The sequence below is a fragment of the Sporolactobacillus inulinus genome (assembly GCF_006539285.1).
GTDB lineage: Bacteria > Bacillota > Bacilli > Bacillales > Sporolactobacillaceae > Sporolactobacillus > Sporolactobacillus inulinus.
The window spans coordinates 1-50,235 of sequence record NZ_BJMS01000024.1; the positions used below are offsets into that span (position 1 = coordinate 1).

The 50,235-nt window shown below is 47.7% G+C and carries 46 protein-coding genes, 12 tRNA genes, 1 riboswitch and 1 other annotated feature; of the genes, 51 read left to right on the forward strand and 7 right to left on the reverse strand.

The window, feature by feature from the left end:
• Positions 1-92 precede the first annotated feature (92 nt).
• Positions 93-333, forward strand: a binding site (T-box leader).
• A 138-nt stretch (positions 334-471) separates the two neighbouring features.
• From argC to SIN01_RS04890, 11 genes are all read left to right on the forward strand, one after another.
• Complete coding sequence (gene argC, locus SIN01_RS04840; protein ID WP_010026460.1) at positions 472-1,509, forward strand: N-acetyl-gamma-glutamyl-phosphate reductase; 1,038 nt, start codon at positions 472-474, stop codon at positions 1,507-1,509.
• Positions 1,510-1,522: 13 nt separating this feature from the next.
• Complete coding sequence (gene argJ / locus SIN01_RS04845) at positions 1,523-2,746, forward strand: bifunctional ornithine acetyltransferase/N-acetylglutamate synthase (protein ID WP_010026461.1); 1,224 nt, start codon at positions 1,523-1,525, stop codon at positions 2,744-2,746.
• A gap of 21 nt (positions 2,747-2,767) precedes the next feature.
• Positions 2,768-3,571 (forward strand): acetylglutamate kinase, encoded by an 804-nt coding sequence (gene argB / locus SIN01_RS04850; RefSeq protein WP_010026463.1) that lies wholly within the window; start codon positions 2,768-2,770, stop codon positions 3,569-3,571.
• On the forward strand, positions 3,564-4,760 hold the full coding sequence (locus SIN01_RS04855; protein ID WP_010026465.1) for an aspartate aminotransferase family protein: 1,197 nt from the start codon (positions 3,564-3,566) through the stop codon (positions 4,758-4,760). The genes argB and SIN01_RS04855 overlap by 8 nt, the downstream gene beginning before the upstream one ends.
• Before the next feature lie 19 nt (positions 4,761-4,779).
• Positions 4,780-5,868, forward strand: coding sequence for a carbamoyl phosphate synthase small subunit (locus tag SIN01_RS04860; protein WP_010026466.1), 1,089 nt, complete (start codon positions 4,780-4,782; stop codon positions 5,866-5,868).
• The gene (gene carB, locus SIN01_RS04865; RefSeq protein ID WP_010026467.1) at positions 5,852-9,079 is read left to right on the forward strand and encodes a carbamoyl-phosphate synthase (glutamine-hydrolyzing) large subunit; all 3,228 of its coding nucleotides are present in this window, start codon (positions 5,852-5,854) and stop codon (positions 9,077-9,079) included. Before SIN01_RS04860 ends, carB begins: the two co-directional genes overlap by 17 nt.
• A gap of 15 nt (positions 9,080-9,094) precedes the next feature.
• Positions 9,095-10,054, forward strand: coding sequence for an ornithine carbamoyltransferase (gene argF, locus SIN01_RS04870; RefSeq protein ID WP_010026468.1), 960 nt, complete (start codon positions 9,095-9,097; stop codon positions 10,052-10,054).
• A gap of 28 nt (positions 10,055-10,082) precedes the next feature.
• A complete protein-coding gene (locus SIN01_RS04875; protein ID WP_010026469.1) occupies positions 10,083-11,336 on the forward strand; it encodes an argininosuccinate synthase in 1,254 nt (417 codons plus the stop codon).
• Positions 11,296-12,684 (forward strand): argininosuccinate lyase, encoded by a 1,389-nt coding sequence (gene argH / locus SIN01_RS04880; RefSeq protein ID WP_010026470.1) that lies wholly within the window; start codon positions 11,296-11,298, stop codon positions 12,682-12,684. The genes SIN01_RS04875 and argH overlap by 41 nt, the downstream gene beginning before the upstream one ends.
• A 212-nt stretch (positions 12,685-12,896) precedes the next feature.
• Positions 12,897-14,135: a multidrug effflux MFS transporter gene (locus SIN01_RS04885; protein ID WP_010026471.1), complete on the forward strand. Its 1,239-nt coding sequence runs from the start codon at positions 12,897-12,899 to the stop codon at positions 14,133-14,135.
• 19 nt (positions 14,136-14,154) lie between these two features.
• Positions 14,155-14,544: a hypothetical protein gene (locus SIN01_RS04890; protein WP_010026472.1), complete on the forward strand. Its 390-nt coding sequence runs from the start codon at positions 14,155-14,157 to the stop codon at positions 14,542-14,544.
• Positions 14,545-14,645: 101 nt separating this feature from the next.
• Here the strand turns inward: SIN01_RS04890 and SIN01_RS04895 are convergent, their stop codons facing one another.
• The 4 genes from SIN01_RS04895 to SIN01_RS04910 form a co-directional block, all read right to left on the reverse strand.
• Entirely contained in the window at positions 14,646-15,284 is a 639-nt protein-coding gene (locus SIN01_RS04895; RefSeq protein WP_010026473.1) for an NAD(P)-dependent oxidoreductase, read from the reverse strand.
• A 52-nt stretch (positions 15,285-15,336) separates the two neighbouring features.
• A complete protein-coding gene (locus SIN01_RS04900) occupies positions 15,337-15,753 on the reverse strand; it encodes an Rrf2 family transcriptional regulator (RefSeq protein ID WP_010026474.1) in 417 nt (138 codons plus the stop codon).
• Between the two features lie 153 nt (positions 15,754-15,906).
• Complete coding sequence (gene rpiA / locus SIN01_RS04905) at positions 15,907-16,578, reverse strand: ribose-5-phosphate isomerase RpiA (RefSeq protein ID WP_010026475.1); 672 nt, start codon at positions 16,576-16,578, stop codon at positions 15,907-15,909.
• A 137-nt stretch (positions 16,579-16,715) separates the two neighbouring features.
• Positions 16,716-17,450: a glycerophosphodiester phosphodiesterase gene (locus SIN01_RS04910; protein ID WP_010026477.1), complete on the reverse strand. Its 735-nt coding sequence runs from the start codon at positions 17,448-17,450 to the stop codon at positions 16,716-16,718.
• 196 nt (positions 17,451-17,646) lie between these two features.
• Between SIN01_RS04910 and SIN01_RS04915 the strand changes: the two genes are divergently transcribed.
• From SIN01_RS04915 to SIN01_RS04975, 13 genes are all read left to right on the forward strand, one after another.
• Complete coding sequence (locus SIN01_RS04915; protein ID WP_280530766.1) at positions 17,647-18,594, forward strand: DMT family transporter; 948 nt, start codon at positions 17,647-17,649, stop codon at positions 18,592-18,594.
• Positions 18,595-18,812: 218 nt separating this feature from the next.
• Positions 18,813-20,645, forward strand: a complete 1,833-nt coding sequence (gene kimA / locus SIN01_RS04920) for a potassium transporter KimA (protein WP_010026480.1) — start codon at positions 18,813-18,815, stop codon at positions 20,643-20,645.
• A gap of 208 nt (positions 20,646-20,853) precedes the next feature.
• Positions 20,854-21,882: an efflux RND transporter periplasmic adaptor subunit gene (locus SIN01_RS04925; protein WP_047034842.1), complete on the forward strand. Its 1,029-nt coding sequence runs from the start codon at positions 20,854-20,856 to the stop codon at positions 21,880-21,882.
• A complete protein-coding gene (locus SIN01_RS04930; protein WP_047034843.1) occupies positions 21,879-22,565 on the forward strand; it encodes an ABC transporter ATP-binding protein in 687 nt (228 codons plus the stop codon). The genes SIN01_RS04925 and SIN01_RS04930 overlap by 4 nt, the downstream gene beginning before the upstream one ends.
• Positions 22,565-23,728: an ABC transporter permease gene (locus tag SIN01_RS04935; protein WP_010027145.1), complete on the forward strand. Its 1,164-nt coding sequence runs from the start codon at positions 22,565-22,567 to the stop codon at positions 23,726-23,728. The genes SIN01_RS04930 and SIN01_RS04935 overlap by 1 nt, the downstream gene beginning before the upstream one ends.
• Positions 23,729-23,794: 66 nt before the next feature.
• Positions 23,795-24,466 (forward strand): response regulator transcription factor, encoded by a 672-nt coding sequence (locus SIN01_RS04940; RefSeq protein ID WP_047034844.1) that lies wholly within the window; start codon positions 23,795-23,797, stop codon positions 24,464-24,466.
• 8 nt (positions 24,467-24,474) lie between these two features.
• The gene (locus SIN01_RS04945; RefSeq protein ID WP_010026381.1) at positions 24,475-25,797 is read left to right on the forward strand and encodes a sensor histidine kinase; all 1,323 of its coding nucleotides are present in this window, start codon (positions 24,475-24,477) and stop codon (positions 25,795-25,797) included.
• Positions 25,781-26,314: a peptide-methionine (S)-S-oxide reductase MsrA gene (gene msrA, locus SIN01_RS04950; protein ID WP_010026380.1), complete on the forward strand. Its 534-nt coding sequence runs from the start codon at positions 25,781-25,783 to the stop codon at positions 26,312-26,314. The genes SIN01_RS04945 and msrA overlap by 17 nt, the downstream gene beginning before the upstream one ends.
• A gap of 467 nt (positions 26,315-26,781) precedes the next feature.
• Positions 26,782-26,896: riboswitch (SAM riboswitch) on the forward strand.
• Between the two features lie 102 nt (positions 26,897-26,998).
• Positions 26,999-28,120 carry an aminotransferase class I/II-fold pyridoxal phosphate-dependent enzyme gene (locus SIN01_RS04955; RefSeq protein ID WP_010026378.1) on the forward strand — a complete coding sequence of 374 codons (1,122 nt, stop codon included), beginning with the start codon at positions 26,999-27,001 and terminating at the stop codon, positions 28,118-28,120.
• Positions 28,113-29,300, forward strand: coding sequence for a cystathionine beta-lyase (metC, locus tag SIN01_RS04960; RefSeq protein ID WP_010026377.1), 1,188 nt, complete (start codon positions 28,113-28,115; stop codon positions 29,298-29,300). The genes SIN01_RS04955 and metC overlap by 8 nt, the downstream gene beginning before the upstream one ends.
• Complete coding sequence (locus SIN01_RS04965) at positions 29,300-31,162, forward strand: bifunctional homocysteine S-methyltransferase/methylenetetrahydrofolate reductase (RefSeq protein ID WP_010026375.1); 1,863 nt, start codon at positions 29,300-29,302, stop codon at positions 31,160-31,162. Before metC ends, SIN01_RS04965 begins: the two co-directional genes overlap by 1 nt.
• Before the next feature lie 335 nt (positions 31,163-31,497).
• Entirely contained in the window at positions 31,498-31,797 is a 300-nt protein-coding gene (locus SIN01_RS04970) for a Dabb family protein (protein WP_010027701.1), read from the forward strand.
• Positions 31,798-31,900: 103 nt separating this feature from the next.
• On the forward strand, positions 31,901-32,794 hold the full coding sequence (locus tag SIN01_RS04975) for a DUF1002 domain-containing protein (RefSeq protein WP_010027703.1): 894 nt from the start codon (positions 31,901-31,903) through the stop codon (positions 32,792-32,794).
• A 158-nt stretch (positions 32,795-32,952) separates the two neighbouring features.
• Here SIN01_RS04975 and SIN01_RS04980 read toward each other — a convergent pair whose 3' ends face one another.
• Complete coding sequence (locus tag SIN01_RS04980) at positions 32,953-33,552, reverse strand: DedA family protein (RefSeq protein WP_010025505.1); 600 nt, start codon at positions 33,550-33,552, stop codon at positions 32,953-32,955.
• A 278-nt stretch (positions 33,553-33,830) separates the two neighbouring features.
• Between SIN01_RS04980 and SIN01_RS04985 the strand changes: the two genes are divergently transcribed.
• From SIN01_RS04985 to SIN01_RS04995, 3 genes are all read left to right on the forward strand, one after another.
• The gene (locus tag SIN01_RS04985) at positions 33,831-34,568 is read left to right on the forward strand and encodes a DsbA family protein (RefSeq protein ID WP_373864396.1); all 738 of its coding nucleotides are present in this window, start codon (positions 33,831-33,833) and stop codon (positions 34,566-34,568) included.
• Between the two features lie 257 nt (positions 34,569-34,825).
• On the forward strand, positions 34,826-35,803 hold the full coding sequence (locus SIN01_RS15535; RefSeq protein ID WP_010025907.1) for a peptidoglycan-binding protein: 978 nt from the start codon (positions 34,826-34,828) through the stop codon (positions 35,801-35,803).
• Positions 35,804-35,990: 187 nt separating this feature from the next.
• Positions 35,991-36,335 (forward strand): late competence development ComFB family protein, encoded by a 345-nt coding sequence (locus SIN01_RS04995; RefSeq protein ID WP_010025906.1) that lies wholly within the window; start codon positions 35,991-35,993, stop codon positions 36,333-36,335.
• A gap of 78 nt (positions 36,336-36,413) precedes the next feature.
• Here SIN01_RS04995 and SIN01_RS05000 read toward each other — a convergent pair whose 3' ends face one another.
• Both SIN01_RS05000 and SIN01_RS05005 read right to left on the reverse strand, forming a co-directional pair.
• On the reverse strand, positions 36,414-36,656 hold the full coding sequence (locus SIN01_RS05000) for a ferredoxin family protein (protein ID WP_010025905.1): 243 nt from the start codon (positions 36,654-36,656) through the stop codon (positions 36,414-36,416).
• A gap of 118 nt (positions 36,657-36,774) precedes the next feature.
• A complete protein-coding gene (locus SIN01_RS05005; RefSeq protein ID WP_010025904.1) occupies positions 36,775-37,389 on the reverse strand; it encodes a rhomboid family intramembrane serine protease in 615 nt (204 codons plus the stop codon).
• A 213-nt stretch (positions 37,390-37,602) separates the two neighbouring features.
• Here SIN01_RS05005 and acpS point away from each other — a divergent pair, with 213 nt between their 5' ends.
• From acpS to SIN01_RS05125, 24 genes are all read left to right on the forward strand, one after another.
• Positions 37,603-37,965 carry a holo-ACP synthase gene (acpS, locus tag SIN01_RS05010; RefSeq protein ID WP_010025903.1) on the forward strand — a complete coding sequence of 121 codons (363 nt, stop codon included), beginning with the start codon at positions 37,603-37,605 and terminating at the stop codon, positions 37,963-37,965.
• A 55-nt stretch (positions 37,966-38,020) separates the two neighbouring features.
• Positions 38,021-39,535, forward strand: coding sequence for an NAD(P)H-hydrate dehydratase (locus tag SIN01_RS05015; RefSeq protein ID WP_010025902.1), 1,515 nt, complete (start codon positions 38,021-38,023; stop codon positions 39,533-39,535).
• 47 nt (positions 39,536-39,582) lie between these two features.
• Complete coding sequence (locus tag SIN01_RS05020; RefSeq protein ID WP_010025901.1) at positions 39,583-40,593, forward strand: LolA family protein; 1,011 nt, start codon at positions 39,583-39,585, stop codon at positions 40,591-40,593.
• 238 nt (positions 40,594-40,831) lie between these two features.
• Positions 40,832-42,022 (forward strand): alanine racemase, encoded by a 1,191-nt coding sequence (gene alr, locus SIN01_RS05025; RefSeq protein WP_010025900.1) that lies wholly within the window; start codon positions 40,832-40,834, stop codon positions 42,020-42,022.
• 159 nt (positions 42,023-42,181) lie between these two features.
• A complete protein-coding gene (locus SIN01_RS05030; RefSeq protein WP_010025899.1) occupies positions 42,182-42,460 on the forward strand; it encodes a CopG family ribbon-helix-helix protein in 279 nt (92 codons plus the stop codon).
• A 3-nt stretch (positions 42,461-42,463) separates the two neighbouring features.
• Positions 42,464-42,814 carry a type II toxin-antitoxin system PemK/MazF family toxin gene (locus SIN01_RS05035; protein ID WP_010025898.1) on the forward strand — a complete coding sequence of 117 codons (351 nt, stop codon included), beginning with the start codon at positions 42,464-42,466 and terminating at the stop codon, positions 42,812-42,814.
• 573 nt (positions 42,815-43,387) lie between these two features.
• Entirely contained in the window at positions 43,388-44,386 is a 999-nt protein-coding gene (locus SIN01_RS05040; RefSeq protein WP_029548237.1) for a PP2C family protein-serine/threonine phosphatase, read from the forward strand.
• Between the two features lie 63 nt (positions 44,387-44,449).
• Positions 44,450-44,788 (forward strand): STAS domain-containing protein, encoded by a 339-nt coding sequence (locus SIN01_RS05045; RefSeq protein ID WP_010025895.1) that lies wholly within the window; start codon positions 44,450-44,452, stop codon positions 44,786-44,788.
• On the forward strand, positions 44,781-45,260 hold the full coding sequence (rsbW, locus tag SIN01_RS05050; RefSeq protein WP_010025894.1) for an anti-sigma B factor RsbW: 480 nt from the start codon (positions 44,781-44,783) through the stop codon (positions 45,258-45,260). Before SIN01_RS05045 ends, rsbW begins: the two co-directional genes overlap by 8 nt.
• Positions 45,232-46,020: an RNA polymerase sigma factor SigB gene (gene sigB / locus SIN01_RS05055; RefSeq protein WP_010025893.1), complete on the forward strand. Its 789-nt coding sequence runs from the start codon at positions 45,232-45,234 to the stop codon at positions 46,018-46,020. The genes rsbW and sigB overlap by 29 nt, the downstream gene beginning before the upstream one ends.
• 271 nt (positions 46,021-46,291) lie before the next feature.
• Positions 46,292-48,460, forward strand: a complete 2,169-nt coding sequence (locus SIN01_RS05060) for a Tex family protein (RefSeq protein ID WP_010024772.1) — start codon at positions 46,292-46,294, stop codon at positions 48,458-48,460.
• A gap of 21 nt (positions 48,461-48,481) precedes the next feature.
• The gene (locus SIN01_RS05065; RefSeq protein ID WP_010024773.1) at positions 48,482-48,952 is read left to right on the forward strand and encodes a SprT family protein; all 471 of its coding nucleotides are present in this window, start codon (positions 48,482-48,484) and stop codon (positions 48,950-48,952) included.
• A gap of 171 nt (positions 48,953-49,123) precedes the next feature.
• Positions 49,124-49,198: transfer RNA gene (locus SIN01_RS05070), tRNA-Asn, on the forward strand.
• A gap of 3 nt (positions 49,199-49,201) precedes the next feature.
• Positions 49,202-49,293, forward strand: a tRNA-Ser gene (locus SIN01_RS05075).
• Positions 49,294-49,300: 7 nt separating this feature from the next.
• Positions 49,301-49,375 (forward strand) — tRNA-Glu (locus SIN01_RS05080).
• Between the two features lie 19 nt (positions 49,376-49,394).
• A tRNA-Asp gene (locus tag SIN01_RS05085) sits at positions 49,395-49,470 on the forward strand.
• Positions 49,471-49,536: 66 nt separating this feature from the next.
• Positions 49,537-49,611: transfer RNA gene (locus SIN01_RS05090), tRNA-Gln, on the forward strand.
• Between the two features lie 3 nt (positions 49,612-49,614).
• Positions 49,615-49,686: transfer RNA gene (locus SIN01_RS05095), tRNA-Lys, on the forward strand.
• 5 nt (positions 49,687-49,691) lie between these two features.
• Positions 49,692-49,776: transfer RNA gene (locus SIN01_RS05100), tRNA-Leu, on the forward strand.
• 8 nt (positions 49,777-49,784) lie between these two features.
• Positions 49,785-49,870: transfer RNA gene (locus tag SIN01_RS05105), tRNA-Leu, on the forward strand.
• 13 nt (positions 49,871-49,883) lie between these two features.
• Positions 49,884-49,957, forward strand: a tRNA-Arg gene (locus SIN01_RS05110).
• Positions 49,958-49,966: 9 nt separating this feature from the next.
• A tRNA-Pro gene (locus SIN01_RS05115) sits at positions 49,967-50,043 on the forward strand.
• A gap of 6 nt (positions 50,044-50,049) precedes the next feature.
• Positions 50,050-50,123 (forward strand) — tRNA-Gly (locus tag SIN01_RS05120).
• Positions 50,124-50,133: 10 nt separating this feature from the next.
• Positions 50,134-50,210, forward strand: a tRNA-Ile gene (locus SIN01_RS05125).
• The last annotated feature ends 25 nt before the right edge of the window (positions 50,211-50,235 follow it).

Below are 50,235 nucleotides of genomic sequence, written 5' to 3' on the forward strand. Positions count from 1 at the left end.
TATAAAACATATTTTTAAATATGGGTTGACTAATTCGGTGAGCAATGTATAATGAGTATCACACGAGTTAGAAATGTCTAACAATTGATTGAAGAAAACCAATGAAGAAGAGAGTAACAATGGAGCGCTGCACCAGCAAGCCGGGATGATGGAAGCCGGCACAGGCGAAATTGCGAACCGCACTTCGAAGGTGAAGATCTGAAATGAGTAGGATTTTCCGGGAACTCCCGTTACAGAGTCTTAAGCAGATTCCTTGTTTTACACTTTTAAGTAAAACGTATGGGAATAACTAGAGTGGTACCGCGGGTATTGTGATCAACGCTCGTCTCTTTTCTAAAGAAAAGAGGCGGGCGTTTTATTTTTGTTGCGGGATGCTCATGCACCGGGATTGTGCGTTGCTTTTGCAGTTTACTACTCTGAAGTTTTAACGAATTAGTGAATGAAAATATTGGATTATTGGAGGCTTTACAGGTGAAGGCAGGTATTGTTGGCGCAAATGGATACAGCGGAGTGGAATTGATCCGCCTGTTGTTGAATCATCCGCAAATCAAAATAGAGATGCTGGTCGCTCATTCCACAACCGGCATGGAGATCTCAAGCATTTATCCTCATCTTGGCGGGATTGTGGAGCGAAGGCTCGAGGCATTTGATGCGGATGAACTGGCGGCGCGAACGGATGTTGTTTTTTTCGCAACGCCAGCCGGTGTCAGCAAGGATTTGCTACCTGAATGCCTGAAGCGCGGGCTGATTTGCATTGATCTTTCCGGGGACTTCCGCTTGAAGAATCCACAGGACTATGCCGAATGGTACAAAAAGAATCCTGCTGACGCCGCCCTGCTCGGCGATGCGGTGTACGGCTTATCGGAGCTTAATCGCGAGCAGATCGAAGGCGCGTCTTTACTTTCAAATCCGGGTTGCTATCCGACCGCAACGCTGCTTGGGCTTGCACCGGTATTGCAACATGACATGATCGATTTGAACTCGATTATTGTCGACGGTAAATCCGGGGTTTCCGGTTCCGGAAAGAAAGCAGTGATCGGTAATTTATTCGGTGAAGTGAATGAAAGTGTCAAGGCTTATAAGTTAGATCACCATCAGCACACGCCGGAGATCGAACAAATGATTGAAGAAATCAGTGGTCAAAAAACGGCGATCACGTTTCACCCGCACCTGATTCCGATGACACGCGGTTTGCTCTGCACCACATACGCAAATCTGAAACAAGGCTTTTCAACGCGTGAACTCTTGGAACACTATGAAAAGTTTTATAAGAAATCGCCCTTTGTGCGGATCAGGCCACTTGGGAATTGGCCGGCAACAAAGGAAGTACTTGGCTCAAATTTCTGTGATATTGGTTTAAATGTTGATGGACGAACGAGGCGGCTAACTATTGTCTCGGTAATCGACAATGTCGTTAAGGGCGCGGCCGGTCAGGCGGTACAAAATTTAAACATTATCAAGGGCTGGGATGAACAAACAGGTCTTACGTTCACCCCGATCTATCCGTGAAAGGGCGAGTTCAATGGAAAAATTAGATCAAAAACCAACGATTACTTCTATAGAAAACGGAAGCGTCGGCAGCGCAAAAGGCTTTAAAACCGGTGGCATGCATATCGGAATGCGTACGAAAAAACCGGATCTTGGCTGGATTTATTCCGAGGTTCCGGCAACGGCAGCAGGCGTTTATACAACAAACGTGTTTCAAGCCGCACCGCTTCAGGTGACACAAGAGAGCATTGCTGAAGAGAAGAAACTGCAAGCAGTGCTTGTGAACACGGTCAGCGCAAACTCATGTACCGGGCAGCAAGGCTTGGAAAATGCGCGTGTCACCCGACAGTGGTTGGCGCAGCATTTAGGCATCACCGATCATCTTGTTGGAGTTGCCTCAACCGGCGTGATCGGCATGCAGCTGCCGATGGAAAAGATAAAAAAAGGCATTGCCGCCATTGACTTGTCGGGAAGCGAAGCACCGTTTGAAGAAGCAATTCTTACGACCGATACCAAAACGAAACATCTGGCGGTTACCTTTGAAATTGACGGCAAACCGGTGACGATCGGCGGGGCGTGCAAGGGATCGGGAATGATTCATCCGAATATGGCAACGATGCTTGGCTTTGTCACGACCGATGCGGCAGTTGCACCGGACGCACTCAAGCAAGCGTTAAAGACGATCGTTGATAAAACGTTTAATCGCATTACGGTTGACGGGGATACCAGTACCAACGACATGGTACTGCTCCTGGCAAATGGGCAGGCTGAAAATCAGCCGCTCAGCGCGCAGCATCCGGAATGGCCCGTCTTTCTTAAAGGGCTTGAAGCCGTTTGTCAGGGACTCGCAAAATTTATTGCCGGGGACGGCGAGGGGGCAACCAAACTGATTGAGGTTCAAGTAACCGGTGCTAAAGATAACCAGTCGGCTGAAGTGATCGCTAAGACAATTGTCGGCTCAAGTCTTGTTAAAACAGCGGTGTTCGGTAGCGATGCGAATTGGGGCAGAATCGTCTGTGCCATGGGCTACAGCGGCGAAGCGTTTGATCCCAATCATGTCACATTGAAACTGGGCGACCTTATCCTTTTCGAAAACGGCGTGCCTACGCCTTTTGATGAACAACAAGCGAAGAACTATTTGGATGAAGATAGTATCGTGATTAAAGCCTCTCTTGGTGAAGGAAACGGCAGTGCGGTTGCTTGGGGCTGCGATTTGACTTATGACTACGTGAAAATAAATGCGTCTTACCGTTCGTGAAAAACGTAAGGAGGGAAAACCATGACTCACTATCTGGTGATTAAATGCGGAGGAAGCGTTTTTGATAAACTCACTCCTGAATTTTTTAAAAGTCTGCAAATCATTCAAGAGAGTGGCAAATGGCAACCGGTCATCGTGCATGGCGGCGGGCCGGCCATCTCACAAATGCTGGATAAGATGGAAATACCGACCGTTTTTCATCACGGACTTCGGGTTACGACGCAGGAAGTACTCGATGTTGCTGAAATGGTACTCAGCGGAACCATGAACAAACAGATTGTTTCCAAAATTGCCGCTTCGGGCGGGAAGGCCGTTGGTCTGAGCGGGGTTGACGGCGGCTTGTTTCTGGCAAAGCCAACGTCACTTGCCAAGCTTGGCTATGTTGGTGAGATTACATCGGTGGATGCCGGGGTGATCCGCAGCCTTGCCGGTCAAGGGTTTATTCCCGTGGTTTCACCAATTTCAATGGATGAACACGGACAGCATCTTAACATTAATGCCGATCAGGCAGCCGCTAGTCTAGCCGTCGCGTTGAATGGAAAGTTGTGTTTTATCAGTGATGTTCCCGGGATTCTTGTTGAAAAGGACGGCGCATTAACCCCCCTGAAACAAGTCTCAAATCTGGAAATTGAACAAATGATCGAATTAAAGAAGATCAGCGGCGGCATGATTCCAAAAGCAAAAGCAGCCGTTGACAGCTTAAAGAAGAACGTTAAAGAAGTCGTCATCGTGAACGGGATGATGCCGGATTGTTTGATTGATTATACGAATGGCGTTGAAGTCGGTACAAAAATATTTCTTGAGGAGGAAATCCTTCATGCTTAATACAAAGTCAGAAGAAACGCTCGCACCGGTCATGTCAGCATACGGACGTTTTCCCATTACTCTTGAAAAAGGCAAGGGCAGCTACGTTTGGAATACTGAAGGAACAAAATATCTTGACTTTACGGCCGGGATTGCCGTTCTTGCACTTGGTCATGTCCCGGATGCCGTTGAGGCAGCATTGAAGAAACAGCTCGGACTGCTGTGGCATTGTTCGAATCTCTATCACATCGGACCACAGGAGAAACTGGCCCAAATGCTAACAGAACGGACCTGCTGCGATCAAGTATTCTTTTGCAACAGCGGCGCGGAAGCCAATGAAGGCGCGATAAAACTAGCCCGCCGTTATGCGGCTTCCGTACTGAATAAACCGGAAGGGCATATTGTCACGTTCAACCATTCATTCCACGGGCGGACGCTGGCTACCATGGCGGCCACCGCACAGGAGAAGATCCAAAGCGGTTATGGCCCGGTCGTTCCTGGATTTAAGTATCTTCCTTATAATAGTGAAAATTCTGTAGCAGACATTGCCTCGGATGATCAATGCATCGCGGTCATGCTGGAAATGGTTCAAGGTGAGGGCGGAGTCATTCCGGCGGATAAAACGTGGGTACAGCAACTTTCCGCCATCTGCACGGAAAAAGGCATTCCGATGATCATTGATGAAGTACAAACAGGCATGGGGCGTACCGGCACCCTGTTCGCCTATGAACAATACGGTATTGAACCGGATATTCTAACCGCAGCTAAAGCACTTGGATCAGGCATCCCGATCGGCGCATTCATGGCGAAAAAAGGGATTTCCAAACTGATGACGCCGGGAAGCCACGGATCGACCTTCGGTGGGAATCCGATCGCCACAGCCGCTGGAGTAGCAACGATTCATGCTTTTGAGCAACAGGATGTCCTGGCACAATGTACGAGCAATGCCGCATATCTCCGGGACAAATTGACGGCACTGAAAGAAAGCTATCCGAAACAGCTGACGGCAATTCGCGGTCTGGGTCTGCTCATCGGTGTTGAGACAAAAGCTCCGGCGATCGATCTGGTTAATGAATTGAGAGAGAAACATCGTGTGCTGATTCTAACGGCGGGAAAGCATGTTTTGCGGATTCTGCCGCCGCTTGTGACCGATGAAACGGAGATCGATGCATTTATTGCTGCCTTTGACGCGGTTTTAAAAGAACTATAAAGATGGGGGGCTGCTGATCATGAAAAAGGGATATTTGCTTCTGGAGTCAGGCCGAGTTTTTCAAGGTGTGCGCGTCGGCGCTTCTTCCAGCGTGATGGGCGAATTGGTCTTTAACACGAGCATGACCGGATATCAAGAGATTATGACCGATCCCTCGTACGCCGGACAGATCATGACATTCTGCTATCCACTGATCGGCAACTATGGAATTAATCTTCATGATAATGAGCATGCACGCATTGAAATGCAAGCTGTGCTGTTCAGCAATCTTTGCCGTGTGCCCAGCCATTATCAATCGGTGATGAATGTGGATCAGTGGCTGAAACGCTCAGGGGTTCCGGGTCTCGCTAATCTTGATACACGAGCCGTCGTGAAAGCCGTTCGCCGAAGCGGCACGATGAAGGCAGTCATTAGTGATCTTCCTGATGCTGCGTCAATTGATTGGGAGCAGTCGCTGCCAACAGCTATGGTTGCAAAAGTATCCTCAACAAAAACGACGGTTTATGAGGGAAACGGACCTCATGTCGTTCTAATTGATTACGGTTATAAGAAATCGATGCTACAGGCACTGCTTGCTGAAGGATGCAAGGTCACGGTTGTTCCGTACAATACGGATGCAGAAACGGTGAAATCCCTCCAACCGGATGGCGTGATGCTCAGCAACGGACCTGGAGACCCGATTCAATTGCAGCCGCTGTTTGAGGAAATCAAGAAGATCACATCGACTTACCCAACATTGGGGATTTGCCTTGGCCATCAATTAATCGCGCTGGCCTATGGAGCAAGCACCGGCAAGCTGCTTTTTGGTCACCGCGGTGCCAATCATCCGGTCAAGGCGCTTGCGACCGGAAAGGTATGGATGACCTCACAGAATCACAGCTATGTTGTTGAGAAAGACAGTGTCGATCAAACACAATTTTCGATTAGTTATCTGAATGTTAATGATGGATCGGTTGAGGGATTGACGCATCGTCAGCTTCCGATTGAAACGGTTCAGTTTCATCCGGAAGCCCACCCCGGTCCGGATGATACCCATCCAACGTTTACAAAATTTATTCATATGATGAAACAAAGCAAGGGTGAAGCAAATCATGCCATTACGTACTGACATTAAAAAAGTGCTGGTTATTGGGTCCGGACCGATTGTAATCGGCCAAGCAGCGGAATTTGACTATGCCGGTACACAGGCCTGTCTTGCGCTGAAAGAAGAAGGCATCGAGGTTGTCTTGATTAATAACAACCCGGCAACGATTATGACGGATGATCAGATCGCTGATCGAACCTATATTGAGCCATTAACGCTTGCTGCGATTGAAAAAATTATTGCCAAGGAACGCCCGGATGGACTAATTGGCACGCTTGGCGGACAAACAGGGTTGAACCTAGCTGTTTCACTTTATAATCAAGGGATTCTTGCCAACTATCATGTGGCATTGCTGGGAACCTCCGTGGATTCCATTCAGCATGGAGAAGACCGTGAGTTGTTCAAGGATTTAATGCTGAAAATCAAGGAACCAATTCCCGAATCCAAGATTATCCGCTCGTATGAAGACGGCTTAGCGTTTGTCAATGAAATAGGCTACCCGGTCATCATTCGCCCTGCTTATACTTTAGGCGGCTCTGGCGGCGGTTTTGCTTATAACGAACACGAACTTGATCTTGTGCTCCATCGCGGGCTCAAGCTCAGTCCGATTCATGAGGTTCTGATTGAAAAGAGTATTAAAGGCTGGAAAGAAATCGAGTATGAAGTAATGCGTGATGCCAACGATACATGCATGATTGTCTGTAACATGGAGAATATGGATCCTGTGGGCGTACATACAGGAGACAGTATCGTTGTTGCCCCGTCACAGACGCTCTCGGATGTGCAATATCAGATGCTGCGCAACGCATCACTGAAAATCATCCGTGCTTTAAAAATTGTCGGCGGATGCAACATTCAGTTCGCATTAAATCCGATCTCTAACGAGTATGCGATTATTGAAGTTAACCCGCGTGTGAGCCGATCATCGGCGCTAGCGTCGAAAGCGACCGGTTATCCAATCGCACGCGTTGCAGCGAAATGCGCGGTCGGCTTCCATCTTGATGAAATTTTGAACCCAATTACCGGTACCACTTATGCATCGTTTGAACCGGCGATTGATTATATTGTTGTCAAACTGCCGCGCTTCCCATTTGATAAGTTTACCGAGGCGGATCGAGGCTTGGGGACCCAGATGAAAGCAACGGGTGAGGTTATGGCGATTGATCGCACGTTTGAAGGCGCATTGAATAAAGGCATACGTTCCTTGGAAATGGGCTTTTCCGGTCTTGAAAATAAGGCGTTCACGGTTCTTTCAGACGCTGCATTGGAAAATAAGATCAAGCAGGCAACCGATTTACGGCTGTTTGCGATCAGCGAATTATTTCGAAGAGGGCGCACGGTCGATGATTTGTGGAATATGACGGCGATTGATCCTTGGTTCCTCAACGCAATTCATGGAATCGTCGCTTTTGAAGAAGCAATGAAAGGGAAAGCTCTAGCGGAGCTGAGCGATGAGGTATGGCAGCAGGCGAAGTGGCTGAATATCGGCAACCAGCGTTTGGCTGATCTGCTGAATGTCCCGCCGGAGGAGATATCCAAGCGCGTTCGCGCGGCCGGACTTTCGCCATCGTACCATTTGGTGGATACATGTGCCGGCGAATTCGAAGCGCAAACCCCATATTATTACTCGACATGGTTTGGCGCTGATGAAGCGCAGGTCAGCGATAAGCCGAAGATACTGATCATTGGATCGGGGCCAATTCGGATCGGACAGGGAATCGAGTTTGACTATTGCTCAGTTCAAGCAACACTGGCCGTGAAGAAGAACGGTTATGAAGCGATTGTGATTAACAATAATCCGGAAACCGTCAGCACCGATTATTCAATTGCCGATCGTTTGTATTTTGACCCGCTTGCCGTTGAGGACATTCTTCATGTTGCTGAAAAGGAAAAAGTGCAGGGCGCGCTCGTTCAATTTGGCGGGCAAACGGCTGTGAATGTGGCAAAAGCGCTTGAACAAGCAGGGATTAAGGTGCTTGGTACCTCAACGCAAAGCATCGACCGCGTCGAAGACCGGGAGCAATTTTATGAACTGCTGCAGTCACTGAACATTCCGCATATCAAGGGACTGACGGTGCACAAAATGGAGGATCTTCCGAAAGCGGGTGAAGCGCTCGGCTATCCGATTCTTGTCCGGCCTTCCTATGTGATCGGCGGTCAATCCATGTTCCTGTTCCATCATCCGCATGAGCTTGAAGCATATATGACGAGCGATCGAAATATGACGCAGCAGTCGTTTCCTTTATTGGTTGATCGTTATATGCCGGGCATTGAGTGCGAAGTTGACGCGATCAGTGATGGCGTGCACACGACCATTCCGGGCATCTTTCAACATATTGAGCGTGCCGGTGTCCATTCTGGAGACAGCGTCGCAGTTTTTCCATCGTTCAGTCTCAGCCAAGCGGTGAAGAATGAAATTGAAGCAGATACACGGAAACTATGCAGTAGCTTGAATGTTAAGGGGTTAATCAACATTCAATTCGTGATTGCCTCCGGAAAGGTCTATGTTCTTGAAGTAAATCCGCGTGCGTCACGTACGGTTCCAATCATCAGCAAAGTAACCGGTATTCCAATGGTTAAGCATGCAGTAGGCGTTCAATTAGGTAACTTATTGCGTGATCAAAATTTGGATGACGGTTATGGTACATCTCCTGATTTTTACGCGGTGAAGGCACCGGTGTTCTCGTTTACGAAATTGCAGGGGGTTGATCCTGTTCTCGGTCCGGAAATGAAATCGACCGGCGAACAACTGGGCATGGGCGCTACGGTTGACGAGGCATTTCTAAAAGGTGTCTTATGCAACGAGGACAATCCATTTGCAAAGGACAACGCGAATAAAGCCATCTTATGCTCCATCACTGAAAATCAGCGCGAGGAGAGTTTCGATGTTGTCCGCCAGCTTGCTAAAGACGGCTTCAAGATTTTTGCAACACCAGGGACCGCTGCTGCATACAGACAGGCAGGAATGACGGTCGCTGAGGTGAATGATGATGCAGAGGCTGCAGCTCAATTGATTGCAAATGGCCAAGTGTCCGCCGTCTACAATATTCCGACGGCCGGGCGCAACCGGCAATCGTTTGGCTTTCAAATCAGAGCGCTCGCATTGCGCTACCAAGTGCCTGTGTATACATGCACCGATACATTAGCTGCGACGCTTCATGCAGCAAAGCACGCCATTTCATCGGATGTATACACGCTTGATGAATACCGGAATTTCAGCTATACGAATCAATAAGAGGAAGTGAATGTCTTGGAAAACGAAACAGCAGCAACATTGACAGGCAGAGATTTTCTTACGATCGCTGAATTTACAGAAGATGAACTGATGACCTTCTTGAATACGGCTGTTGCCTTGAAGACGATGCAGAAGCAAGGGGTTCCGCATCATTTCTTAAACGGACAGACGCTGGCGATGATCTTTGAGAAAGCGTCAACACGGACGCGCGTCGCATTTGAAGTTGGTATGTACCATTTAGGCGGTTCTGCATTATACTTAAGCAGTAAAGACATACAGATCGGCCGCGGCGAGACGATTGCCGATACGGCTAAAGTGCTTTCCCGCTTTGTCGACGGTATTATGATTCGTACGTTCGGTCATGATGTGGTTGAGGAGCTGGCGGCGAATGCCGATGTTCCGGTGATTAATGGATTGACCGATACGCATCACCCGACACAGATCATTGCCGATCTGTTGACGATCTACGAACACAAGGGAAAAATCGGCGGACTCAAGGCGTGCTTCATCGGTGATGGCTACAATAATATGGCCCATTCACTGATGGAGGGTGCTGCGGCATTCGGTATGGATATGACGGTTGCAAGTCCAAAGGGCTATGAACCGGATACAGCAATTTTTGAGGCGGCAAAAGCAAGAGGCGCAAAGAACGGCTGCATGATTGCCATAACAGACTCACCGCAGGAGGCTGCCGAAGATTGTGATGTGGTCATCACCGACACATGGCTGAGTATGGGCGATGAAGCTGAGAAGGATAAACGGTTGCACGATTTCCAAGGTTTCCAAGTAGATGATGCCCTTGTCTCACTTGCTAAGCCGGATCATATTTTCATGCACTGCCTGCCGGCTCACCGCGGCGAGGAAGTCACGGAAAGCGTCATTGACGGCGATCATTCCGTTGTTTTTGATGAAGCGGAAAATCGGCTTCATGCACATAAGGCAATTCTGAAATGCTTGATGGAAAAAGATGCATAAAAAAGACAACTTTTAGGAGGGTATTCTCATGGCAAAAGAAAAAATCGTTTTAGCATATTCCGGAGGGCTTGATACATCGGTTTGCATTAAGTATCTCCAAGACAAATACAATTATGACGTAATCGCACTCAGCATCGATGTTGGCGAAGAGGGGAAAGATCTGGCAAAGATTAAGCAAAAAGCACTTGATGTCGGCGCGATCAAATCCTATGTTGTCGATGCGAAAGAACTGCTCGCTGAAGGCTACCTTGCACCGGCACTTCAAGCAAATGCGCTGTACGAAGGCGTCTACCCGCTTTCCTCCGGACTATCGCGTCCGCTGATCGGCAAACTGCTCGTCGATGTTGCCCACAAGGAAGGGGCGACAGCCGTTGCTCACGGATGCACCGGTAAAGGAAATGACCAAGTACGTTTTGAAATCGCCATTCAGGCACTTGACCCATCATTGACGGTTGTTGCTCCGGTTCGGGAATGGGGCATGACGCGCGACGAAGAAATCAAATACGCGGCAAAGAAAGGGATTCCGATTCCGGTTGACCTTGACAACCCGTTCTCAATCGATGCGAACATTTGGGGACGCGCATGTGAAGCCGGTGTTCTGGAAAATCCGTGGAATGAAGCACCGGAAGCAGCATTTGCTTGGACGAATCCCATTGAAAAAACACCGGATACGCCGCAATATGTTGAAATTGACTTTGAAAAAGGAATTCCTTGTGCCTTAAACGGCGAGAAAAAGCCATTCATTGAAATTATTAAAGAACTGAATGCACTTGGCGGATTACATGGCGTTGGGCGGATTGATCATATTGAAAACCGTCTTGTCGGCATCAAATCACGTGAAGTATACGAAAGCCCTGCAGGCGTCATCTTAATTAACGCGCACAAAGCGCTCGAAACGATTACGCTGACAAAAGAAGTCTCGAAATTTAAACCGTTGATTGATAAAGAAATCTCACAGGTAATCTATGACGGACTCTGGTACTCGCCAATCCGCGAAGCACTGATGGCTTTTGTGGAACAAACGCAGCAAGTGGTTTCCGGCAAAGTTCGCGTGAAACTTTTCAAAGGAAATCACGACGTTGTTGGACGCGCATCGGACAACAGCCTTTATAATGAAGAACTTGCAACCTATACGACTGGTGATGCGTTCGATCACAATGCTGCGGTCGGCTTCATCAAACTATGGGGGCTGCCGACGAAAGTGAACGCAGAAGTGCACAAGAAAGGAACGGAGGCAGATCATGGCGAAGCTTTGGGGCGGCCGGTTTACGAAATCAACTAACAAGCTTGTTGATGACTATACGGCATCGATCTCATATGATCAGGAACTAGCAAAAGAAGATATTGAGGGCAGCTTGGCTCATGTTCAAATGCTTGGCGAATGCGGCATTGTCTCTGAGGAAGAGGCAAAGACGATTCAGCAAGGTCTGACATCAATTCTGAAAAAAATAGAAAATGGCGACGCGCATTTTTCAACCGATATGGAAGATATTCATATGAACATCGAAAAGATGCTCATTGACGAGATTGGTCCGGTTGGCGGAAAGCTTCACACCGGGAGAAGCCGCAATGATCAGGTGGCAACGGACATGCACCTGTACATGCGGAAGAAGACCAAAGTGCTGATTGATCTTCTTGAAGACGTGCAGCATGCACTGCTTGAACAGGCAAAAGCCAATGTGGATACGATACTTCCTGGATACACGCATCTGCAGCGGGCACAGCCGATCTCATTCGCGCACCATTTGCTTGCGTACTTTTGGATGTTTGAACGCGACAAATCGCGCCTTCGGGACAGCGAGAAACGGATCAATAGTCTGCCGCTCGGAGCCGGTGCGCTGGCCGGGACAACGTTCCCAATCAATCGCCGCCGCGTGGCTGAATTGCTCGACTTTGCCGACGTTTATCCAAACAGCTTAGACGCAGTGAGTGATCGCGACTTTGTCGTCGAAGCACTCGCAGATTGCTCGTTGATCATGGTGCATCTCTCTCGATTATCCGAAGAAATGGTACTGTGGAGCAGTCAAGAATTCCAGTTTATTGAACTGGATGATGCCTTCTGCACCGGATCCAGTATCATGCCGCAAAAGAAAAATCCGGACGTTTCCGAATTACTGCGCGGCAAAACGGGACGCGTGTTCGGTCATTTGGTCGGACTGCTGACCGTGCTTAAAGGACTTCCGCTTGCCTACAATAAGGACATGCAGGAGGACAAAGAAGGTATTTTTGACACGGTCAAAACATTGGAAGGCGCACTGAAATTACTGGCGCCGATTCTTGAGACGATGACCGTTAAGAAAGATCGGATGCGTCATGCGGTTGAAAAAGATTTCTCAAATGCAACCGATATTGCCGATTATCTCGCGAAAAAAGGTCTGCCGTTCCGCGAAGCACATGCGGTCACCGGAAAGATGGTTCTTTATGCAATTGAACACAAGAAATATCTGCTGGATCTTGAGCTGAGTGAATACAAGCAATTCAGTCCGCTCTTTGAACAAGATATTTTTGAGGCACTGCTTCCTGAGAGTGTCATGCGCGCGCGCGAAAGCGAAGGCGGAACCGCACCGCACCAGGTTGCAAAACAACTGAAACTTGCGGAGACACGTCTGTATCAGAATGAATCGTTCTAATACGGCTGTTTCATATAAGAAGTACTCCTTTTGTAGGTGATTTATGTTATCCACAAAAGCAGTACCCCCCTAATTCATTATACTTTTTTGAGGATACGTGTCAGACGTATCCTTTTTTTGCTATGATTGCCTCAGATACTTTTATAGAGACGGCAGTTATTCATTGATCGTAAAAATTAAAAAGAGATACTAAATAGAAAGGCTGATTGTTGATGCAAAACGAGCAGGCGGGTTTCGTAAGAATACATAAGCGTAAGGGCGGTTATCTTCGCTTTGTGTTGGTGCTTGGAGCGCTGAGTGCGTTTGGCCCGCTTTCGATGGATATGTATCTGCCGGCGTTACCGTCTTTGACTAAAGATTTTGTGACAACTCCTTCATTTGCTCAATTAAGTATTACGTCATGTCTCGTTGGACTCGCATTAGGACAAATCCTCGTGGGGCCGCTTAGTGACCGGTATGGCCGCAAGATTCCGCTACTTATCGGACTGGCCACTTTCGCCGTAGCGTCCTTTCTGTGCGCCATGACCACATCAATCCTTGTACTGATCGTTCTGCGCTTGATTCAAGGGACGGCAGGGGCAGCCGGGATGGTAATCTCGAGGGCCATTGCCCGCGACCTTTACTCGGGAACGAAGCTGACGAAATTTTTCTCAATGCTGATGGCAGTCAATGGACTATTTCCGATTCTGGCGCCAATTATGGGTGGAGTGATTCTTCGTTTTACATCGTGGCGCGGCGTTTTTCTTGTCCTGTGTGTGATCGGCTTTTTGTTATTGGTCAGTGCATGGGCGTTTATTCCGGAAACCTTGTCTGAAGGCAAACGGATTTCCGGAGGACTTGCCGCAACGCGCGCGTCAATGAGCGGAATGATCCGCGACCGCCGTTTTATCGGTTATGCACTCGTTCTTGGTCTTGTCATGGGGGCAATGTTTTGTTATATTTCGGGTTCATCTTTTGTCCTTCAGGAAATGTTTTCCGTTTCGCCGCAAGGCTTCAGTGTGTTCTTTGCTGCAAATGGTCTTGGCATTGTCCTGATGTCACAGCTCGCCGGCTTGCTGGCTGGACGCGTTGACGCCCATAAAATCCTGTATACTGCGGTGATTCTTGCTGCACTGGGAGGCGTGATGTTGTTTACGAGTACCTTGCTTGACCCGCCACGACTGATCGCAGTCATGATCCCTCTCTTCCTGATTGTTTCGATGGTCGGACTCGTTAACGCAACAGCCTTTTCACTCGCCATGCAGACTCAGGCAAAGGCAGCTGGTTCTGCTTCAGCAATACTCGGACTCGGAATGAATACGATCGGTGCTTTATTCTCGCCACTGGTTGGACTGGGCGGCAGCCATACTTATGTTCCAATGGCAGTGATGATCCTCATCTGTGAATTGAGTGCACTATTGATCTGTTATTTTTTGATTTGCAAACCGCAAACCGCAAGCGGCAAACGATAAAGAAAAGAGGGCGATTTGAATGAATGCGTTTTTGATGGATTTAATGGATATTCGTCCCAGCCAGCTTTATTTGGATCAGAATAAAGTGGAGCGGCTGAACCGGTCGTTTGATCCACTGAATGTTCGATTCAATGCACCGCTTCCCGTAAGAAAAATTGGCGGGGAAGTGTTTCTCACGGATGGACATACGCGGGCTTTCCTCTATAGAAAGGCACGTGTTTCGGTGATTTCTGTTTATTGGGACACAGACGATCTGGATATGCAGCTCTATCAAACCTGTATCGAGTGGTGCCGTAAGGAGAAGATTCTCTTTATAGACGATTTGAAAGACCGCGTCCTGCCTCATGATCAATTTGTGAAGCAATGGATTGATCGCTGTGCGCAGGCGGTGAAAAAGGATTACTCTTAATCTAGGCGCATTGAAAATCCCCCTTAGCCCGGGTGTCATGATCGGGTTCTAGGGGGATTAATGAATGGGATGTTGCGGTGAACGCATTTCATGGGCATTTCTTAGTCTTCTTCGGATACAACGGTAAATCGTTTATTCTGATGTTTGGGGCGTTCAATCTCATCAACTAAAGCGGCAGCATAATCCGCATAGCTGACATAGCTTTTACCTTTCCGGTTAACGAGCAGATGATCATCGCCGGTTGTGTAATGACCGGTTCGCTTCCCAATGGCAAAGACTGCCGATGGGCTGAGAAATGTCCAGTTGAGCTTGCTGGTTTTATAGAGATCCTGCAAATTTTTTGCCTGATTCGTTGCAATAGAACGAAACGCTTCCGGAAATTCAGGTGTGTCGACGAGTGGTACTTTTTTGTCCGGATCAACGAATAGGCTGCCGGCACCCCCTACAACGATCAGCCGGGTATTTGTTAATCCTGAAAGCAGCTGAATGAGTTTCCTTCCTGCTTTAACATGCAGCTCCGCCTGCTGAGCAGACGCCGAGAATGCATTAACAACAACGTCGAAATCAGCCAGGTCCTCGCGTGTTAGATCAAAGAGATCCTTTTTTAAAACAGCAATGTTGCGTTCTTTTAATTTCTCCGGATGCCGTACAATCGCAGTCACTTGATGATTGCGCTGCTTTGCTTCCTGAATGATTGCTGACCCGGCTTTCCCGGCAGCACCAATTACAGCAATTTTCATTAGTTAAAACCTCCTGACTGTAACAGAAATAGTTACAGGAAATGCGTAAAAATCACTCATCATCAAAGAGACGATGAAGAATGTCTTGCAGTGTTTCAGAAGAAAGCTTGTTCTCCAGAGCATGTTGTGCAGCACCAAAAGCTTCATCGAGCACAGTGCGAATACCTTTGCCTACCGGACAACGGACATTTGGATTGTCATGTACAGCAAATAGGTTTTCGTTTGGCTCAACCGCATGGAATACATCAAGCAGCGAAATCTTCTCCGGATCACGAGTGAGCGAAGCACCGGCTTTCCCGGCAGTTGTCTGAATTAATCCGGCTCTTTTTAACATGCCGAGCATTCGTCGGATGACAACGGGATTTGTGTTAACACTGGCGGCGATGTCGTCTGACGGCAAATCATCATTCGGTCTGGATGCAATCAGGGCCATGATGTGGATCGCGACGGCAACACGTGTATTAATCATTGGTTCATTGTCACCACCTGTAACTATTTTAATTACAAGGTTGATCGATGTCAAGAGCGATGAATCGATGGTTTCCCTATAGCAAAACGGTTCGACCTCATGAGAACGATTGGGTCAAACCGTCTTAAACTGTTTTTTATTCAGGTTTCGCTGTTACTTCGCAAGTGTTTCGGTCTGCCCATCCGGATAACCGATGATCACTTTATCGGTCATGTTGAGAAAAAGGCCATGCTCAACAACACCGGTGAGGTGATCCAGTTCATCGGCCAATGCATGCGGATCGGTAATCGACGGTAAGTGGAGATCAAGAATATAGTGTTTTGCATCGGTGATGTACGGTTCATTGTCGTCGCCGCGGCGTAATTGCGGCTGAGCACCTTTTTCTTCAAGATAGGTTTCGATCTGCTTCCATCCGAAAGGCACCACTTCGACAGGAAGCGGGAAGGCGCCGAGTTGCTCAACTTTTTTGCTGTTGTCAACGATCCAGATGCGGCGCTTTGACGCTTTAGCGACTAATTTTTCATAGAGCAGTGCGCCGCCGCCGCCTTTGATTCCGTTCAGTGACGCATCCACTTCATCCGCACCATCAATCGTGATATCGATGGTTTTGACCGCATTCAGCGGTTGCATCGGAATGTTCCATTGGTGAGCAAGATCAATTGTTTTTTGAGAGGTTGCAACACCGGTCATATGAAACCCGTCAGCAACTTTCTCGGCAAGTGCCTCGAGAAAATAGTAGACTGTTGAGCCGGTACCGAGACCAATAGTCATGCCGTCCTTAACTTCTTCAACTGCTTTTCGTCCTGCCGCACGTTTGCCATTCATGAGTATCCCTCTTTTTCAGTTAATGCATCCCATTTCATTATAGCGGAAGCAGCGCCTGCTTCCAATGTCGCATCAATGGTTCAGAAACAAGGAAAAAGGGAAAGGGGACTCAGGGCGAATGCGTCCGCTTACCAAAGTTACTTACAGCGGCTCTTTCGCAAACTTAATGCGGCTTCCGGTTGGTCGGTGATGATTGCGTCAAGGCCCATTTCAAAAGCCTGCTGCATAATTCTAGGTTTATTGACGGTCCATGCCCGTACTTTGATGCCATGGCTCTGCAGCTGCGCGGCTGTTTCTGAAAGTGCGGATGGCTGCCAGAGATGTTGCGCGGAAGCACCAATCTGTTTCGTATAGTGCCAAGGTTCGGCAAGGCGTTCCCATAGGAGCAGAGCCAGGTCGGCATTCGGTTTAACTGCTTTAAGACGCATTAAGGATTCATGATTAAAGGATGAGTACACGACCGGAAGATTCGGTCGGTAGCGATTGACGAGTGCGACCACTCGCGATTCGATGCCTGGGTAGACGTTTCGATCTGTTTTAAGTTCTATATTCAATACGCCTTGATAATCAGCAATAAATTCAAGTACTTGAGTCAGTGTCGGAATGCGTGTTCCTTTAAATTTAGGTGAGAACCAGGAACCTGCATCAAATTTTTTTAATGCATCCAACGTGTAGGTTTTAATTTGTCCTTTTCCATTCGTCGTTCGGTCGATCTTTTCATCATGCATGACGACGACCTGCTGATCTTTGGTCAAGTGCACATCCAGTTCAATGCCGTCACTTCCTACACGTATTGCTTCTTCAAAAGCCGGTAATGTATTCTCAGGACAATTGCACTTGCTGCCGCGGTGGGCATAAACTGCTGTTTTCATCGTGCTCCTCCTTCATCCGTAAAACAAAGCGAGCGTTCTTCAGACATATTCATTATACGCTTTTGCACGGAAAGATAAGCGATCCGTTTTACACCCGCCAGGTTAAAATTTAAAGGGCCTTAAATAAGTGATTGACGGGAATGATCCGTCTCGATATGATGATGGTGTCCGTTCATGAATAAAGTGGGTGAAGAAAGTGGCAGAATACATACAAAAGGTTAATCGTAGCCGTTCCTGGGGACGTCTCATCGGCATGACGCTCGTACTCTGCGGTGCAACATTATGGGGCGTCTCAGGGAATGCCGCCCAATACTTGTTTGAAACGCAAAAAGTGAGTGCCGGATGGCTGACCTCAGTCCGTATGCTCACCGCGGGGGTCTTGCTGCTTGCCATCATGCAATGCGGGAAACATCGGCAACAGGTGTGGGCGATTTGGAAGCAACGCAGATCGGCATCAAGCTTGGTCGTGTTCGGGCTCGTGGGAATGATCGGTTCGCAATATACCTATTTTGAAGCCGTGGCTGCCGGCAATGCAGCAACCGCAACATTGCTGCAGTACCTCAGTCCGGTGCTGATCCTACTGTTCAGTATCCTTTTCATGAGAAAAAAACCGAAAATGATTGAACTAACCGCTATGGTGATTGCGCTTCTTGGCGTTTTTTTCCTTGTCACCAAGGGGCATCCCAATCAATTATCGATTGCTCCGGGCGCCATCATTTGGGGGCTGCTGGCGGCGCTTGGCGGCGCCATTTACGCTACCCAGCCGGCATCCATCCTGAAACAGTTTGGTCCGGGTGTTGTGGTCGGCTGGGGTATGGTGATCGGCGGGGCGGCAATGAGTTTATTCTATCCGCCATGGATTTTTCATGGGCAATGGTCGATGGCGGCGTTCATTGGCATCGTTTTTGTCATCCTATTCGGGACGTTAATCGCCTTTTATTTGTATTTAGCCAGCTTGAGCTATCTGAAGCCGCTGGAGACCAGTATGCTTGGTTGCGCTGAACCGCTGTCGGCAGCTTTGGTTAGTGTGGTTTGGCTGCATGTCCCGTTTACTTTATTTGATTGGCTTGGCGCTTTATGTATTATCGGCACGGTTGTGTCACTCGCCTTTGCACAAAAAAATGTAAAAAATAAAAGAAAATAATGTCGCTTGCTGATTATTGCCTGGGAAATAACGACGAATCTTGCAGAACTTATTCCTATAAACGGTTGTTTTTTGTCTTTGTACTGTTTAAAAAAAGGGCATATAATCGATTCACGCGATCGAAAAACGTTTGAACGTCTAAACGTGATTCGGTCGTGTTCATTTATTTTTAAAGACGCGTGCGGAAATATAAGTGGTTCGATAAAGGAGTATTGATGATGTTCACAAAAATGAAACGGCTGCTGATCGGCCGGCCATTGAAATCAAATGAATCAAGTGGGCAAAAGTTAAGTAAGTTTAAGGCACTTGCAGTTCTGTCTTCTGATGCGCTGTCTTCGGTCGCTTATGGACCGGAACAAATTCTGATTGTTCTCATGGCTGCCGGGAGTACGGCTCTTTGGTTTTCCTTGCCGATTGGTATTGGTGTACTTATTCTGCTGATTGCACTAGTCTTATCGTATCAGCAAATCATTTATGCCTATCCGCAAGGCGGCGGCGCCTATATGGTGGCTAAAGAAAATCTTGGAACTAACTTTGGACTGACTGCCGGCGGGGCGCTGCTGGTTGACTATATATTAACGGTTGCCGTCAGTGTTTCGGCAGGAACCGACGCCATTACCTCGGCGTTTCCTGCACTTCATACGCATAGTGTTACCGTCGCTGTTATCATTGTCATGATTATTACCATTCTGAATTTGCGTGGGCTGACGGATTCGGCAACCTTGTTGTCCTATCCTGTTTATTTCTTTGTGTTGATGATGCTCATTGTCATTGGCGGAGGTCTCTTTGCGTTGATGACCGGACAGTCTGCACCCATACATGAGCCGGCAGCGGTTGGTACGCCGGTTATGGGCATTGGTCTGTTCTTGATTCTGCGTGCTTTTTCATCCGGGTGTTCAGCGCTGACCGGTGTCGAAGCCATCTCCAACGCCATTCCGAGTTTTAAAGAACCAGCACCGAAAAATGCGGCGCGTACGCTGCTGATGATGGGCGGAATTCTTGCAGTCCTGCTGCTCGGTATTGTTGGCTTAGCGTATTTATATGGGGTGCATCCATCCGGCGATCAAACGGTACTCTCGCAACTGGCGTCTCACTTATTTGGCCGCAACATTCTTTATTACATCATTCAGGTCTCTACAGCGTTGATCTTGATTCTTGCAGCGAACACCGGCTATTCTGCCTTTCCGTTACTGGCATTCAACTTGGCGAAGGATAAATATATGCCGCGGCCATTTAAAGTGAAAGGTGACCGTCTCGGCTACTCGAACGGAATCATTACCTTAGGCGCCTTGTCGATCCTCTTGCTGATTATTTTTAAAGGACGTACGGAAAGTTTGATTCCGCTTTATGCAGTCGGTGTGTTCATTCCATTTTCATTATCACAGACCGGGATGATCGTGCACTGGATGAAGCGGCGTCCGTCCGGGTGGATCGGAAAATTGGTGATAAACCTGACCGGGGCTTTAATCTGCTACATGATTCTCGTCATCTTCTTCTTGACCAAATTTCCGCAAATATGGCCGGTGCTGATCTTCGTACCGATCGTTGTCTTTATGTTTCATAAAATTCATGAACACTATGTGCTGGTTGCCGAGCAGCTCCGCGTGGATACTCGCCAGCCGGTACCGGTTATTCATGCTTCCGATAACATTATTGTCGTTCCGGTTGCAGGAATTACCAAAGTTGTCGAGCAATCGCTCACTTATGCACGATCACTGTCGGATAATGTCATCGCTGTATTTGTCGGGGACAGTCCGGAAGCCATTCAAAAGATGGATGATACATGGAATGCGTGGAATCCAGGCGTACGATTAGTGACCATACATTCGCCCTACCGCAGCATTGTCAATCCACTCGACAAATTTATCAGTACGGTAAAATACAAGGCAGAAAAGCGCGGCGCAACAGTGACCGTTGTCTTCCCGCAATTCTACACGAAGAAATGGTGGCAGAGCCTGCTGCACAACCAGTCCGGGGTATTGATCAAAGCAAGTTTGATTCGCCATAAGGACATTGTGATCGCAACCGTTCCCTTTCATTTTAAAAAATAATGCTCACAATAACGTTTTATTTTGCGCTTCAGAGAACATAGGCTGAAGCATTTTTTTTACCCGAAAACAGACAATCTGCGCGTATGACCTGACTGCCTTTGGTTGATACACGGATTTGCTTTGCACCGCTTAAGCAAAAGTTAAGAATCCGTCGGTAAACTGAAATGCATAAACCAATACAAACGATGATGTCGGAGGGGTTATTGTCATGAAGAAGATTTGGATCACGGTGCTTGTGGTCGTGCTTGCCTTAGGTGGAGGCGGTACATACTGGTATCTGTCGAAAAATAAAAATCAGGAAACGCAAACGCTCATTCCAACCACGAAGGTTCAGAAAGGAACACTCGAAACCAGTGTTGACGGATCAGGGGCGTTGGCGCCTGCCGTTGATGAAGATGTCACGATTGATGCAGAGGATGCGTCAAAGACGGTTGATGAAGTAAACGTTTCGAAAAATGACACCGTTGAAAAAGGAGATAAGCTGCTGACCTTTACCGATGGCACAACGCTCACTGCACCGAAATCGGGGAGCGTAACCAGTGTCTCTGTTTACCAAGGAAGCCGGGTAAACACAGCTGAAAAGGTGGCCCATCTCACAAATTACAGCGATTTGAATACCGTTCTGTCCATCGATGAACTGGATATTTCGAAAATTAAAAAGGGTCAAAAGGTTACGGTTACGGTCAATGCTTTTCCAAATAAGACGTTCAGTGGAAAGGTAACATCAATTGCAAAGGAAGGTTCAATAACAAACGGGACCTCTTCTTTTGACGTTACCGTTCATTTAACAAAATCAACGCAATTGAAGCCAGGCATGACAACAACGGCAAAGATCATCCTTGAGAAAAAATCGAATGTTCTCTATTTGCCGTCCGGAGCCGTACATCAAAACGGGAACAACTATTATGTTTATCAGTCAACGGGGTCAAGCGATTCGAATAACGAAGCTTTCCGCAGAAGCGCAAGTATGGAAAGCGAACGCGGCAGTCAGCAAACCGTATCGATCGGGATTCATAACGACCAATCGATTGAAATTAAGTCCGGACTTACAGAAGGACAGACGGTTCAGTTGAATCCGATAACCAAATCATCTCCCTCATCAACTTCAACGAACAGCAACCGAGGCCAAGGCCAATTTCAGATGATGCAAAACGGCGGAGCTATGAACGGCCAAGGGCAAGGACAAGGCAGACGTAACTTCGGCTCTGGTGGAAACGGAGGCGGACAACGGCCATGACCGAAGCGATCATTACAATGAAAGCTGTCGAAAAAACGTACCAGCTGGGCGGACAAGTGGTTCATGCACTCAATCGTATTCATCTAACCATTGAAGAAGGGGCTTTTGTCTCCATTGTGGGGCCCTCCGGTTCGGGAAAATCGACCTTGATGAACATCATCGGCTGTCTGGACAAACCAGATAGCGGCAGTTACGTGTTAGGCGGCAGCGCCGTTGATCGACTCAAGGATCGCGATTTGGCTGAGATCCGAAACCAAAAAATTGGCTTCATTTTTCAAAACTTTAATCTTTTAGGCAAGATGACCGCGTTAGAAAATGTTGAACTGCCGTTGATTTATCGCGGGGTCAAAACAAAGGAACGGAAGGCACGAGCACGCGAATGTTTGGAGGCTGTTGGACTAAAAGAACGGGCTGCACATCGGCCAAATCAGCTTTCAGGCGGACAGCAGCAACGCGTTGCCATTGCCCGGGCGCTGGCCGGGCAGCCGCAAATTTTGCTGGCCGACGAACCAACCGGCGCTTTGGACAGCAAGACAAGCGACGATATTATGGCGCTGCTTACTGCGCTGAATCATCAAGGCCGCACCATTGTTCTGATCACCCATGATTTGGAGGTAGCGCGCAAGGCGACGCGGACCGTTAGCATTCGCGACGGTAAACTGCAGGAAGGTGAGCATATCTGATGAACGTATTCACATCTATTAAAATGGCTGTGCGCAATATTCAGGGCAATAAACTGCGTTCGTTTCTGACCATGCTGGGCATCATTATCGGTGTTGGCTCCGTCATTGCCCTGCTTGCGATTGGTCAAGGGTCGAGCAAATCGGTGGCCGATAGTGTAAACAGCCTAGGCACCAATCTCATCACCGTAAATATTACCAATACGGATACCTATTTTACGATGGATCAGTTAAAGCAAGTGAAACAAGCAACTGGGGTTAAACATGTTGCGCCGGTGCTGAGCGGGAGAAATACCTTTCAGAAGGGCAGTACGTCCACGACTGCCAGTGTCACAGGAACAACATCGAGTTATTTGTCAATTCGGCAAATGACGGTGAAGGAAGGCCGCTTTATTTCTTCACTTGATGAAAAATTTCGGCAGAAGGTGGTTGTGCTTGGCAGCGATCTTGCAACGACGCTCTTTGAAAATCAGTCGCCGATCGACAAGTATGTGCGGATTGACGGCGCAAACTATTTGGTCGTTGGTGTCTTGAACAGCAAGGGCGGTTCGATGGGGACAAGCAGCGATGATGCTGCTTTCCTTCCTTACTCAACCGCGCAGCGTCTGCAGCAAACGACGTATATTACTCAATTTTATGCGCAGGCAGAGAATCAGCAGTCGGTTAATCTTGCAATGGCCGCTATTTCACGTGTGATGAGCGAAACCTACAGCGATTCGGATGATTACAGTGTTGTAAATCAGCAGGATGTTATGGAAGCAATGCGCGCAGTGACCGATTCAATGACGATGCTGCTTACAGGCATTGCCGGAATTTCTTTACTCGTCGGTGGGATCGGGATTATGAACATTATGCTTGTTTCGGTAACCGAGCGAACACGAGAAATCGGGATTAGAAAAGCGATCGGAGCGAAACGTCGCGATATTATGCTGCAATTTTTAATTGAATCCGCGGTGCTTAGTATGCTTGGTGGGTTGTGCGGCGCAGCCATTGGCGTTTTGACTGCAAAAGTCTATGAATTGACCGCCGGAGCCACAATTGTCTTTTCGTTGCCGATCATGACCGCTGCCTTTCTTTTCTCGGCAATTGTCGGCATTATCTTCGGCGTTTTCCCGGCATACAAAGCATCAAAACTTAAACCGATTGACGCGTTGCGTACGGAGTGAACGTGTTTCACCTTTTGACAATTCTGTGTAAAATAAAGGGTATGAAGGATGAATGGTGGGAGAAGCATGAGGCTGTTGGCTGTTGAAGATAACACCTATCTACGTCAAGAAATTGTCCGCCTGCTGCAAGAGGACTATACGGTTGACTCAGCAGAAGACGGCGATGAAGCGCTGTATCAGGCGGAACAGAATATCTATGATGCGATCATACTCGATGTGATGCTGCCGGGACTGGACGGCTTTGAGGTTACGAAACAGATCCGTAAAAAAGGGGTCGAAACACCGATTATTTTTCTGACGGCACGCGATGCGGTGGATGATCGCGTCAAGGGGCTGAACCTCGGCGGCGATGACTATATCGTTAAGCCGTTCCAAAATCAGGAATTGAAAGCCAGAATCGCAGCGATTTTGCGCCGGAGTTCACCGATGTCGCTCGACCACATCCTCCGCTATAAAGGCATTGCAATTGATAACAAACGTAAACAGATCAAGGTGGATGGCGATCTGCTTTCTTTCACGACAAAGCAATATGATCTGCTCGAATATTTGGTACAGAACGAGGATCAAATTCTTACACGAGAGCAGATTTTTGACCGGATCTGGGGTTTTGATTCGGATACAACCGTGGGCATAGTCGAAGTGTACATCCACCAACTGCGCAAAAAACTGAAAAAGTATGCCTATGACGCCGACATCCACACCGTGCGCGGCATCGGCTATATGCTGACGGATAAGTGAGTGAATCCATGGATCTTTTTCGAAAAACACTCATCAAACTGACCATTTTAAATGCTGCGCTTCTGATTTTACTTCTTAGCTTATTAGGCGGAACGATCTACTTTTACGAGAAAAATGTAACCTTTCGAAACAGTGATCAAGCTTTGATGAAATCCGTTGACAGTCCTGACGTCCCAAGAATGAACCAAAGACCCATGCCGGGCGGCGGAATGGTCGAGCAGCGCCTGCGCAATCCAAGACTCTATTGGGTCATTGTTAATGCGAAGAATGAACAAAAAAAATCCAGTCTGGATTTTGCTGAGGGCACCCAAGTTTCCAAGCGGTTTTTCAAACCTTTTTTAACCGCAACATCAGAAAATAGTGTTGAACAGCGAGTGGATGACAATTATTACCATTTACTCGTCAGAAAAGCAGATATCGATGGACAAGCCTTTAAAGTTATTTTTATTAACGATGTGACTGCGGAAAAGAATCTCTTAAAAACCCTTCAGATGATTATTTTGTTAGGGCTTGCCATTGGCGCTTTTGTGTCGATCATTGCCGGCTACTTTCTGGCGTGGCGTGCGCTTCAGCCGATTGAAAAGGCGTGGAATCGACAAAATCGGTTTGTCGCCGATGCGTCTCATGAGTTGCGTACGCCGCTTTCAATCATTCAATTGAAAATCGAAGGACTGTTGCGGCAACCGCGGCAAAAAGTGCAGGAATCCGGCGAGGACATTGCAGTAATGCTTGATGAGACACGCCGCCTCTCCAAGCTTGTCGGCAATTTACTGACCCTTGCCCGTAGTGATGCCAACCGTCTTGAAGTCACACTCGCGCCGTTTGACCTAAAGGCAATGTTTAAAAAGGTAACAGAGCCATTCTCGGAGATGGCTGAATTTGAAGAGAAAGCATTTTCACTTGAAGTATCGGAAGATCCCATTTATATTAATGGGGATGAACAGCGTGTGCATCAGCTGCTCGTTATTCTACTCGATAATGCGATGAAATTCACATCGAAAAACGGAGCGATTCAAGTGGCTTGCTCGCGTGAAAACAAATTTGCCAAGCTGACCGTATCGGATAGCGGCTGCGGACTTTCTGAGAAAGAACTCCCGCATATTTTCGATCGGTTCTATCAGGCCGATCAATCGCGAACGGAACGAAAAGGGACCGGTCTCGGGCTGTCGATCGCCGATTGGATCGTCAGCAAACATCGTGGCAAAATCGAAGTAGAAAGCGAGCTGGGCAAAGGGACAACCTTTACCGTACGGCTGCCATTAATGAAAAACGAGCCGGAGATTGAGCGCAACGCGCAAGGAGAGGATGCGGAACATGACGAAAAAGCTTGAGAAGGCCACGTTCGCCGGAGGCTGTTTCTGGTGCATGGTCAAGCCTTTTGATACATTGCCGGGCATTGAATCGGTGGTTTCCGGTTATACAGGCGGAACCGTTGAAAACCCAACCTATGAACAAGTGAAAACAGGGACAACCGGTCATATGGAGGCGGTTCAGATCGATTTTGATCCGGATCTTTTTCCCTACGAAAGACTGCTCGAACTCTATTGGACACAGGTTGATCCAACCGATGATGAGGGACAATTCTTTGATCGCGGTTCCAATTACCGAACCGCGATCTTTTATCATACCGCAGAGCAAAAGACGCTGGCGGAACAATCGAAAGCAGCCCTGGCTGCAAGCGGCCGCTTCCGCAAACCGATTGTGACGCGGATCCTTCCAGAAGCGCCGTTTTATCCGGCCGAGGAAGAACATCAGAAATTTTACAGGAAACACCCGGATCGCTATAAAGCCGAACGTGAGGAATCCGGACGCGATGCGTTTATTAAGGAAACTTGGGGGAATGAGTGAACGGGGCGGATCATTCATTATCTTACGGATAACCACAAAAAGTAGTCCATCACGCAGGAAGGAGGCGGATGGATAACTTTTTGCTTTCTTTTTAAGAACAGGACCCGCGTGCAATCAATCGTGCTGCTGCGTTAAGGTAAGCGTTAAATCCGTGTTTCCCTTAGACCAATTCAAAAGTTCAAGAATTTGTCCCTTCTTAAGTGTAAACGAAGCGGTCGACTTTTTTTGGCTAAGATCAAAACTCTTTCCACCATTAGCGGACTTTAGCAGAAAAAATCCCCAATTAATTAGCGACAAAATTCGTCAAGTTTATTATTGAGTCAAGAAATAATTCTGTCGGATGAGGTTGCAATAAGAGGAAAACATGCACCGTTTGGATCGGGTGAGGAATGCTTTTATGATAATTAGCTCTTGAAAAAAACGCGACAGTCATGTAAACTATGTAACAACTAAACAAGATGTTCAGATTCTTATCAAGAGAAGCCGAGGGACTGGCCCGATGAAGCTTCAGCAACCGTCGCCGCAATATGCGCGACAAGGTGCTAATTCCAGCAGACGCCGACGCAGTCTGAGGGATAAGAAGAAACATGGCGGATAAAGCCTTCTTCTTATCGAAGAAGGTTTTTTTTATACGCTTTTCTGGCACACGAGTTGGAACTTGATATTTTTTGGGAGGCATGTGGCATGGCGTCATATCAAACAGAAACAAAACTCGCGCAAATTGGCAATGGCTTTGATGAACTTGGGGCGGTGAATGCGCCAATCTATTTATCTACTGCATACAAGCATGAAGGAATCGGAATTTCAAAAGGCTTCGACTACACGCGGACCGGCAATCCGACACGTTCAATTCTCGAAAAAGCGATTGCCGATGTTGAAGGCGGTCAAGAAGGTTTTGCCTGCAGCTCGGGAATGAGTGCCATCCAACTGGTGCTCCAGTTATTCAGCAGTGGTGATCATATTATTGCATCACGAGATTTGTACGGCGGCACTTTTCGCCTCTTTGACATTCTCAAGGAGCAGTATCATCTTTCATTTTCCTACTGGGACGGCGAAAGCCTTGATGAACTGACTGACCTTGTCTGTCCGGAGACTAAAGCAATCTTTATCGAGACGCCAACCAATCCGCTGATGCACGAGGTTGACTTGTCGGCGATTGCCAAAATCACAAAGCAAAACGATTTTCTGTTGATCGTGGACAATACGTTTTATACGCCAATCCTGCAGCGACCGATTGAACAAGGTGCCGATCTTGTTGTACACAGCGCGACCAAGTATTTAGCCGGACACAATGATGTGCTGGCCGGTCTTGTTGTCTCAAACGTCACGAAGGTTACTGAGAAACTGCGTCTCTACCATAACAGCTGTGGCGCCGTCCTTGATCCATTTTCTTCTTGGCTGGTGATTCGCGGATTGAAGACTCTTGCTTTGCGGATACGCCAGCACCAAGAAAATGCCCGTAAAATTGTCGCTTATCTTGAAGAGCAGCCGCTTGTGACGAAGGTGCTCTATCCGGGAAAAGGCGGCATGGTCAGCTTTGAATTAACATCACCGAAGCAGGTTGAACCGTTCCTGACTGCACTAAAGCTGATTACCTTTGCGGAAAGTCTTGGCGGTGTCGAAAGCTTGATTACTTATCCGGCAACGCAAACCCATGCGGATATTCCTGAAGCACTTCGCTTGAAATACGGTTTGTCCAATTCACTGCTGCGTCTATCAACCGGTATTGAACATTCGGACGACTTGATTACCGACCTTGATCAAGCCTTTGAATCTTTAAAAGTAGGAGTGGTTGAACATGAGTGAATCGGTACATTTTTCAACAAAATTGATTAAAAAGACGGTTGCGGTTGATCCGCAAACCGGTGCAGCGAATGTCCCGGTTTATCTCTCGTCAACCTTTCATCAAAAGGATTTCGATCATTTTGGAAAATACGATTATACCCGTTCCGGAAACCCGACACGCGATGCACTTGAGGAGGCCATTGCCTCACTTGAAGGCGGTACACGCGGTTTTGCATTTGCTTCAGGAATGGCGGCGATTTCCACCGCCTTTCTTCTTCTGTCTGCAGGCGATCATGCCGTAGTTCCGAAAAATGTCTATGGCGGAACATTTCGCATTCTGACCCAGGTGCTCGGCCGGTTTGGCATCGATCACACGTTTGTCGACACGACAAATCTTGAAGAGGTCGAGAAGGCGATTCGTCCGAATACGAAGGTAATCTATGTGGAGACGCCGTCCAACCCAACGTTGCGTGTGACCGATATCCAGGCAATTGTTCAACTTGCGAAAGCACATCGATGTTTGACTTTTGTTGATAACACATTTATGACGCCGGTGTTCCAGCGTCCGCTCGACCTAGGCGCGGATCTGGTGCTGCACAGTGCGACGAAATTTATCTCTGGACATAGCGATGTGGTTGCCGGGCTTGCTGTCGCCGCTTCTAAGGAAATCGCCGACAAGATTTACTTCCTTCAAAACGCGCTTGGCGCGGTGCTCGGTGTTCAAGATTCATGGCTGCTGCTCCGTGGACTGAAGACGCTTGATGTCCGCATTCGTAAATCGGCGGAGTCGGCGCAGCGTATTGCCGAATTTTTTGCTGCACGGCCTGAGGTGAAGCGCGTCTTTTATCCAGGACTCGCCGATCATCCAGGGGCAGCACTGCATGCTGAGCAAGCATCTTCCGGCGGTGCGGTGCTTTCCTTTGAACTCAAGAATGAAGCAAGTGCCCGGGCGTTTGTCAATCACGTGAAACTACCTGTGTTCGCGGTCAGTCTCGGTGCAGTGGAATCTATTTTGTCCTATCCACCGAAAATGTCACACGCAGAATTAAATGAAGAAGAACGTGAGAAAGCAGGCATTGGTAGCGGATTGCTTCGCCTTTCGGTAGGACTCGAAGACGCGGAGGACTTGATCCGCGATTTCAGCGAGGCATTCGTTTATGTTAAGGATCGTGAACAGGTGACGGTGAGGAGTGAACGGTAATGGGGCAATCTATTCTTGACGTATTGAAGGAAAGAATCTTGATCGGGGATGGAGCGATGGGGACGCTGCTCTATTCATATGGGATCGACCGATGTTTTGAAGAACTTAATGTGTCGCAGAGCGAAGCAGTTCGCCATGTCCATCAGGCCTACATTAACGCGGGCGCAGACGTCATTCAGACCAATTCGTATGGCGCAAATCGCATCAAACTGGCAAGATACGGACTTGAACACGAGGTCGCCCGTTTTAACCGCGCATCGGTTCAACTGGCCAAACAAGCGGCGAAGCCGGAAACCTTCGTACTCGGGACGATCGGCGGTATCCGTGGATTTCAGAAACAATCGGTTGAGCTGGATACCATCCGCGCCAGTTTCCGAGAACAGGCAGATGCGCTGCTCAGTGAAGGCATTGATGCGCTCTTGCTTGAAACTTACTATGACTTTGACGAGTTGCGGGACGTCCTGCAGATTGCCCGCACCATGACGGATCTCCCGATTATCACTCATGTTTCGATGCAGGAACCAGGTGTGCTTCAGAACGGGATGCCGGTAGCAGAGGCATTGGAAGGCTTGGAAGCCCAAGGCGCCGATGTGGTCGGAACCAATTGCCGGCTTGGACCGTTCCATATGATTGAGGCACTGCGCGGCATTCCGCTGCCAAAGAAAGCTTTTCTATCGGCTTACCCGAACAGCAGTCTTCCCGATTATCGCGACGGAAAGCTTCACTATGAGAATGAACCGGAGTATTTTAAAAAGTATGCCGTTGAGTTCCGTAATGAAGGGGTGCGCCTCCTTGGCGGCTGCTGCGGAACAACACCGGTGCAGATTAAGGCTTTTAAGGAAGGAATTTCTGCTTTGGAACCGCTGGAGACAAAAGTGGTTACCGTGCATCCTGAGGTGGTTCATGTCAGTGAAGCTGCTGAACCGCCGGAATCCGCACTGTATCAAAAAAGCGTGAATGGCCGCTCGGTCTTTGTTGAATTCGATACTCCGCGGCACCTGAATACCGATCACTTTTTTAGAGGCGTCCAAGCGCTTGAAGCGGCAGGGGCGGATGCAATTACGATGGCCGACAACTCGCTGGCTTCCCCGCGTATCAGCAACGCGGCGATCGGCAAACTGATCAAGGATCGTTATCATATGCCGCCGCTCGTGCACCTGACCTGCCGCGACCGCAACTTGATCGGGCTACAGTCGCATCTGCTTGGCCTGGATGTGCTCGGGCTACATGACCTGCTTGTGATTACCGGGGATCCGACCAAAATCGGCGACTTTCCAGGGGCCACATCCGTCTATGATGTATCGTCAATGGAACTGATCAAGCTGATTAAGCAATTCAATCGCGGCATCTCTTACTCAGGGAAGAGCTTAAAGAAACCGACGCATTTCCGCGTCGCCGCTGCGTTCAATCCGAACGTCCGCAACTTGGATCGCGCCGTTCAGCGCTTGAAGCGCAAGATTGAATGTGGGGCCGATTATTTTATCTCGCAACCGGTCTTTGATAAAGAACGAATCATTGCGATTAGTGAAGCAACCCGCGGCGTCTCAGCGCCGATCTACATCGGCATTATGCCGTTGACTTCCGCGCGCAACGCCGAATTCCTGCATAATGAAGTACCCGGTATTCGTTTGCCGGATGATGTACGTGCCAAAATGGCGGCGACCTCCGGAAAAGAAGAAGCGCGTCAGATGAGTTTCGCCATTTGCCGCGAACTGATCGATACGGCAATGGCGCATTTCCGCGGTATTTATTTGATCACACCGATGGGTCACTACTCAATGAGCGTGGACCTGGTCAAGTATATTAAGAAAAAAGAGCGTGAGTACGCTGCTTTGGAAAACAGTGAGAATATTCTTTTGTAAGGTACGCATGCGTGATCATATGCAGCAATAGACTCAGGCAGGGCCTCCCATCGTGCGAAGGCGCTGCCTCTTTTTTTACAGATAAAGAATGCTTGGAATTTTGCCCCTTCTTCAAACCAATAGACCCGTGTCTCGATCGAGAATCAAAACCGAATGCAGAACTGCAACCAAAGAGCGAATGTTTGTTCATTCACCGTCATAAACAAACGTTTAATTAATCGATGTAATCCGTTAGTCATCTGTGTGAAGATCACCAAAATAACCGCAGACGAATCAAAAGGTGATATGATGGGAACGGATGAAAGCTTAAGAACATGTTGAAAAGAGGGTTATCCATGATTGAACATATCGTACTCTTTAAATTTCGCGATGAAACCACAAAAGCACAGATTGAAGAAGGCGCGCGCAAGCTGCGATCACTAAAACAAAAGCTCCCATACATTCTCGATATTCAAGCAGGGCTCAATTACTCGACACGTGGAAAAGGTTATGCGATGGCATTGACCGTACGCTTCAGCTCGAAAGCAGATCATGAACGCTATACGCCATCAACGGAGCATCAGGCTTGCGTTTCCTATTTAAAAGAAATAGGACTTGTCGATTCTTTAGCCATGGATTTCGAGATTGCTGAATAAGATGAAAAAGAGCTGTTTTTAAATACGTTTATTAAAACAATAGAATTTCAGTACATGCTTTTGGGGAACAGCTGTCCGGCTGCTTCCGGAAAGGAACGAACCGATGAAAAAGATAAGCTTGCTCGTTGCCTGCTTTATGCTGGTGATCGGGCTATTTATTCCGACCAAGGTATTTGCCGACGCTGCACCCGGCGATGTCGTTGTCACGCTTGGTGCCAATCTGACTGCTGACCAAAAGCAGTCAATTCTCAATGAAATGGGTGTTGACGCCGACTCGGCTCAGATTATTACGGTCAACAACAGTGAAGAACATCAATACCTTGATAACTATCTGTCCAAGGCGCAAATCGGCACGCGATCAATTAGTTCATCGAAAATTACGCTTGGAAAATCAGGGTCCGGCTTGACCGCAAGTACCCATAATATCACTTATGTTTCTAAAGATATGTACATTAACGCGCTGGCAACGGCCGGTGTCAAGGATGCGGATGTCTATGTCACGGCTCCGTTTCCGGTGTCTGGTACGGCTGCATTGACCGGCTTGATTAAAGCCTATGAGACCGAGACCGGAAAGAAAATTCCGGAACAGAAGAAACAGGTGGCTAATGAAGAGGTTGTGACGACGGCTCAACTTGCAGACAAAGACGGTGTCGGCAAGGAAAAGGCGGCAGATCTGGTGACCGCAATCAAGAACAACCTGGCGCAGAATAAGCCGCAATCCCGGGAGGACGTCGAACAGGCCGTCCGTGATGCGGCGAAACAGGTGAACGTGACGCTAAGCAGCGCCGACATTCAAAAACTTGTGGATCTTTTTGATAAAATGCGCAACATGAACATTAATTGGGGAGACGTCGGCAGTCAAATGCAGCAGCTCCAAGATAAGGTAAAACAGCTTGCAAATTCGGATCAGACCAAAGGATTCTTGGCGCAAGTATTTCAAGCGATCGGCGATTTCTTCTCTGCCATTTTTCACGCTATTGCATCCCTGTTTAACTAATGTCCTGAAAAGTTAAAGCGAAATCCTGAAAAGTGAACTAATGGAAAAGCGGTCGTATCCCGATCGCTTTTTTTGTGTTAAGAAAAGATCTGATTTTGAAATTGTGGATACGCAGCATATTTTTTATCAATCAATACGGGGAGATGCTACGGGCGACGTCATCGTTTTTTTACTTTAATGATGGTGACGATGATAAATCCAATCAGCAGAAGGACAGCAATAATAATGACGTGAAGCAAGCCTAGTCCAAGCAGTTGGCGAATCTGATTGCCCATGTAATAGCCGAGCATCAGAAAGAGCGTGGACCAAACAATTGCGCCGAGAATTGTCGCGGGAAGATACAAAGCAAAACGAGCGCGGCTGAGCCCTGCCAGATAAGGATTGATTTGCCGCACTCCCGGAATGAAGTAGCCGGCGATAATGGCAAGAAACGTATGCTGCTGAAAACGCTTCTGCGCAATTTTCCATCGTTTCTCAGTTAAACCAATATATTTGCCAAATCGTTCAATAAACGGTTCGCCAATATAGAAGCCAATCAGATAAGCACTGACCATTCCCGATGAAGCGCCAAGAACAGCCATCAGGATACAAAGAGAGAGATTGAGGCTGTACGCTGTGGCTGCAACTTGCGAGAGGGTGACCCCGACAAAAAGCAGGAAAGATTCCTCAGCAGCCGGAACACCGATCAATCCGCAAAACAGAAACAAAAAGACGAAGAAATAGCCGTACGTATAAAATAACGATTGAAACTGTTCCATGATGAGACCACCTAATCTTCTTAACTTGAAAAAAAGGCTTCCGTCGATCCGCCTAATAACAGGATGGTCAAGCCTATACATAATTATAGCCGCTGCTGAGCCAAGGATGATTTTTATTCGACTATTTCGGCTATAAATAGTAGTGTTTACTGGCTGAAAGGAGAGGCAACCTGTTATTATAAACTATCGAAGCAAGAATTGTCCGTCTGTCGGCAGAATGAACGATTTTGAAAAAGACTTGATCATATTTTTTAGAAAAATCATTGAGAATCGGAGAGGTGAAAGGATTGTCAGACAAAGAACACGCAAACCAAAGGACGAATGATCAAAAAAGAAAGGGAAGAATTGTCCTATTCAGTTCAATTATTGTCATCATTTTGATTGCGGCAATTATGGCGATGGTATACCGTTCACAGAAACAGGATGCTCAGCCAAAGGAGAAAAAGCAGACCACCCGAACACAAACAAGGATCAATTACGCAGGGCAGCCATACATTGGCAGCAGCAATGCACCGGTAAAACTCGTCGTGTTCTCAGATTATCGCTGCCCTTACTGTAAGCAATTCGAGGAGGATGTCGTACCGAAACTGAAGAAGGAGTACATCGATACCGGCAAGGTTAGCTTGTACTTTATCAATGACACGATCCTTGGACCAGGATCGGTACTCGCTGCGAACGCCTCTGAAGAAGTGTACCATCAAAACCCGAAAGCCTTCTGGACGTTCCATAAAGCGCTCTTTGCCGCTCAGAAGAATGAGAAGGAGGAATGGGTGACAAAAGAATTGCTTACCGATATTGCTCAGAAGACCGTTCCGTCCTTTGACTTAAAAGCATTTCAAAGCGCGCTGAATAATAAAACACGGCAAAACGAGGTGGACAAGGACACGGCGATGGCCGATTCGCTTGGCGTTCCCGGCACTCCGACGATCTTTGTCGGCGATCAGATGATTGAAGATGGCTTGGACGATGTAGCTTTGACAGCAGCAATTGATCAAGCGCTGGAAAACAACAAATAAACCTACGTATTTTTCGGAGAAGCGTTCTGGAGCTTCTCTTTTTTTAACGGAAAAGTATATAAAATTTGACATGTATTCAAACCAATAAAACAGTGTCATGGCTCAGCATCAAAGCGGAGGTGCTCGGGGCTTGCGGGATCGTGCCTTGTTGATGCGTCCGATTTTTCCCATCCTTGTCCTGTTATATAAATGTAAAGTATGTTCCGCACCAGCCGCTCATAGTAGTAGGAAAGAGATCAACGATGGGAGGAACACCAATGTATACCGGGATCACACTTGCAAAAACTGCTGCTGTGGCGGCTACATTTACGTCGAGCTTTATCATTCTGCCTCAGAACGCGGCTGCACATTTAAACAAAGATGCATTACTTTACGAAGGGATGCACAGTGATGAGATTAAGACGATTCAATCGATACTGAAAGCAACAGGCGACTATCCTCTGAAAAAAACGACGGGTTACTTCGGATCAAATACTGAAAAAGCGGTTAAATCCTTTCAAAAGAACAGTAAAATCGCGATTGACGGCATTGTTGGGTCGGAGACGAAAGGTGCATTGATCCAATACATTAATCAACATATGGATCTGCTTGAGCACGGGTCGAAAGGGAATGAAGTTGCCTATCTTCAAGAAATGTTGCGTGAAATCGGGTTTAGTAAACTGCCGGTTGACGGCTACTTCGGCGCACGAACCGAAGCAGCAGTTCGTACATTGCAGCACGAAATGAATATTAATCCCGACGGTGTGGTCGGTCCAAAGACCTGGAAAAAGATTGAGTCTCTGCTGGAAAATTCGCGTAAAATCGACACAGCGGTACCCGCAAACTCCGCTGACCAGAACAAGAAACAGATCAGTGAGCCAGAAAGCAAGTCAGCTGAACAGTCACGGGTCCAAGCAGCACCGCAAAAAAAAGATACGGTGCGAAAGACAGAGAATGTTTCCATCGTTCGGGAATTCTACGCCAACAGTACCGCATACACGGCAAACTGCACCGGATGCTCAGGAACAACCGCAACGGGAATCAATTTAAATCAGAACCCTAACTCAAAGGTGATCGCGGTGGATCCTTCAGTGATTCCACTGGGAACGAAACTGTTTGTGGAAGGTTACGGCTATGCGGTTGCCGGCGATACCGGGGGTGCGATTAAAGGGCACCGCATCGATGTTTTCTTTAAAGACAACAACCGTGCACTGCAATGGGGAAGACGAACGGTTAAGGTCAAAGTTCTTGAATGAATGGATGCATCAAGAAGCAGAACTGAATGATCGATGCTGCCTGACCTTCAGCGCCCGAGGATCAGGCATTTTTCTTGCGACCGAGGATAAACGGCCTCTGACAGAGATGGGCAGCCGCCACAACAGAGATGGCCAAATCCTGAAGAGAAAAAGACCCTTCTGAGCGTCTTGAGTGGTTGATTATTCTATGCTACGATTCAGAAAGAATGGCAAACTTTTTAAGAGCAGTCAACCAGGCGGTTCGATGACGAAAGAAGGTCTTGTGATGCAGCGGGTGCATAATGTCATGGAGGATGCGGTCGCAGATTTGCTGCAGCAGCAGTGGCGCAATCTGCCTGCCGCATGCCATTGTGATGGATGCAAAGCAGATGTGTATGCACTGACACTGAATAGGCTTAAGCCGCATTATGTACGAATGCCGGTGGGGAGTATGTACGTGAAGGCGCATCTCATGACGGTTCAATCCCGTGCAACAATTTTGACAGCCCTCACGGAAAGTGTAAAGATCATTTCCGCTGATCCGCATCACTGAATCGACGCATAAATGCCCCGCTGAAAAAGAGCAAACCCCCGTCGCATCTTTATGCAGCGGGGGTTCATTATTTAAGGATCAAGATCTTGATTTGAAGAAATCACGGTTGATCTGAATGTATTTCTGTTCGCTTTCCGGTACTTCATCTTCCGGATAAATCGCTTCAACCGGGCATACGGCTTCGCAAGCGCCGCAATCAATACATACATCAGGATCGATATACATTTGTTTCTGGTCTTCAACGATGCAGTCTACAGGACATGTTTCGATGCATTCACCTGCTTTTTCATTTTCGCAGGCAGAAGTGATGACGAATGCCATGAAGAAGAACTCCTTTCAAAATGGAAATCATGAGTCAGTTTAACTTCTCCTATTATGAACAATTTTTGAACAAAAAACAAATGTTTTTCATAGATAGTCGGTTGGTTTTAGAGCTGATTTACAATGCTTTTTTGTAAAAGAACAGCGGAGCAAGCGCCAGCCCGGCCAGGAAGCCGATCAAATGACCGATAATATCAATGTTTGCACTGAAAAATGAACTGATGAGACTGACAAGCACAATGACGAATATGATCGTTTGGTCCTGGCGCGAGATGAATTCGCGGCGGAAAACAACGAGATAGATGTAAATGCCGAGCAGCCCGAATAAGGCGCCGCTTGCTCCGTAGTGAACAAATCCAATCGGTTCAAGAAACAGTGCCGCAATGTTGGCGATGACTCCGGTGCTTAAGAAGGCGATCAAATAGCGGAATCTGCCAATCAGCTGTTCAAGTGCGGGACCGAAAATGTACAGTGAGAATGCGTTAAAGAGAATATGTGAAAAGGTAATGTGCAGGAAGATCGGTGTGACCAGTTGCCACCAGGCGCCGCCGTTTAGAATCGCATCATTGGAGCCGGCCGCAAAATTAAAAATGGTAAAGGCGAATTCAGGGGCAAGGCGCCATGTGCCCGTCAGCACAAACAAAAGATAGAGCAGCACATTAATGCCCAAAAGGATTGCCGTGATTGGGTAAAGCTTTAAAAACAGTTTGAATGACTCGTTTCGTATAAACAATGCGTCAAGAAACCCCCTTGAAGAATGATCTTGTACTAAGTATAGGGTAAAATAGATTTTAGTGGTAGAAAAACAATTGGTTGGTTTCCATGGATCTTTGGACCAAACGTCTCTATCTTGAACGTTAGACACTGTTTTTACACGTAACATTCATTTAGATAATTAGAGATAGCCGGGGAATCGCCCAGATTAAGACGCAAGGCGGGAACGTGAATGATAAAAGGGATCGGTGTTGATCTGATCGAACTCAATCGAATTGCGGGGAAGGTCGATCAGCAAGCATTTGTGAAACGTATTTTAACGAAAAAAGAGCAGCAAGAATATGATCAGCTCAATAGCAAGCGCAAATTGGAATATTTGGCCGGACGCTTTTCAGCAAAAGAGGCGTACGCCAAAGCAAGAGGCACCGGAATCGGCAAAAAGGTCTCCTTTCAAGATCTGTCCATTGTGTCCGGCGTATTGGGGAAACCGCAGCTTCAAGAGCATTTGTCAAGCGGCGATGTGGTTCATGTATCGCTGACGCATACGGAACATACGGCAGCAGCTTTTGTGATTATTGAAAGCTTGTCATGCTAGTCTGCATATTAAAGAACCTTGTCTCATATAGTTTACTACGCTGGGAGGGACTACAGTGCATGTTGTATCGCGTGAAGAAATGCGGAACATTGATCAGTACACCATAACGCACATCGGATTGGGAGGACCGGTGCTTATGGAAAATGCGGGTCGGGCGGTATACGCGGCGCTCGAACCTGAACGCAAAGCAGGAGACCGCATCTGTGTGGTTATTGGCAAAGGAAATAATGGCGGTGACGGATTTGTGATTGCCCGTATGCTGTTTGACAGCGGCGCGAAAGTGAGTACATGGCTGGCGGCAAATCCGCAAGAAATTAGCGGCGATGCTGCCGATCATATGCGGGCGTATTGTGCATGCGGCGGGACGCTTTTGCGTATAAGCGACGAACCTGAGACCTTTCAAGAGCAGCTTGACCAAGCCGATTGGATTATCGATGCTTTGCTGGGTACAGGGATTCATGGAGCTCCTTACCCGGACTACCAGCAGGTGATTCGCTGGATCAATGCATCCGAGGGAACAGTCATTTCCGTTGATCTCCCAAGTGGTGTACCAGCCAACGGCGAAACCTTTGACCATCCGGCGGTGTTTGCCGATCAGACAATGACGCTTGAATGCCCGAAGCTGGCGCAATTTATGCAGCCGGCAGCCAGACATTTTGGAACCGTCCGCGTGCTGCCGATTGGTATTCCGAAGAAGGCTTATCAAGAAGTCGGTGTGCGGCGGGAACTTCGGATGCGAAGCGATGTCGTTCGTACACTGCCGGTGCGGGATCCCTTTTCACACAAAGGCAATCATGGAAAAGGTTTGCTTATTGCCGGATCGAAAAATATGCCCGGCGCAGCCTTTTTCTCAGCAAAAGCTGCACTACGTTCGGGAATCGGTTTGCTGAAGGTCAGCGTACCGGAAGCGATTCAACCGATCCTGGCCGTGCAGCTTCCTGAAACAATGTATCTGCCGCGTGTTGAAATCGGTCTTGATGGTGTTTCCGGAATCGGTATTGGTCCCGGAATAGGAAGAGATCCACGCGAAGAGGAACTCGTCTGTCGTCTTGTTGAAGAGAGCGACACGATTCCATGCGTGATCGATGCCGACGGGCTCTTTCATTTGAGAAATCATTTGGATCTGCTCCCCAAGCGTCATAAACCGGCTGTGCTCTCGCCGCATCCGGGCGAGATGGCACTGCTCACCGATTCATCGGTTCAAGACGTTGAACGTGATCGATTCGGCATAGCGAAAGCATTTGCCGAAAAGTATCAGGTGTATCTTGTATTAAAAGGCAAAGCGACACTCGTGACTGCGCCGGACGGGCGGCAGATTGTAAACCCAACCGGTAATGCGGCCATGGCAAAAGGCGGCTCCGGCGATGTACTTACCGGTATTTTGCTTGCTTTTCTCCTGCAGCATGAGCAAATGATGGACGCCGTCAGCAACGCGGTTTATGTACACGGTGCTGCCGCAGAAGAATTGACGGCCCGCGAGCATTCTTTGCTCGATGTGCTGGCATCGGACCTTATTGAAGCGATTCCTCCTGTTCTGCATCAGCTTTACGACGAGAAAACGTGTCGGTAATCAGTCTCTCCTTTGTCACCGAATAGAGGCAAAGGGGTTGGAGATACATGAAAAAGTGGTCGGCATTATGGCTTAGTGCCATCCTGATGACGGCATTGCTGCTCTCCGGATGCGGCGCTAAATCGGAAAAAGATGTCATTAATGATCTGAACAAACGCTATGAAAAGATCAACAGTTATTCGACCAACGCAGTCATGACGTTCCATAATCATGGAAAAGCGCAAGCCTATCAAGTCAATATCATGTATAAACGGCCGAATCTTTACCGCGTGTCGCTCAGTGATGCCAACAAAGCCAACAAACAGATGATTTTGAAGAATAAAGAGGGTGTTTATGTTCTGACACCTGAACTGAACAAGAGCTACCGTTTCGACAGCGATTGGCCGAATAACCGCAGCCAGGCCTATCTCTATCATTCACTAGCAAAAGATATCTTAAATGATCCGAATCCTAGCTTTACGGCTAAAGAAAATCACTATATCTTTAATACCAAGACCAATTACAATACCGCGCAGCTGGCCAACCAAGAGATTTCATTAAAAAAGGATCTGACACCGGAGGCCGTGAAGATTAAGGATAAAGATCAAAAGGTTGTCGTAACTGTCACCTTCAAAAACTTTAAGGTGAATCCGTCGATTCCGAATAAGACATTCGATGTGAAGCAAAACATGACTGCGGCAAATATTTCGAAAACGCAGAGCACGTCTGCTGAAAACAAAGCGTCGCTGAAGCTGCTTTATCCGACAGCAGTAATTTCAGGCACGAAGCTTGAGACGTTGAAGCCTGCATCAAGCAAGTTCGGCGACCGCTATGTGCTTAAATACGCCGGCAAAAAGCCGTTTACATTAATCGAAACGAAGAGTCAAGCGGCAGCATCCAGCGCTGCGACGCTTGGCACAGGCACACCGGCGAATCTCGGTTTTGCTGTCGGATCCTTTGGCGACCACTCGCTCTCATGGTCGAGCCATGGAACGGACTTCTACCTTGCTTCAGAAAAATTAACTCAGGATGAAATGATCACCATTGCTCAATCGGTGAATGGAACCGTAACAAAATAATGAGGCAATGCCTGCGCACCGTTCTTCGTGATCGGGCGCTCTTTTTTTCTATTCTGGACAAAACAGCCGCTGCTTGTTGTGGTAGAGCGCACGATTCGGTACTTCCGTTTTTGATAAATAAGTGATTAAATAGTAATTGAAAACCTTGTCGAATTGGAGCGCTTTCCCGCATCGTTTAATCGTCGCGCGGGATGCATCGGCAAGCGTAACTTTTGCAGGCAGATGGGAAGGATTCGCAATGGGAGCTGCTGGTTTTTATCGAGAGACATGGGCGGATATTCATTTAGATGCCGCCGCTGAAAACATACGGAATATGAAAAAGAGGCTGCCTGAGGGGGTAACCTTACTGGCCGTCGTCAAGGCAAATGGTTATGGACATGGCGCGCAGCAAATCGCACGGATTGCGCTGGCCAGCGGCGCAAAATGGCTTGCCGTTGCACTATTTGATGAAGCACTTGCACTGCGTAAGCAAGGAATCCAGGCACCGATTCTGGTGCTCTCACCGATCCCGCCGCGGCATGTCGCCTTAGCGGCCGAACATCATATTTCATTGACCGTATCCGACCGGGAATGGGTGGCGCAGGCGGAACAACTCTATGGCGGCAAGGATCCGGTAAACCTTCATATTTCCTGCGATACGGGAATGGGCCGAATCGGTGTGCGCAGTAAAACCGATGCTCAAGCGCTTGTCGGTGAAATCAGTAAAGATTCCCGCTTTATCATCGAAGGGCTTTTCACCCATTTTGCAACGGCCGATCAACGTGACGAGACGTATTTCACGGCTCAGTATGCCCGTTTTGAACAGATGGTTGACGGGTTTCGGGAGCTCGGTGTCCGTCCAGCGCTGATTCATTGCGGAAACAGCGCAACGGCTCTAAAGTATCCGAAAGAGAAACGCCATTTGTTTACGATGGTGCGCTATGGCATTGCGATGTACGGTCTGTCTCCATCCCCAGAGATGGCAGAACAGCTACCCTTCCCATTGAAACCTGTGATGCGTTTGTCCAGCCGTTTGACGCATGTAAAAAGAGTAGAAGCCGGAACGCATATCGGCTACGGAGCCACGTACCAAGCCGCACGCGATGAATGGATCGGTACCGTGCCGATCGGTTATGCCGATGGCTGGCTTAGGGGACTCGGTGATACCGACGTTCTCATCGACGGACAGCGTTGCCGAATTGTCGGGCGCATCTGTATGGATCAGTTTATGTGCCGGCTTCCTCATCACTATCCGGAGGGTACGGTCGTCACATTAATCGGCTCAAACGGCAGCGAGACGATCACAGCTGATGACCGTGCCGAGCAGCTTGCGACAATTAATTATGAAGTGACCTGCACCATTAACCCGCGCATTCCAAGAGTATATTGGAAAGATGGGAAAGTCATCGAAACGTACAATCCTATTCTTTCGCTTGCAGAAGAGTCGTGATTTATTGAGAAAAATCGTCAAAATGTAAAAAAAAGTTCCAAAGAGGCATAAAAGTATGCAGTTTTTGGCGAAAATAGCTTTGCAAAATAAATGTGAAATGATAACATAAATTTAAGATTCAAAAAGATATATTCTGACAAAAGTGGTGGGGGTGCAGGCATGTCGGAATCGAAGATAAAAGAAATCATGCTGAGTTTGCCGCAACATTTATTGAACGAGATTGATGGAATGGCAAGCCGAGACAAGATGAATCGCAGCGAATTTCTCCATCGCGCCATTAGGTTGTATCTGCGTGAGCGTAATAGGGGCTATGTCCGTGAAATTATGCGTCAGGGCTACATGGAAATGGCTAAAATTAATTTAAATCTTGCTTCTGAAGCTTTTCTTGCTGAAGAGGAGGCAGAGATCACACTGGAACGCTCCGTCAGCGGGGTGTGACCGGTGATTGTAAAACGCGGCGACGTCTATTTTGCAGATCTCTCTCCGGTTGTCGGTTCGGAACAGGGTGGGGTTCGCCCCGTTCTGATCATTCAGAACGACATTGGCAATCGCTTTAGCCCAACGGTTGTTGTGGCGGCTATCACTGCTCAAATTCAAAAAGCCAAATTGCCGACTCATGTGGAGATCGATGCAAAACGGTACGGATTCGATCGCGACTCGGTCATCTTGCTTGAGCAGATCAGAACCATTGACAAGCAGCGACTGACGGATAAAATCACGCATTTAGACGAAGAAATGATGGGCCAAGTCAATAAAGCAATTCAAATCAGTCTGAGTTTGATTGATTTCTAATAGAAACTGATCGGGGATAACGGTCGTGCGTCTGCTTCTGCCAAGCAGCGCCTATTTTTTTTGCATCAATATTGCATCACTGTGCAGCGACAATGCGTAAAAAAGGATTGATGCAGAAAAAACGGAACTTACGTATGAAAAGTAAAAGGCGTTGTAACACCCGCTTTAAGACACGTTCTCTTTAAATCTCGATCGCATCGTGTTGGCCTACAACATGAAAAGTCGAAAAAAGCGAGGCAATGATGCGAAAAGGGAATGTATTGTCTCTATCTTTTGCCATTTGATGGAATAAATGAAATAATAAAATAAGAGTCATTTAATACTAAATAGAAGAAAATAGAGAAGGTAGAGTAAAAGGGGAGATAAGGCGTCCGTGCAAAATGCATGCCGGACACTAGATCGTCGCAACTAAGGCTCAGCCGGTGCCTAAGGGCATGACGCAGGCTTCGGTAATTTTTTATTATGAAGATTGCGAATATAAAGAAAAAAGAGAGCGTGTGCATATCATTGAACCATTCATGATGAAAGAGATTGGTTTTTTTTTACCGGAAGGGAGTGCAACGAGTGGGAACGATGGAAGATGGGCCGCAACTAGCCACATACCGAGATCTATTGATTCGTTACATGACGCATGAATCGGAGCTGGTCATAGAAGAGAGCGAGATGCTGGCTGGTTTTCTGCAAGAGCAAGGGGTATCGCCAGCAGATCTTGTCGCCATGCATCTGGAGGTGATGAAACAGACGCGGGCATTGGATCATGCCACACTTCGATCAATGGAATTTCTGATTAATATGATGGCAGGCTATGGAAGAGAGTATTGGGAACATCAAGAACTTAAGGATAAACAGAAACAGCTGGACAAGGAAATTGATGTGGCTGCAGAAGTGCAAAAAGCGCTCATTGAAGGAAAGGTACCACACTGTGATTTTGCAGATATCGGTGCAATTAGTGAGCCGGCAAAAAAGATGAGCGGTGACTATTACCGAATTGTTAACGACGGCAAACGTTTGGCGGTCACAATCGCCGATGTTATCGGCAAGGGGATCCCGGCGGCGATGTGTATGTCGATGATCAAATATGCGATGGACAGTATTCCGGAGAACAAGCAGGGGGCACCTTCTTCTATTCTTGCTAATTTAAATCGAGTCGTTGCACGCAATGCGGATTCAAGCATGTTCGTGACGATGTTTTACGGTGTTTATGATCCGGTAACCCATATCTTTTCCAACTCGTCAGCCGGACATGAACCTGGTTTTTATTATTCGGCGCAACAGGATTGTTTTCTTGACCTTGAAGCAAGAGGTATGTCGCTAGGCCTTGCTCCAGGATCACGATACAAGGAATGGGCACGTAAAGTCGAACCGGGCGATATGATTTTCTTGCTAACGGACGGCGTTACGGAGATTCGCAAAGATCGTGATTTTATTGAGCGGGAACATATTATTAAGCTGATCCGTCGATCCATGCATCTTCCTGCCGCACGTATTGTTCGGCGCGTCCTCTATGAGTTGAAGAAAATGCAGCACTTCGAACTGACCGATGATTTTACATTTATTGCGATGAAGTTTTAAGTTTCGCGTCTCTGACGAGCGGGTATTGTTCAATAAAGATATATAGCGGGGAGGAGGAGCGATATGAATTTATCGATCGAACGCGAAAATCAGAGAATAAACACGAATCGGGTTGTTGTGTCGGGAGAAATTGATGTATACACAGCTCCTGAATTTAAGAAAAACCTGCTTCCTTTAACTGAATTAAACGGAGGGACACTGATTGTAGATCTTACTAAAACAAATTATATGGACAGTACGGCTATAGGGGTGATTGTCGCCGCCCTTAAATCATCGGTAAAACATCACTGCAAATTCTCTGTGGTCGGGTTGACGCCGCGCATTGAACGACTGTTTGAGATTACCGGTTTGACCGAACTGATTGCACGAACACAGGTGAGCGGAGGGGAGACAAATGACTGAAATGAATGACGTGATTCAGCTGACCCTTCCGGCAAAACCAGAGTTTGTCAGTATTGCGCGTCTTACAAGTTCCGGAGCAGCAAGCAGATTGGGCTTCTCATTTGATGCGATCGAGGATATTAAGGTTGCCGTATCGGAAGCCTGTACAAACGCGGTCAATCATGGTTACAAAGAAAATGAAGTCGGTCAGATCAGAATGGTTATGGACTGCGATGTTCAAGCGATTACGATCACCGTCATGCACGACGGGGAAAGCTTTAATGCAGACGAAGCGCTCAAGAAGCTGCATCCAATTGATACTACTCTTCATCTTGAAGAAGTGAATGAAGGGGGTCTGGGACTCTTTTTGATCGATACTTTGATGGATCGCGTATCAATCAGCACAGAATCAGGAGTAGCCGTTCGTATGACCAAGTTTCTGACCAGAGACGGGGTGGAGCAAATTGCCGACAAAGTCTCAACAACGGACTGAAATTCAAAAGATGATCGTTGACTACCAAAACAACCCTGATGATGAACATCTGCAAACGATGATCATCAGCAACTACGAGCGTCTGGTGGGCGCACTTGCAGCGAAATTTGCCAAAAACAGCGATGTCCGTGAAGACCTCTATCAAGTGGGTATGATGGGGTTGATTGCCGCGATGAAACGGTTTGATCCATCGGTAGGCGGTAGTTTTGAGTCATTTGCCATTCCAACGATTATCGGAGAGATCAAACGCTACATTCGGGACAAGACCTGGAGTGTTCATGTGCCAAGGCGCGTAAAAGAGCTGAGTCCCAAGATCCGCAAAGCAACAGAGCAATTGACGCGTGAACTGCAGCGCTCGCCGCGTATTGATGAGATTGCAGACGCGGTCGGCGAAAGCGAAGAAGTCGTTCTTGAAACGTTGGAAATGGCTCAAGGCTATCACGCCTTGTCGGTAGATTCCAAGATCGACGGTGACGCGGAAGGTTCGGCGGTAACCTTGCTGGATATTGTCGGAAAACCAGAACAGGGCTACGAACATGTGCACAAAAAGTTGATCTTAAGGGAAGCATTTCAGTTTCTCACCCAGCGCGAACGCGATATTTTGACGTGCACCTATTTTGAAAATCTAAGCCAGAAAGAGACCGGAGAACGGCTGGGTATTTCACAAATGCATGTATCGCGCCTACAAAGAAATGCCTTATGCAAACTGAGAACGATACTGCCGCATAAAGAAGAAATCGGGTTGTCGTCTCATAAATAGAACAGCATGTTGACAGCTCACCTCAAACGAGCTGTTTTTTATTACAGGGAAAAAATTTAATAATTTTACCTTGCTGGTACGTGCCAGCGAGCAGCCGCAGCGACGATTCAGCACCGAAAAGACACAAGCCCGTCAAACATGGCTGGAGATTAACGACCGGGCGCTTTTACCCGGTTTTTCTTAACTTACGATTGGTTTTCACAAATGTAGCGATTCGCTCGAACACGCGTCTCCATTTTTTGATATGATAAATGCAAAGGAGACGATCAGCATGGATGCAACAATTTTACAGATCGCAAAGCAATTAAAACTGGATGCTGGCCAAGTTGCGCGAACGGTGCAGCTGCTGGATGCGGACAACACAATCCCTTTTATTGCACGCTACCGTAAGGAAATGACTGGCGGGCTTGATGAAGTACAAATTGAGAAAATACAAGAATCCTATACATACAACAAGCAACTGGCAAAACGGAAAGAAGAAGTACTCAACCGGATTGAGGAACAGGGAAAGCTAACGCCTGAATTAAAACAAAAGATTAATCAAGCGTCCATTCTTCAAGAAGTTGAGGATCTCTATCTTCCGTATCGTCAAAAACGACGGACGCGCGCCCTAAAAGCTAAAGAGAAAGGGCTGGAACCGCTGGCAGATTGGCTTGCATCATTACCCGCGCAGTCCGTTGAAGATGAGGCTGCCCGATTTATTTCTGAAGAAAAGAATGTGAGCTCTGTAGAGGAAGCGCTTCAAGGCGCAAGAGATATTCTTGCGGAACGCGTCTCCGAGCATGCCGAGCTTCGCGCACTGGCCCGAAAACGTACACTCGAGCAGGGCACGGTGCATGTTCAAGCCAAGCACCCTGAACTTGATTCGAAAAACGTGTACGCCAATTACTATGACTATGAAGAACGCATACAAGGCATCGTGCCGCATCGCACTCTTGCGATCAATCGCGGCGAGAAAGAAGACGTCTTGAAAGTCGCGATTGAATCACCTGAGAACACTATTCTTCCGTCCGTTCTGCGCGCATTAAACCCAGGGAAGAAGACTACGGCTGCTCAGCAGCTAAAGGAATGCGCGGAAGATGCTTACCGGCGCTTGATCGCTCCAGCAACCGCGCGAGAGATCAGACAAGCACTCACGGAAAAAGCAGAAAAACAAGCCATTCATATCTTTGCGGAAAATTTGCGCGGGTTGCTGCTACAACCCCCTTTAAAGGAACGTACGGTACTTGGCGTGGATCCTGCTTATCGCACCGGCTGCAAGCTGGCTGTTGTTGATCCTACAGGCAAAGTGCTTGCTATTTCCTTGATCCATCCAACACCGCCCAAATCCGATAAGGAAGGAGCGAGGCGGACGGTTCTGCAGCTGATTGGCCAATATAAGATTGATATCATCGCGATCGGCAACGGTACGGCATCACGCGAAACGGAAGCATTTATCGCAGAAACACTGAAACAGGTCACCGGGCGAAAACTTTTCTATATGATTGTTAATGAAGCAGGTGCCAGTGTGTATTCAGCATCAAAACTAGCGCGTGAGGAATTTCCTGATCTGCATGTTGAAGAGCGGAGTGCGGTGTCCATTGCGCGGCGTCTGCAAGACCCGCTTGCAGAGCTGGTGAAAGTGGATCCGAAATCAGTCGGAGTCGGCGAATACCAGCACGATGTGTCACAACGAGATCTAGCGAAATCGCTGCAATTTGTTGTCGAGACGGTCGTGAATCAGGTCGGTGTGAATGTCAATACGGCATCGCCACAGTTGCTTCAATACGTGGCAGGACTCTCGAAAATAGTGGCAGCGAATGTGGTCGTGGAACGGGAAAAAAGGGGCAGGTATACCGATCGCAGTCAGCTTAAAGAGGTACCGCGTTTAGGTCCGCGGGCATTTGAACAAGCTGCCGGATTTCTGCGCGTCGCTGCTGGAGACAACCCGTTTGATAATACACCGATTCACCCGGAAAGCTATGAGGTAGCCGGCAGGCTGCTTGCCAAGGCTGGAGGTACGCCAGAGGAAATTGGCTCAAGCAAATTAGCGGATAAGCTTAAAGAAATGGATCTAACGAAGACAGCGGCGGAACTCTCGGTTGGCGTGCCCACTTTGCGCGATGTAGCCGAAGCACTGATTCGGCCGGGGCGTGATCCGCGCGATGATTTGAAAAAACCGCTTTTAAAAACGGATGTATTGAAAATGGAGGATTTGAGACCAGGTATGCGTCTTGAAGGAACGGTCCGCAATGTTGTTGATTTCGGTGCTTTTGTCGACATTGGTGTCAAACAAGACGGGCTTGTCCATCTGTCAAAACTAGCCGAACGCTTTGTGCGCCATCCATTAGATGTCGTTCGTGTCGGCGAAATCGTCACCGTTTGGGTTGAACAGGTTGATGCGGAGAAGGGACGCATCTCTTTAACGATGGTAGCGCCAAAAGAAAAAACCATGCCTTAATGTGCCTATGGAGGTGGTCAAATGACCAATGAAGAACTTCAGAAATTGGTGGAACAGATATCCTTAGACAGTTTTCATCGGCCGTTTCTTCATCGCGCTGTTTTTAATCCAAGACTGCGCACTACGGGCGGACGCTACTTGCTGATTACGCACGCATTAGAGTTTAACAATCGTCAACTACAGCACTTTGGTATTGAATCGTTTGTTAAGATCATCAAGCATGAACTCTGTCACTACCATCTCCACTTGCTGGGGATGGGGTATCGTCACCGAGACGCCGACTTTCGCACGCTGCTTGCAAAGGTCGGCGGTTCACGGTACTGCGAAGCAATCCCTCATGCACGCACGCGTTCAAGCGTACGTTATGATTACCAGTGTGCGGTCTGCGGCGCCCATTTTAGGAGAAAAAGAAAGCTTGATACAAAACGTTATGTTTGCGGCACTTGTGGGGGCAGCATCCGTCTAATAAGTAAACGACGGATCAATAAATAAAAAAGTTTAAAAAAAGGGTTGACTAAGCATTTGATTCTGTGGTAAATTATTTAAGTCGTCAAGAGGACATGCTGATGAAAGCGACCGATTAAAAGAACTTTCGAAGCACTGTTGACAAATGAGTTAACGCAGTGTAGAATAGCCTATGCATTTGTTTTTAAAGCCACTTATTCCACAGTAGCTCAGTGGTAGAGCAATCGGCTGTTAACCGATCGGTCGTAGGTTCGAATCCTACCTGTGGAGCCATATGGAGAAGTACCCAAGTTGGCTGAAGGGGCTCCCCTGCTAAGGGAGTAGACGGTGTAAATCGTGCGAGGGTTCGAATCCCTCCTTCTCCGCCATTAATTTGGCCCGTTCGTCAAGTGGTTAAGACACCACCCTTTCACGGTGGGTTCATGGGTTCGAATCCCGTACGGGTCACCATTTTAAATAAAATATATGAGGATCCGTGGTGTAGGGGTTAACATGCCTGCCTGTCACGCAGGAGATCGTCGGTTCAAATCCGATCGGATCCGCCATAATAAATGATACATGTAATTGATATTCAGCTATAAACGATTTATGTTATAATACATAATTGTTTTTGGCCCATAGCCAAGCGGTAAGGCAACGGTTTTTGGTGCCGTCATGCGCTGGTTCGAATCCAGCTGGGCCAGCCACATGAGCCACTAGCTCAGGGGTAGAGCATCTGACTTTTAATCAGAGGGTCGAAGGTTCAAATCCTTCGTGGCTCATTTTAGCGGGTGTGGCGGAATTGGCAGACGCGCTAGATTTAGGATCTAGTGTTTTCCAACGTGGGGGTTCGAGTCCCTTCACCCGCACCATTATATATGCGGTCGTGGCGGAATGGCAGACGCGCTAGCTTGAGGGGCTAGTGGAGGCAACTTCGTGGAGGTTCGAGTCCTCTCGACCGCACCATTTAATTTAATATGCGCCCTTAGCTCAATTGGATAGAGCGTCTGACTACGGATCAGAAGGTTAGGGATTCGACTTCTCTAGGGCGCATTGTTTTATCGGGAAGTGGCTCAGCTTGGTAGAGCATCTGGTTTGGGACCAGAGGGTCGCAGGTTCAAATCCTGTCTTCCCGACCATCTTTTGCGGGTGTAGTTTAGTGGTAAAACAAGAGCCTTCCAAGCTCTGGTCGTGGGTTCGATTCCCATCACCCGCTCCATTATATCTATGGGCCTATAGCTCAGCTGGTTAGAGCGCACGCCTGATAAGCGTGAGGTCGGTGGTTCGAGTCCACTTAGGCCCACCATTATTACTATTCATTTATATGAATG

What these genes read in the sequence shown, in the direction of transcription:
- argJ (WP_010026461.1), top strand. Translation starts at nt 1,523, where the DNA reads ATGGAAAAATTAGATCAAAAACCAACGATTACTTCTATAGAAAACGGA.
- argB (WP_010026463.1), top strand. Translation starts at nt 2,768, where the DNA reads ATGACTCACTATCTGGTGATTAAATGCGGAGGAAGCGTTTTTGATAAA.
- SIN01_RS04855 (WP_010026465.1), top strand. Translation starts at nt 3,564, where the DNA reads ATGCTTAATACAAAGTCAGAAGAAACGCTCGCACCGGTCATGTCAGCA.
- SIN01_RS04860 (WP_010026466.1), top strand. Translation starts at nt 4,780, where the DNA reads ATGAAAAAGGGATATTTGCTTCTGGAGTCAGGCCGAGTTTTTCAAGGT.
- carB (WP_010026467.1), top strand. Translation starts at nt 5,852, where the DNA reads ATGCCATTACGTACTGACATTAAAAAAGTGCTGGTTATTGGGTCCGGA.
- SIN01_RS04875 (WP_010026469.1), top strand. Translation starts at nt 10,083, where the DNA reads ATGGCAAAAGAAAAAATCGTTTTAGCATATTCCGGAGGGCTTGATACA.
- argH (WP_010026470.1), top strand. Translation starts at nt 11,296, where the DNA reads ATGGCGAAGCTTTGGGGCGGCCGGTTTACGAAATCAACTAACAAGCTT.
- SIN01_RS04885 (WP_010026471.1), top strand. Translation starts at nt 12,897, where the DNA reads ATGCAAAACGAGCAGGCGGGTTTCGTAAGAATACATAAGCGTAAGGGC.
- SIN01_RS04890 (WP_010026472.1), top strand. Translation starts at nt 14,155, where the DNA reads ATGAATGCGTTTTTGATGGATTTAATGGATATTCGTCCCAGCCAGCTT.
- SIN01_RS04895 (WP_010026473.1), bottom strand. Translation starts at nt 15,284, where the DNA reads ATGAAAATTGCTGTAATTGGTGCTGCCGGGAAAGCCGGGTCAGCAATC.
- SIN01_RS04900 (WP_010026474.1), bottom strand. Translation starts at nt 15,753, where the DNA reads ATGATTAATACACGTGTTGCCGTCGCGATCCACATCATGGCCCTGATT.
- rpiA (WP_010026475.1), bottom strand. Translation starts at nt 16,578, where the DNA reads ATGAATGGCAAACGTGCGGCAGGACGAAAAGCAGTTGAAGAAGTTAAG.
- SIN01_RS04910 (WP_010026477.1), bottom strand. Translation starts at nt 17,450, where the DNA reads ATGAAAACAGCAGTTTATGCCCACCGCGGCAGCAAGTGCAATTGTCCT.
- kimA (WP_010026480.1), top strand. Translation starts at nt 18,813, where the DNA reads ATGTTCACAAAAATGAAACGGCTGCTGATCGGCCGGCCATTGAAATCA.
- SIN01_RS04925 (WP_047034842.1), top strand. Translation starts at nt 20,854, where the DNA reads ATGAAGAAGATTTGGATCACGGTGCTTGTGGTCGTGCTTGCCTTAGGT.
- SIN01_RS04930 (WP_047034843.1), top strand. Translation starts at nt 21,879, where the DNA reads ATGACCGAAGCGATCATTACAATGAAAGCTGTCGAAAAAACGTACCAG.
- SIN01_RS04935 (WP_010027145.1), top strand. Translation starts at nt 22,565, where the DNA reads ATGAACGTATTCACATCTATTAAAATGGCTGTGCGCAATATTCAGGGC.
- SIN01_RS04940 (WP_047034844.1), top strand. Translation starts at nt 23,795, where the DNA reads ATGAGGCTGTTGGCTGTTGAAGATAACACCTATCTACGTCAAGAAATT.
- SIN01_RS04945 (WP_010026381.1), top strand. Translation starts at nt 24,475, where the DNA reads ATGGATCTTTTTCGAAAAACACTCATCAAACTGACCATTTTAAATGCT.
- msrA (WP_010026380.1), top strand. Translation starts at nt 25,781, where the DNA reads ATGACGAAAAAGCTTGAGAAGGCCACGTTCGCCGGAGGCTGTTTCTGG.
- SIN01_RS04955 (WP_010026378.1), top strand. Translation starts at nt 26,999, where the DNA reads ATGGCGTCATATCAAACAGAAACAAAACTCGCGCAAATTGGCAATGGC.
- metC (WP_010026377.1), top strand. Translation starts at nt 28,113, where the DNA reads ATGAGTGAATCGGTACATTTTTCAACAAAATTGATTAAAAAGACGGTT.
- SIN01_RS04965 (WP_010026375.1), top strand. Translation starts at nt 29,300, where the DNA reads ATGGGGCAATCTATTCTTGACGTATTGAAGGAAAGAATCTTGATCGGG.
- SIN01_RS04970 (WP_010027701.1), top strand. Translation starts at nt 31,498, where the DNA reads ATGATTGAACATATCGTACTCTTTAAATTTCGCGATGAAACCACAAAA.
- SIN01_RS04975 (WP_010027703.1), top strand. Translation starts at nt 31,901, where the DNA reads ATGAAAAAGATAAGCTTGCTCGTTGCCTGCTTTATGCTGGTGATCGGG.
- SIN01_RS04980 (WP_010025505.1), bottom strand. Translation starts at nt 33,552, where the DNA reads ATGGAACAGTTTCAATCGTTATTTTATACGTACGGCTATTTCTTCGTC.
- SIN01_RS15535 (WP_010025907.1), top strand. Translation starts at nt 34,826, where the DNA reads ATGTATACCGGGATCACACTTGCAAAAACTGCTGCTGTGGCGGCTACA.
- SIN01_RS04995 (WP_010025906.1), top strand. Translation starts at nt 35,991, where the DNA reads ATGCTACGATTCAGAAAGAATGGCAAACTTTTTAAGAGCAGTCAACCA.
- SIN01_RS05000 (WP_010025905.1), bottom strand. Translation starts at nt 36,656, where the DNA reads ATGGCATTCGTCATCACTTCTGCCTGCGAAAATGAAAAAGCAGGTGAA.
- acpS (WP_010025903.1), top strand. Translation starts at nt 37,603, where the DNA reads ATGATAAAAGGGATCGGTGTTGATCTGATCGAACTCAATCGAATTGCG.
- SIN01_RS05020 (WP_010025901.1), top strand. Translation starts at nt 39,583, where the DNA reads ATGAAAAAGTGGTCGGCATTATGGCTTAGTGCCATCCTGATGACGGCA.
- alr (WP_010025900.1), top strand. Translation starts at nt 40,832, where the DNA reads ATGGGAGCTGCTGGTTTTTATCGAGAGACATGGGCGGATATTCATTTA.
- SIN01_RS05030 (WP_010025899.1), top strand. Translation starts at nt 42,182, where the DNA reads ATGTCGGAATCGAAGATAAAAGAAATCATGCTGAGTTTGCCGCAACAT.
- SIN01_RS05040 (WP_029548237.1), top strand. Translation starts at nt 43,388, where the DNA reads ATGGAAGATGGGCCGCAACTAGCCACATACCGAGATCTATTGATTCGT.
- SIN01_RS05045 (WP_010025895.1), top strand. Translation starts at nt 44,450, where the DNA reads ATGAATTTATCGATCGAACGCGAAAATCAGAGAATAAACACGAATCGG.
- rsbW (WP_010025894.1), top strand. Translation starts at nt 44,781, where the DNA reads ATGACTGAAATGAATGACGTGATTCAGCTGACCCTTCCGGCAAAACCA.
- SIN01_RS05060 (WP_010024772.1), top strand. Translation starts at nt 46,292, where the DNA reads ATGGATGCAACAATTTTACAGATCGCAAAGCAATTAAAACTGGATGCT.
- SIN01_RS05065 (WP_010024773.1), top strand. Translation starts at nt 48,482, where the DNA reads ATGACCAATGAAGAACTTCAGAAATTGGTGGAACAGATATCCTTAGAC.